This window comes from Enemella evansiae (assembly GCF_004362375.1).
GTDB classification, from domain to species: Bacteria; Actinomycetota; Actinomycetes; order Propionibacteriales; family Propionibacteriaceae; genus Enemella; species Enemella evansiae.
The window spans coordinates 1,197,736-1,255,406 of sequence record NZ_SNXA01000008.1; the positions used below are offsets into that span (position 1 = coordinate 1,197,736).

The 57,671-nt window shown below is 69.6% G+C and carries 49 protein-coding genes (2 of these 49 only partly in view); 29 read left to right on the forward strand and 20 right to left on the reverse strand.

Annotation, left to right across the window (positions count from 1 at the left end; translation table 11 throughout):
- The 20 genes from C8D81_RS06285 to C8D81_RS06380 all read left to right on the forward strand — a co-directional run.
- Nucleotides 1-233 carry the 3' portion of an ArsR/SmtB family transcription factor gene (locus C8D81_RS06285; RefSeq protein ID WP_094400815.1) on the forward strand. Its footprint begins 139 nt before the window's first position, so only the last 233 of its 372 coding nucleotides appear in the window; its start codon lies beyond the left edge, outside the window; it ends in the stop codon at nt 231-233.
- Between the two features lie 34 nt (nt 234-267).
- On the forward strand, nt 268-1,236 hold the full coding sequence (gene ligD / locus C8D81_RS06290) for a non-homologous end-joining DNA ligase (protein ID WP_133625705.1): 969 nt from the start codon (nt 268-270) through the stop codon (nt 1,234-1,236).
- A gap of 71 nt (nt 1,237-1,307) precedes the next feature.
- The gene (locus tag C8D81_RS06295; RefSeq protein ID WP_094355462.1) at nt 1,308-1,952 is read left to right on the forward strand and encodes a TetR/AcrR family transcriptional regulator; all 645 of its coding nucleotides are present in this window, start codon (nt 1,308-1,310) and stop codon (nt 1,950-1,952) included.
- A 99-nt stretch (nt 1,953-2,051) separates the two neighbouring features.
- Nucleotides 2,052-3,323 (forward strand): toxic anion resistance protein, encoded by a 1,272-nt coding sequence (locus C8D81_RS06300; RefSeq protein WP_229237924.1) that lies wholly within the window; start codon nt 2,052-2,054, stop codon nt 3,321-3,323.
- A 3-nt stretch (nt 3,324-3,326) separates the two neighbouring features.
- Entirely contained in the window at nt 3,327-3,950 is a 624-nt protein-coding gene (locus C8D81_RS06305; protein WP_179256160.1) for a hypothetical protein, read from the forward strand.
- A 17-nt stretch (nt 3,951-3,967) separates the two neighbouring features.
- Entirely contained in the window at nt 3,968-5,707 is a 1,740-nt protein-coding gene (locus C8D81_RS06310; RefSeq protein WP_229237925.1) for an AAA family ATPase, read from the forward strand.
- Nucleotides 5,704-7,044 carry a hypothetical protein gene (locus C8D81_RS06315; RefSeq protein WP_133625706.1) on the forward strand — a complete coding sequence of 447 codons (1,341 nt, stop codon included), beginning with the start codon at nt 5,704-5,706 and terminating at the stop codon, nt 7,042-7,044. The genes C8D81_RS06310 and C8D81_RS06315 overlap by 4 nt, the downstream gene beginning before the upstream one ends.
- A complete protein-coding gene (locus tag C8D81_RS06320) occupies nt 7,044-8,000 on the forward strand; it encodes a transporter substrate-binding domain-containing protein (RefSeq protein WP_094400808.1) in 957 nt (318 codons plus the stop codon). Before C8D81_RS06315 ends, C8D81_RS06320 begins: the two co-directional genes overlap by 1 nt.
- Complete coding sequence (locus C8D81_RS06325; protein ID WP_133625707.1) at nt 7,997-9,208, forward strand: hypothetical protein; 1,212 nt, start codon at nt 7,997-7,999, stop codon at nt 9,206-9,208. The genes C8D81_RS06320 and C8D81_RS06325 overlap by 4 nt, the downstream gene beginning before the upstream one ends.
- The gene (locus C8D81_RS06330; protein WP_229237926.1) at nt 9,205-11,631 is read left to right on the forward strand and encodes a serine/threonine-protein kinase; all 2,427 of its coding nucleotides are present in this window, start codon (nt 9,205-9,207) and stop codon (nt 11,629-11,631) included. Before C8D81_RS06325 ends, C8D81_RS06330 begins: the two co-directional genes overlap by 4 nt.
- Nucleotides 11,628-12,815, forward strand: a complete 1,188-nt coding sequence (locus tag C8D81_RS06335; RefSeq protein ID WP_229237927.1) for a PP2C family protein-serine/threonine phosphatase — start codon at nt 11,628-11,630, stop codon at nt 12,813-12,815. The genes C8D81_RS06330 and C8D81_RS06335 overlap by 4 nt, the downstream gene beginning before the upstream one ends.
- Nucleotides 12,816-12,880: 65 nt before the next feature.
- A complete protein-coding gene (locus C8D81_RS06340) occupies nt 12,881-13,081 on the forward strand; it encodes a hypothetical protein (protein ID WP_133625708.1) in 201 nt (66 codons plus the stop codon).
- 8 nt (nt 13,082-13,089) lie between these two features.
- On the forward strand, nt 13,090-14,106 hold the full coding sequence (locus C8D81_RS06345; RefSeq protein WP_166646694.1) for a molybdopterin dinucleotide binding domain-containing protein: 1,017 nt from the start codon (nt 13,090-13,092) through the stop codon (nt 14,104-14,106).
- A gap of 61 nt (nt 14,107-14,167) precedes the next feature.
- Nucleotides 14,168-14,911, forward strand: a complete 744-nt coding sequence (locus C8D81_RS06350; RefSeq protein WP_133625710.1) for a hypothetical protein — start codon at nt 14,168-14,170, stop codon at nt 14,909-14,911.
- The gene (locus tag C8D81_RS06355) at nt 14,908-16,485 is read left to right on the forward strand and encodes a DNA polymerase Y family protein (protein WP_133625711.1); all 1,578 of its coding nucleotides are present in this window, start codon (nt 14,908-14,910) and stop codon (nt 16,483-16,485) included. The genes C8D81_RS06350 and C8D81_RS06355 overlap by 4 nt, the downstream gene beginning before the upstream one ends.
- A 46-nt stretch (nt 16,486-16,531) precedes the next feature.
- Nucleotides 16,532-19,999: an error-prone DNA polymerase gene (locus C8D81_RS06360; protein WP_133625712.1), complete on the forward strand. Its 3,468-nt coding sequence runs from the start codon at nt 16,532-16,534 to the stop codon at nt 19,997-19,999.
- A gap of 393 nt (nt 20,000-20,392) precedes the next feature.
- On the forward strand, nt 20,393-21,676 hold the full coding sequence (locus tag C8D81_RS06365; RefSeq protein ID WP_094355471.1) for a vWA domain-containing protein: 1,284 nt from the start codon (nt 20,393-20,395) through the stop codon (nt 21,674-21,676).
- A 4-nt stretch (nt 21,677-21,680) separates the two neighbouring features.
- Nucleotides 21,681-22,646 carry an FHA domain-containing protein gene (locus tag C8D81_RS21515; RefSeq protein WP_166646695.1) on the forward strand — a complete coding sequence of 322 codons (966 nt, stop codon included), beginning with the start codon at nt 21,681-21,683 and terminating at the stop codon, nt 22,644-22,646.
- 96 nt (nt 22,647-22,742) lie between these two features.
- Nucleotides 22,743-22,967: a DUF3107 domain-containing protein gene (locus C8D81_RS06375; protein WP_094355473.1), complete on the forward strand. Its 225-nt coding sequence runs from the start codon at nt 22,743-22,745 to the stop codon at nt 22,965-22,967.
- Nucleotides 22,967-23,707: a dienelactone hydrolase family protein gene (locus C8D81_RS06380; RefSeq protein WP_133625713.1), complete on the forward strand. Its 741-nt coding sequence runs from the start codon at nt 22,967-22,969 to the stop codon at nt 23,705-23,707. The genes C8D81_RS06375 and C8D81_RS06380 overlap by 1 nt, the downstream gene beginning before the upstream one ends.
- 18 nt (nt 23,708-23,725) lie before the next feature.
- Here the strand turns inward: C8D81_RS06380 and C8D81_RS06385 are convergent, their stop codons facing one another.
- Nucleotides 23,726-25,309, reverse strand: coding sequence for a M1 family metallopeptidase (locus C8D81_RS06385; RefSeq protein ID WP_208109128.1), 1,584 nt, complete (start codon nt 25,307-25,309; stop codon nt 23,726-23,728).
- Nucleotides 25,310-25,614: 305 nt separating this feature from the next.
- The gene (locus C8D81_RS06390; protein WP_094355475.1) at nt 25,615-26,295 is read right to left on the reverse strand and encodes a ferritin-like fold-containing protein; all 681 of its coding nucleotides are present in this window, start codon (nt 26,293-26,295) and stop codon (nt 25,615-25,617) included.
- A gap of 321 nt (nt 26,296-26,616) precedes the next feature.
- On the opposite strand from C8D81_RS06390, the gene C8D81_RS06395 reads away from it, so the two are divergent.
- Nucleotides 26,617-28,014, forward strand: coding sequence for a DEAD/DEAH box helicase (locus C8D81_RS06395; protein WP_094405477.1), 1,398 nt, complete (start codon nt 26,617-26,619; stop codon nt 28,012-28,014).
- 33 nt (nt 28,015-28,047) lie between these two features.
- A complete protein-coding gene (locus tag C8D81_RS06400; RefSeq protein WP_133625714.1) occupies nt 28,048-29,742 on the forward strand; it encodes an AMP-binding protein in 1,695 nt (564 codons plus the stop codon).
- 71 nt (nt 29,743-29,813) lie between these two features.
- Here the strand turns inward: C8D81_RS06400 and C8D81_RS06405 are convergent, their stop codons facing one another.
- The 5 genes from C8D81_RS06405 to C8D81_RS06425 form a co-directional block, all read right to left on the reverse strand.
- Entirely contained in the window at nt 29,814-30,026 is a 213-nt protein-coding gene (locus C8D81_RS06405; RefSeq protein ID WP_133625715.1) for a hypothetical protein, read from the reverse strand.
- Nucleotides 30,027-30,100: 74 nt separating this feature from the next.
- A complete protein-coding gene (locus C8D81_RS06410; RefSeq protein WP_133625716.1) occupies nt 30,101-31,429 on the reverse strand; it encodes a hypothetical protein in 1,329 nt (442 codons plus the stop codon).
- Nucleotides 31,430-31,618: 189 nt separating this feature from the next.
- Nucleotides 31,619-32,569 (reverse strand): hypothetical protein, encoded by a 951-nt coding sequence (locus C8D81_RS06415; RefSeq protein WP_133625717.1) that lies wholly within the window; start codon nt 32,567-32,569, stop codon nt 31,619-31,621.
- Nucleotides 32,570-32,759: 190 nt separating this feature from the next.
- Complete coding sequence (locus C8D81_RS06420) at nt 32,760-33,611, reverse strand: PHP domain-containing protein (RefSeq protein ID WP_133625718.1); 852 nt, start codon at nt 33,609-33,611, stop codon at nt 32,760-32,762.
- The gene (locus tag C8D81_RS06425; RefSeq protein WP_133625719.1) at nt 33,611-38,497 is read right to left on the reverse strand and encodes an NAD-glutamate dehydrogenase; all 4,887 of its coding nucleotides are present in this window, start codon (nt 38,495-38,497) and stop codon (nt 33,611-33,613) included. The genes C8D81_RS06420 and C8D81_RS06425 overlap by 1 nt, the downstream gene beginning before the upstream one ends.
- A 170-nt stretch (nt 38,498-38,667) precedes the next feature.
- Here C8D81_RS06425 and C8D81_RS06430 point away from each other — a divergent pair, with 170 nt between their 5' ends.
- Nucleotides 38,668-39,138, forward strand: a complete 471-nt coding sequence (locus C8D81_RS06430; RefSeq protein WP_094355481.1) for a DUF2505 domain-containing protein — start codon at nt 38,668-38,670, stop codon at nt 39,136-39,138.
- Between the two features lie 20 nt (nt 39,139-39,158).
- On the opposite strand, the gene C8D81_RS06435 is transcribed toward C8D81_RS06430, so the two are convergent.
- The gene (locus C8D81_RS06435) at nt 39,159-39,425 is read right to left on the reverse strand and encodes a hypothetical protein (RefSeq protein ID WP_094355482.1); all 267 of its coding nucleotides are present in this window, start codon (nt 39,423-39,425) and stop codon (nt 39,159-39,161) included.
- Nucleotides 39,426-39,517: 92 nt separating this feature from the next.
- Between C8D81_RS06435 and C8D81_RS06440 the strand changes: the two genes are divergently transcribed.
- A complete protein-coding gene (locus C8D81_RS06440) occupies nt 39,518-40,315 on the forward strand; it encodes a class I SAM-dependent methyltransferase (protein ID WP_094355483.1) in 798 nt (265 codons plus the stop codon).
- Nucleotides 40,316-40,318: 3 nt separating this feature from the next.
- Here C8D81_RS06440 and C8D81_RS06445 read toward each other — a convergent pair whose 3' ends face one another.
- The 4 genes from C8D81_RS06445 to C8D81_RS06460 are packed head-to-tail and all read right to left on the reverse strand — an operon-like array spanning nt 40,319 to nt 43,899.
- Nucleotides 40,319-40,720 (reverse strand): pilus assembly protein CpaE, encoded by a 402-nt coding sequence (locus C8D81_RS06445; protein WP_133625720.1) that lies wholly within the window; start codon nt 40,718-40,720, stop codon nt 40,319-40,321.
- On the reverse strand, nt 40,720-41,586 hold the full coding sequence (gene ku, locus C8D81_RS06450; protein ID WP_094403710.1) for a non-homologous end joining protein Ku: 867 nt from the start codon (nt 41,584-41,586) through the stop codon (nt 40,720-40,722). The genes C8D81_RS06445 and ku overlap by 1 nt, the downstream gene beginning before the upstream one ends.
- 1 nt (nt 41,587) lies before the next feature.
- Nucleotides 41,588-42,115: a DUF6912 family protein gene (locus C8D81_RS06455; RefSeq protein WP_133625721.1), complete on the reverse strand. Its 528-nt coding sequence runs from the start codon at nt 42,113-42,115 to the stop codon at nt 41,588-41,590.
- Complete coding sequence (locus tag C8D81_RS06460; protein ID WP_133625722.1) at nt 42,115-43,899, reverse strand: wax ester/triacylglycerol synthase family O-acyltransferase; 1,785 nt, start codon at nt 43,897-43,899, stop codon at nt 42,115-42,117. The genes C8D81_RS06455 and C8D81_RS06460 overlap by 1 nt, the downstream gene beginning before the upstream one ends.
- Before the next feature lie 147 nt (nt 43,900-44,046).
- On the opposite strand from C8D81_RS06460, the gene C8D81_RS06465 reads away from it, so the two are divergent.
- Nucleotides 44,047-44,553 carry an Rv3235 family protein gene (locus C8D81_RS06465; protein ID WP_133625723.1) on the forward strand — a complete coding sequence of 169 codons (507 nt, stop codon included), beginning with the start codon at nt 44,047-44,049 and terminating at the stop codon, nt 44,551-44,553.
- Here C8D81_RS06465 and C8D81_RS06470 read toward each other — a convergent pair.
- Both C8D81_RS06470 and secA read right to left on the reverse strand, forming a co-directional pair.
- Nucleotides 44,540-45,496 carry a polysaccharide deacetylase family protein gene (locus C8D81_RS06470; RefSeq protein ID WP_133625724.1) on the reverse strand — a complete coding sequence of 319 codons (957 nt, stop codon included), beginning with the start codon at nt 45,494-45,496 and terminating at the stop codon, nt 44,540-44,542. The two genes, C8D81_RS06465 and C8D81_RS06470, sit on opposite strands and share 14 nt — an antisense overlap.
- 75 nt (nt 45,497-45,571) lie before the next feature.
- Entirely contained in the window at nt 45,572-48,436 is a 2,865-nt protein-coding gene (secA, locus tag C8D81_RS06475; protein WP_133625725.1) for a preprotein translocase subunit SecA, read from the reverse strand.
- 149 nt (nt 48,437-48,585) lie between these two features.
- Here secA and C8D81_RS06480 point away from each other — a divergent pair, with 149 nt between their 5' ends.
- Complete coding sequence (locus tag C8D81_RS06480) at nt 48,586-48,900, forward strand: ArsR/SmtB family transcription factor (RefSeq protein WP_094355491.1); 315 nt, start codon at nt 48,586-48,588, stop codon at nt 48,898-48,900.
- Here C8D81_RS06480 and C8D81_RS06485 read toward each other — a convergent pair.
- The 4 genes from C8D81_RS06485 to C8D81_RS06500 all read right to left on the reverse strand — a co-directional run bounded on the left by C8D81_RS06485 (nt 48,897) and on the right by C8D81_RS06500 (nt 53,299).
- Nucleotides 48,897-50,897 (reverse strand): heavy metal translocating P-type ATPase, encoded by a 2,001-nt coding sequence (locus C8D81_RS06485; protein ID WP_133625726.1) that lies wholly within the window; start codon nt 50,895-50,897, stop codon nt 48,897-48,899. The genes C8D81_RS06480 and C8D81_RS06485 overlap by 4 nt on opposite strands.
- Nucleotides 50,898-51,051: 154 nt before the next feature.
- Nucleotides 51,052-51,528, reverse strand: coding sequence for a hypothetical protein (locus tag C8D81_RS06490; protein WP_133625727.1), 477 nt, complete (start codon nt 51,526-51,528; stop codon nt 51,052-51,054).
- A gap of 41 nt (nt 51,529-51,569) precedes the next feature.
- Entirely contained in the window at nt 51,570-52,085 is a 516-nt protein-coding gene (locus tag C8D81_RS06495) for a GNAT family N-acetyltransferase (protein WP_133625728.1), read from the reverse strand.
- 14 nt (nt 52,086-52,099) lie between these two features.
- Nucleotides 52,100-53,299 (reverse strand): winged helix-turn-helix domain-containing protein, encoded by a 1,200-nt coding sequence (locus C8D81_RS06500; RefSeq protein WP_229237928.1) that lies wholly within the window; start codon nt 53,297-53,299, stop codon nt 52,100-52,102.
- Nucleotides 53,300-53,356: 57 nt separating this feature from the next.
- On the opposite strand from C8D81_RS06500, the gene C8D81_RS06505 reads away from it, so the two are divergent.
- Both C8D81_RS06505 and C8D81_RS06510 read left to right on the forward strand, forming a co-directional pair.
- Nucleotides 53,357-53,941: a DJ-1/PfpI family protein gene (locus tag C8D81_RS06505; protein ID WP_133625729.1), complete on the forward strand. Its 585-nt coding sequence runs from the start codon at nt 53,357-53,359 to the stop codon at nt 53,939-53,941.
- A 51-nt stretch (nt 53,942-53,992) separates the two neighbouring features.
- A complete protein-coding gene (locus tag C8D81_RS06510) occupies nt 53,993-54,511 on the forward strand; it encodes a DUF3558 family protein (RefSeq protein ID WP_166646696.1) in 519 nt (172 codons plus the stop codon).
- Nucleotides 54,512-54,557: 46 nt separating this feature from the next.
- Here C8D81_RS06510 and C8D81_RS06515 read toward each other — a convergent pair whose 3' ends face one another.
- A complete protein-coding gene (locus C8D81_RS06515; protein ID WP_133625730.1) occupies nt 54,558-55,697 on the reverse strand; it encodes an aminotransferase class V-fold PLP-dependent enzyme in 1,140 nt (379 codons plus the stop codon).
- 83 nt (nt 55,698-55,780) lie between these two features.
- A complete protein-coding gene (gene hpf / locus C8D81_RS06520) occupies nt 55,781-56,422 on the reverse strand; it encodes a ribosome hibernation-promoting factor, HPF/YfiA family (protein WP_094355498.1) in 642 nt (213 codons plus the stop codon).
- A 274-nt stretch (nt 56,423-56,696) separates the two neighbouring features.
- Between hpf and C8D81_RS06525 the strand changes: the two genes are divergently transcribed.
- A protein-coding gene (locus C8D81_RS06525; protein WP_133625731.1) for an ammonium transporter crosses the window boundary here: on the forward strand, nt 56,697-57,671 show its 5' portion. Its footprint extends 438 nt past the window's final position; the window shows 975 of its 1,413 coding nt (coding positions 1-975); the start codon lies at nt 56,697-56,699; the stop codon falls past the right edge of the window.

The following is a 57,671-nucleotide window of genomic DNA, read 5'->3' on the forward strand; positions in this document are numbered from 1 at the left end:
TGCAGCGACTGCTGCACAGCTCCGAGGGGTTCGATCAGACCTGCGGCTGGTTCGGCTTCGACCGACCCAAGTCCACCCTCACCCATCACTTCAAAGCGCTCCGCGAGGCGGGGGTGATCACCCAGCGGCAGTACGGTCTGGAACGCCGCAGCCGGGTCCGGCTGGCCGAGCTGAACGAGCGGTTCCCCGGGTTGATCGACCTGGTGCTGAGCTGGCGGCCTGCCCAGGACTGATCGTGCGGGTGGGCTCGCCGATAGCATCGCCGGTATGCCTGCACGCAGCGAACGCAGCGAGGTGACCACCGAGGTCGACGGCCGGCGGTTGGTGCTGTCCAATCTGGAGAAGGTGCTCTATCCCGAGATCGGGCTCACCAAGGGTGAGGTGATCGACTACTACCTGCGGATCGCGCCGACGATGCTGCCGCATCTGGCGGACAAGGCGTTGACCCGGGTGCGTTTCCCCGACGGGGTCGCCGCGGGGTCGATCACCTTCTATGAGAAGAACAAGCCGAACGGGTGCCCCGACTGGGTGACCACGATGCCGGTCTCCACCGGGGACGGGATCGTCGACTACGTGGTCGCCGGCGAGCGGGCCACCTTGGTCTATCTGGCCAATCTGGCCGCCCTGGAACTGCACGTGCCGCAGTGGCACGGCGACTCCGCCGCCGAGCGGCCGATCACCGTCCGCGGCACCGGTGACTCCCCCAGCGAGCCGCTCAGCGACACCGTGGTGATCGACCTCGACCCGGGCGAGGGGTTGACCGCCGACCGGCTCGCGCACGCCGCCCAGCTCGTCGGCGGGCTGCTCGCCACCGACGGGCTGCTGCCGCTGGTCAAGACCACCGGCTCCAAGGGGCTCCAGGTGTACGCCGCGATCGAACCGGCTCCCGCCCGCGCGGTCACGGCGTACGCCCAGTCGCTCGGCGCGCTGCTGGCCCGGACCGAACCCGACTACTTCGTCGGCACCATCACCGTCGCCCAACGCACCGGCCGGGTCTACCTGGACCACAACCAGAATCTGGCCGCCCGCAACACCGTCGCCCCCTACTCGCTGCGCGGCCGCGCCTGGGCCGGTGTCTCCACCCCGCTGGAGTGGGACGAGGTCGCCGCCGTGCGCGAGGTCGAGGATCTGCGCTTCACCCCCAGCGAGGTGCTGGACCGGGTCGACGAACACGGCGACCTGTTCGCCGAACTGCTGGATCCGGTGGACCCACCGCCACTCCCGCCGGTGAAGTGAGCCCGAGAAATGAACCGCGACGCGGGCCGGACGAGACCTCCGCGAGGGTGACGCGCCGGTAGCATGTCGGAATGCACGACAGCAGCGGAACCCGACCGGGCACTGGCGCCAGACAACGCCTGCCCCGGGAACAACGGCGCCTGCAGCTGCTCGACGTGGCCGGTGCGGTGTTCGCCGCCAAGGGCTATCACAGCGCCGCGATGGACGACATCGCCGAGGCCGCGGGCGTCTCCAAACCCGTGCTGTACCAGCATTTCGCCTCCAAGCTGGATCTCTATCTGGCCCTGGTCGACCGGGCCTGCGACCAGCTCGTGGAGCGCGTCACCGAGGCCCTGCAGTCCACCGAGGAGAACCGCGACCGGGTCTATCGCACGATCGGCGCCTTCTATGACTTCGTCTCCGACTCGGGCCGCTCGTTCCGGTTCGTCTTCGAGTCCGACCTGACCGGGGACGCCCAGGTGCAGGAACGGCTCTGGCGGGCGCACCAGGACATCGCCCGCGAGATCGGCGCGGTGATCGCCGGTGACACCGGACTGCCGGACGAGCAGGCCGAACTGCTCGGCATGTCGCTGGTCGGGATGGCCCAGGTCAGCGCCCGGCACTGGGCGGCGGAGGCCAGCGACGACCTGGACGTGAAGCGCGCGGTCGACCTGATCTCCTCCCTCGCCTGGCGCGGTATCCGGGCCTTCCCCAAGCACAACGGCGCCGAGCACTGATCGCTCCCCCAACCGGTTCCAGCTGCCTTCGAATCGGGCCCCGAAGCAACACCCGACCCCGGTAGATTGTCCGCAACACCCGTCCACCGAGGGGACACGATGAGCAGCATGCAACCGGATCCGAGCACCGCCCAGGCGGCCCAGCCCGCCCCGCTCACCCCGCCCGCGGGTGCGGAGGCCGTGCTCACCCTGGAGGCCCCGCCGGCGCCCGCGCCGGTGACCGCGACCCAGGCGCCGAAGATGGCGCCGCCGGTGAAGGCCGAGCAGGTCCCGGTGCTGGATCAGAAGGTGGACGCGTTCATGGGCGCACTGACCTCCGCCCAGGCCAAGTCGCCGGAGATGGAGGCGCAGGCCACCGCGGTCCGCAACATGGGTGATGCCGATGTCCGCAAGGCCGCCGAGACCTCGAACCGGTTGCTGAACGCACCGGTCAAGGCGCTCAAGGAGGGCGGCATCTCCCAGGGCTCGTCGATCGGCAAGACCCTGCTGGAGCTCCGGCGTACCGTCGAGGATCTCGATGCCGCCCAGGCCACCGGGGTGCGCAAGTTCCTCGGCATGATCCCGATGGGCGACAAGATCGTCGACTACTTCCGCAAATACCAGTCGGCTCAGTCCCATCTCAACGGCCTGTTGCATTCGTTGCAGAACGGCAAGGACGAGCTGACCAAGGACAATGTCGCGCTGAACATGGAGAAGCAGAACCTGTGGGCGACCATGGGCCGGCTGAACCAGTACATCTACATCGCCGAGCGGCTGGATGCGAAACTGTCGGCGCAGATCGCCGAACTGGAGATGGCCGATCCGGACAAGGCGCAGGCGCTCAGCCAGGACGTGCTGTTCTATGTCCGCCAGAAGCATCAGGATCTGCTCACCCAGCTCGCGGTCTCGATCCAGAGCTATCTGGCGATCGACATCATCATCAAGAACAACCTCGAGCTGATCAAGGGTGTCGACCGGGCCGCGACGACGACGATGTCGGCGCTGCGGACCGCGGTGATCGTCTCCCAGGCGCTCACCAACCAGCGACTGGTGCTCGACCAGATCACCGCGCTGAACACCACCACCAGCAACATCATCGAGCAGACCTCGCTGGCCTTGAAGCAGAACTCCGCCGACATCCAGAAGCAGGCCGCCGAGGCCAGCGTCGGGCTGCCGCAGCTGCAGAACGCCTTCGCCAACATCTACGCCACCATGGATTCGATCGACCAGTTCAAGCTGCAGGCGCTGGATTCGATGGCGCAGACCATCGGTGTGCTGGAGCACGAGGTGGACAAGTCCAAGGCCTATCTGGACCGGGTCTCGCAGGCCGACCAGCGGCTGGCGTCGGGTTCGATGGACTTCGAGGGCGGTACGCCCGGTCAGGGCCGGTAGCCGATGGGTTTCCTGGACTGGGTACGCGGGGTCAACGAGAAGCTCGAGCCCGAGGGTGCGACGACCGCGCCGAAGGTGCCGACCGAGCACGACATCCTCAACGCCCTGGACCGTACCGAGGAGCTCGCCGCCCGGGCCCAGTTGAATCCGGTGGTGCTGGCGCGGGTACGCCGAGTCTCCACCGGTGTGCGCGAGACGCTGCCGCGGATGCGCAGCGTGGGGCTGGGTTCCTCGGACAGTTACGCGGTGATGGCCACCGCCACCGACTATCTGCCGGAGGCTCTGGGGGCGTACCTGCGGCTGCCCAGGGACTGGGCGGACTCGCGGCCGATCGAGGCCGGCAAGACCAGCCTGATGCTGCTGATCGACCAGCTCGACCTGCTGGGCGCGACGATGGACAAGATCTTCGACGCGGTGGCCCGTTCCGACGCCGAGGCCCTGGTCGCGCACGGCCGCTTCCTGACCGCCCGCTTCGGCGGCGAGTCGACCGGCGGCGAACTCGATCTGAATGCCGCCCAGCAGCAACCGCCCCAGCCGACCCAAGCTCCGCAATCCCAGCCAGCACGGCAATCCCCGCCGATGCAGTCCTCCCCCCAGCAGCCCGCCAATCCGCTCGACCTGCCCTGAGCGCCGAGGAGTCACCGATGTCCGAGACAACCGGAAGTCTTGCCGACGCCCTCGATCGGCTGGAGGTCGTCGCCGACGCCGCCGGGCTCGATCCCGCCGCCGCGCGCGAGGAGGGGATGGCGCTCGCCGCGACCGTCTCCGAGGCCGGGCGGCAGGCCTTCATCGACTGGGCCGACCAGGTCGGCGAACCACCCAGCGCGGAACGGTTCATGGGGATGGCCCAGCGGGGTCGCCGCTGGCGCGGCGCGCCCACCGCGCTGCTGCACGAGCTGATCCAGTCCCGGCCGAAGCAGGCCCCGGCGTACGCCCGGGTGTTGGCCGAGGTCGCCACCAGCGCCTGCAACCTGGGCGAACCCAACCAGCGGGTCGCCGGCAACGCCCAGGCCGTCGCCGCCGCCCAGCTGGCGGCGCTGCCCGGCCACCACCCGACGCCGAACCCGACCCCGGCCAACCCGCCGCAGCCCGGTGAACCCGCCGCACCGGTGGCGAGCGAGCCGCCGAACCGGGCCCAGGAGTTCGCCCGGCAGGCGCCGCAGGTGCTGCGCACTGTGCTGGACCAGCTGCAGAGCAGCGTCCGCCGCCAGCAGCAGGACTTCCCGGGCCGCGCCACCTCCCCGCTCGGCTCCAGCCTCGACCTTGACCCGACCCAGCCGCTCGGCCCGGGTGCCTTCGGCGGGCTGCCGGGCGGCCAGGCACCGGCACAACCGGCCCCGACCGAGCCCGCGCCCACCGAGCCCGCACCGACCCAACCGGCACCCGCTACCGAGGCCACCGAGGACACCGAACCGGAACCGGAGCCCAGGACGCTGGAGGAGCTGCTCGCCGAGCTCGACGCACTGACCGGTCTGGCCCGGGTCAAGGACGAGATCCACAAGCAGGCCGCAGTGCTGCGCGTCGAAGGGCTGCGCGCGAAAGAGGGGTTGACCAGTCCGACGGTGACCCGGCATCTGGTCTTCGTCGGCAATCCCGGGACCGGCAAGACGACCGTGGCCCGGCTGGTGGCCGGCATCTACCGGGCGCTCGGGCTGCTCAGCAAGGGCCAGCTGGTCGAGGTGGACCGTTCGGAGCTGGTCGCCGGTTACCTCGGCCAGACCGCGATCAAGACCGCCGAGGTCGTCGACTCGGCGATCGGCGGGGTGCTGTTCATCGATGAGGCCTATTCGCTCTCCGGCGACCAGTACGGCACCGAGGCGATCAACACCCTGGTCAAGGAGATGGAGGACAACCGCGACGATCTGGTGGTGATCGTGGCCGGATATCCGCTGCCGATGCAGGTCTTCATCGCCGAGAACCCGGGCCTCACCTCCCGCTTCCGGACCACCATCTCCTTCGACGACTACACCGATGAGGAACTGGTCGAGATCTTCACCGGGATGGTCGAGAACGCCGACTACGACGCCCCCACCGAAACCGTCGACCGGTTCCGCGGTCTGCTCGCCGAACAGGTCCGCGACTCGACCTTCGGCAACGGCCGGTACGCCCGGAACTGCCTGGAGGCGGCGGTCGGTGCGCACGCCTGGCGGTTGCGCGAGGTGGACGAACCGTCGCTGGATGAGTTGCGCCAGCTGCTGCCCGACGACCTCGGCGAGCTGGACGACGAGGAGGACGAGCTGCCCGATCTGGCCGGTCTGCAGCCGGCCCCCGGGCAGCCGCTGACCGCGCCCGAGGAGGTTTCCGAGGCCGGGGATCCCGGCACCGTCGACTTCGGCGATGAGCCGGAATCCGAACCCAGCAAGGAATCCGGGGCGAGGTCGTGACCGCAGCTCCCGCACCCCAGCAGGCACCAGCAGTCCAGCAACGACCACCCGACCAGGCGCGGAAACCCGACGTCGCCCTGCAGGTCGGTGGTGCACCGACGCGGTTGCCCGGTCCGCTGGCGAAGGTCGCCGCACTGCCGACCCCGAAGCTGCTGCGATTGCTGCTGGCCTGCGTGATCCTGTTCACGACGCTGTTCGGGGTCGCCGCCGGCACGGTGCTGCTGAGCGCCCAGAACCGGATGGCCGAGGCGGTCCGCAACACCGATCAGTTGCTGCGGGTGCAGACGATCCGGGCGGAGATGCTGCGCGCCGACGCGACCCTGTCCAACTCCTTCCTGCTCGGCGGCCAGGAGCAGGCGTCCCAGCAGCAGGCGTACCAGCAGGCCCTGGAGAATGCCGAACAACTGGTCGTCGAAGCGGCCGAGGCGCAACCGGCCGACCGCACCGCGCTGGTCCGGGTGAATGCCGGGATGGGCAGCTATGCACGCACCATGGAGCAGGCTCGCGACAACAACCGGCAGGGTTTCCCGGTCGGCCAGGCGTACCTGACCGAAGCCGGTACCGAACTGCGCACCGGCATCCTGCCGATCCTGGATTCCTTGGTGAACAGCAATTCCGTGCGGGTCGCCGACCAGACCGAAGACGCCCCGCAGGGCTGGATCGTGGTCAGCGGGCTGCTCGCGCTCGGCTTCCTGGTGCTGACCATGGTGGTGATCGCGAGCCGCTTCCGCCGGCTGTTCAACCCCGGACTGGTCGCGGCGACGGTGCTGGTGCTGGCCGGGTTGATGACCGCTTCGATGACACTGATCAACAACGCCACCACGATGCACACCGTGAACAGTGAATCGCTGGCCACCGCGCAGGCCGCCGCCACCGCGCGGGCCCAGGCCTCCGACGCCAAGGTCTATGAGAACCTCACCCTGATCGCCCGCTCCGGCGGTGGTCGACTGGAGCAGTCCTGGGCGGATGCCTCCTGGGAGACCCGCTATGCACTGCGCCGGGTCCCCGACGCGATCGAACGCGAACGCCTGACCGGGTTGTGGGACCAGCACTCGTTCGTCCATCTGCGGATCCGGGCCGCCGATGCCGCCGGCCGTTGGGACGACGCCCGGGACCTGGCGACCAACAGCGAGCCGAACGGCTCGAACATGACCTTCGGCCGCTTCGACACCGAGATCACCAAGGTGATGACCGATTCCGGGGTCCGGGCCGCGACCAGTCTGCGCAACCAGCGGGGCGGCCTGATCGCCGCCGCCGTGCTCAGCATGCTGGCCGCGCTCGCGGCCATCGCCGGCGCCGTCTGGGGCGTACGCACCCGGTTGAAGGAGTACGCCTGATGTCCCGCTTCCCACGTCCTCGCGCACTGGCCCCGGTGCTGGTGGCACTGGCGGTGCTGCTGGCCGGCTGCTCCGCCGGGTACCGGCCCACCGACGTGCCGTATCGGCCAACCCCCACTCAGAGGGGTGGTGGCCTGACCCAGGAGTGCTCGAATCCCGGCCGGAGCTTCGACCCGAGCGAACTCCCACCGGCCGGACAGGTCCCCAGCAACTCGTCGATGGGCCGGGTCGCCGACCGTGGCCGGCTGATCGTCGGCGTCTCCTCCGACACCCTGACGATGGCCTCCCGGGACGCCCGCACCGGCGACATCACCGGGTTCGAGATCGATCTGGCCCGCGGCATCGCCGAGGCGATTCTCGGCCCGGGCGCCAAGCTGGACCTGCGGGTGGTCACTCCCGCCGATGCGCTCGCCCAGATCGACGGCGGCGAGATCGATCTGGTCATCGACCAGGTCGCGATGGACTGCGCCGCCTGGAACGGGGCCGCGGTGTCGGCGCCCTATCTCAGCACCGATCATGCCGCCATCGAGCGCCCCGGGGTCTCGCCCAGTGCCGATGCTGCCGAGCGCAGGAGCGTCTGCACACCGGCCGGCACGGCCATCGACGCCTGGATCGGGAGTCAGGCGCCGAGCCGGCCCAGGGTCACCGGCCGGACCTGGAGCGACTGCTTGATGAAGTTCCAGCGCGGTGAGGCCGACTCCTTGGTCGCACCGCGGCCCATCGCCCGGGGTCTGGCCGCCCAGGACCCGTACGCCGAGGTCGGCCCGGAGCCGTGGATCCCGATCTCGTTCGCCGTTCTGGCGCCGAAGCAGAATAGGGACATGATCCGATTCGTGAACGCGGTGCTCGCCCAGCGGGTGAGCAGCGGTGAGTGGCAGCGCAGCTACGACCGGTGGGTCCGCCCCTACGCCGGTGACGGCCGGCCGCCGCAGCCGCAGTACGGGAGGGCCGCGTGATCACCACCGAACGGGCCCGGGCAGCGGTCGCCCCGCTCGCCCCCGGGCGGATCGGCGTACCGCTGCCGGCGGAGGTCATCCACCGCTATCTCGGCGAACTCGACACCTGGGTCGCCGCCCGGCGCCGCGAGCTCGACCTGCTCGACGCCGCCGTGGTCCGCTCCCCGCAACGGGCGCAGCTGACCCGCGACATGATGCTGTCGATGGCGCTGTGGAAGGCGGTCAAGGACCGGCTCGATCTGCTGCTGGCCACCTGGGATTCCGGCCGAGTCGGTGCCACCGAACGGGAGCGGATCTCCGCCCTGGTCTGGGGACGGTTGGACGCCACCCTCGACCCCTCGCTGCTGGCCCGCGCGGATGCCGGCGATGGGCAGCCGCACGCCCCCGGCAGCACCCAGAGCGGGCTGGCGGTGTCACTGCCGGAGGCCTGCCGGCTCTCCGATGCGATGGCGGCCCAGCTGCGGACCCGGCTCGCGCTCGACCCGGCGGCCGATGAGCTGACCTCCCGGCTGCGGGATCTGCGCGCCCAGCTGGAGCGGATCCGCGACCAGGTGCAGCTCGAGCCGGCCGCGCTGCGTGCCGCGCCCGAGGCCCAGCTCGCCGACCTCGACACCCGGGTCCGTGAGCTGACCGAGAAACACAGCCGGGGTGGTGATGTCGGCGGCATGATCGGACCCGCCGAGATCGAGGCCGCCCGCTTCGAACGCGACCTGATCGTCGGTGGCGTGGAACGCCGCCGCGCCCGTGGGCTGGTGGATCGCGCCCGCGAACTGCGGGCCGATCTGGAATCGCGGGAGGTCGCCCTCACCCGGCTCGTCGACCAGTGCGTCCGGCAGGTCGCACCGGCGCCGAAGTATGCCGTCCCGGACGTCGCCGCACTCGGTGAACTGCCGAACACCGCCGAGAAGATCGAGGCCTACCTGCAACGGCTGGACCAGGTGAGCCGGGCGATGCAGGTGGTCCAGGACTCCTATTCCCGGGCCCTGGGTGAACGCGAGAAACTGTTGCAGCGCATGGAATCCGAGCGAGCGAAGGCGGCCGCGGCCGGTTTCGCCGGTGACAGCGATCTGGTCGCCATCGATGCGATCACCAGCGACGTGCTGCAGCGCCGGCCCTCCCCCATCCCGCTCGCCACCGAACTCGTCGAGGCCTACGAGATGGGCGTGCAGTGGTTGATCTCGCGTGACCGCGAAGGAGCGACCCGGTGAAATGCGCCCAGCCGGGTTGCACCGGCACGATCAGCGACGGCTACTGCGATGTCTGCGGGATGCCGCCGAGCGTCCCGGCACCGGCCGGCAGCGGCCGGGCCGCCGCCCCGCCGCGCAGTCCGACCCCCGCCTCGGCCGCCTCCGCCAGCGCCCAGGAGGCCACCATGGCCTCACCGCCGCCGAGCAGCCGGCTCAACCCGGTGAAGGGCGCGCCGCCGGCGGCCCGCGCCACCGGCCGGTGCCGGATGCCCGGCTGCGGCGGGGAGATCCGCGACGGCTACTGCGACATCTGCGGCTCCCCGCCCGATGTCGCCCCGGCCCCGGTCGGTGACGATGCGGCCCTGTCCACGGTCACCCGCGGCTCCTCCCGGCTCGGCTCCACCGCGCTCGGCTCGCGGCGCGCGGCGAGCAGCGGGTCGCGCGCCACCCGGCGTACCGGCACCGGATCCCAACGCATGCGCGGCAACCGGATCGGCGCGGGCCTGACCCGGGTACCACCCGCCCCCGCGGTCGACCCCGCGGCCGCGATCATGAAGGATCCGGTGGTCCCGGAGAACCGCCGCAACTGCCCCAGCTGCGGCACCCCGGTCGGTCGCTCCCGTGCCGGCCGACCCGGTCGCACCACCGGCTTCTGCGCGAAGTGCCGCAACCCGTTCTCCTTCGACCCCAAGCTGCAGCCCGGTGACCTGGTCGCCGGTCAATACGAGGTTGCCGGCTGCTTGGCCCATGGTGGCCTGGGCTGGATCTATCTGGCCCGCGACCGCAACGTGTCCAACCGTTGGGTGGTGCTCAAGGGCCTGCTCAATTCCGGGGACGCGGACGCCCTGGCCGCGGCCATCGCGGAGCAGCAATTCCTTGCCCAGGTGGAACATCCGCTGATCGTGGAGATCTACAACTTCGTCACCCACGAGGGTGCCGGCTATATCGTGATGGAATATGTCGGCGGCCGGTCGCTGAAGGAGCTGCTGAAGGACCGGATGGTGGCGAACAACGGCGACTATGATCCGCTGCCCCCGGATCAGGCGATGGCCTATCTGATCGAGGCCCTGCCCGCGTTCGCCTACCTGCATGACATGGGCCTGGTCTACTGCGATTTCAAACCAGACAACATCATTCAGGTCGGCGACGCGATCAAGCTGATCGACCTGGGCGGGGTACGCCGGGTCGATGACGACGAATCCGCGATCTATGGCACGATCGGTTATCAGGCGCCCGAGGTGGCCCGGGCCGGTGTCTCGGTGGAGTCCGATATCTTCACCATCGGCCGCACGCTGATGGTGCTCTGCGCGGAATTCAAGGGCTATCAGACGACCTATGAGTTCACCTTGCCACCGGTCGAGCAGACCCCGCTGTTCCAGCGGAACGATTCGCTCTATCGGCTGCTGGCCAAGTGCTGCGCCAAGGACCCGGCGGATCGCTTCTCGCACGCCGACGAACTGCGGGTGCAGCTGCTCGGCGTGCTCCGCGAGACCGTCGCCCGGCGGACCCCGGGCACCGCGCTCACCTCGGCCGCCTCGGTGCTCTTCGAACCGCCGACCTTCCTCGGCGAACAGCTCGACTGGCACCAGCTGCCCCGCCTCCGCCCCGACACCACCGATCCGCAGCACAGCTGGCTGAGCAATGTCGACATCGACGACCCCGGTGAGCGGCTGCTGGTGCTGCAGCAGGCACCCGAGGAATCCGCGGAGATCCGGTTGGCCCGCTGCCAGGCGGCCCTGCAGGTCGGCGATCTGCGGTTGGTGCGGTCGGAGGCGCAGCAACTGTTGCAGGCCGATCCGTGGGAGTGGCGGGCGGTCTGGATGACCGGGCTGGCAGCCCTGCAGGCGAAGGACTGGCCGGAGGCACAGCAGGCGTTCAACGCCGTCTACGGCCAGGTACCGGGAGAGCTCGCGCCCAAGCTCGCGCTGGCGATGGCCTGTGAGAACGGCGATGAGCCGGAGGTGGCCGAGGCGCTCTATGCCACCTGTGTCTCCACCGACGCCAACTATGTGACCCCCTCGGCATTCGGGCTGGCCCGGATCCGCGGCCGGCGGGGTGAGCTGGAGCAGGCGGTCGCGGCACTGGATATGGTGCCGGCGACCAGCCGGGGGTACGCCGAGTCGCGCCGGTTGCGCGCCCGGCACCTGCTCGCCCTGGGCGACGGGCTGGGCGATCTGGATCAGGCGATGCGGTCCATCGAGGGGGTCCGGTTGGAGGGCCGGGACGCCGACGAGTTCAGCGTGAACATCCTGGAGCGGGCACTCGCCGAGGTCCGCCGGTCCGGACCGCAGCCGAAGGTCACCGTGGGGGCGTACCCGGCCCAGGAGGAGTCGCTGCGCGAAGGGCTGGAGCAGGCGTACCGGTCGCTGGCCCGCCATCACCCGGAGCGTCGGGTGGAGCTGATCGATCGGGCCAACCGGATGCGCCGGTGGAGCTGGCTGTGAGTGAGGATTCGATGACCCTGGACAAGTCCGCCCCCGGCCCGACCCCGTGCCCCTTCTGCGGATCGCAGATCCAACCGTGGGAGGCCTACTGCGAGGGCTGCGGGGCCGAGCAGGTGCCCACCGCGACCAGCCCGGAGCCGGTGGCGGAACCGGCCCGCGACAGCCGCTCGGTGCACCTGCCGGGTGCCCGGCGGGCCGAGCCGTCCGAGCCAGCCGAGCCGGCCGAGGCCGAGCGCCCGACGGTGTGCCGGGAGTGTGGCGGGACGGTGGATGCCGATGGCTATTGCGAGCAGTGCGGGGCGAAGGCGCCGACGATGCGCGAACACTGGTCCGAGTCGCCGGCGCCGTGGGTCGGTGGCGTCTGCGACCGCGGGATCCGGCATCCCCGCAATGAAGACGCGATGGCGCTGGCCATCGATGACCAGGAGCCCGGCCGGGCGGTGCTGGTGGTCTGCGATGGGGTGTCCAGCTCGGCCGATTCCGATATCGCCTCGCTGGCCGCGGCCCGGACGGCGCGGGATCTGCTGCTGCAGCAGCGGCCCAGCGGGCTCGGTACCGAGCAGTCCCGGCAGCAGGCCCAGCTGGCGGCCCTGGCCGAGGCGGTTCGCGCCGCCAACGAGGCGGTGATCGTCGCGACCGCAGCGAAACCCGCCGATCCCGATCAACCGGTGGATCCGAACGCGATGGGTGGCAGCACCGCCTCCTGCACCTTCGCCGCGGCGGTCGTCGCCGACGGGGAGATCGTGCACGGCTCCCTCGGTGATTCGCGGATCTACTGGTTGGCCGACCGGGGCGAGTCCCGGCAGCTGAGCGTCGACGATTCGGTCGCACAGATGCGGATCGCGGCCGGGGTGGAACGGGAGCTGGCCGAGAACGGTCCGCAGGCGCATGCGATCACCAAGTGGCTGGGCCGCGACGCCCCCGATCTGCGACCCACCGGCGGGGTGCTGCCGGTGCCGGGTGAGGGCTGGTTGCTGGTCTGCTCCGACGGGCTGTGGAACTACGCCTCCACGCCCGAGGAGCTGGAGACCGTGGTCGCCCGGGCGCTGGTCACCGATCCGGCGAATGCCGAGCCGACCCGGTTGGCCGAGGCCCTGGTGGACTGGGCGAACGCCCAGGGCGGCAAGGACAACATCACCGTCGCTCTGGCCCGCTTCGGGGGCCAGGCGCTGCCGCCCGGTTGAACCGGCCCATCCTCGCAGAACCAGACCGGTCCATCGATGTTTTCTGTGGCGAGGGTGGTGTCGGGATGCACCGCAGTTCCATCGGTGTCGCCAGCTTTCCGCAGGCTACGAATCCGGTCGAGACGTTCATCCCGGTCGCCCGCATCTCCGACATGCTGCTCAACCCGGGAGCGGAACTGGCCTATGACGGCCGCACCCTCACCTACCCCGATATCCGGATGATCTATTGGGCGGGTGGGAATCCTTCCACCACCATCAGGATCTGAACAAGCTCGTGCGGGCCTGGAATGTCCCCGAGACGGTCGTCGTCCACGACTCCTGGTGGACCCCGGTGACCCGGTTCGCCGACATCGTCATTCCGGTGGCCTCCAGCCTGGAGCGGGACGACATCGCCGCCGGCGCCCACGACAACCATCTGCTGCCGATGCACCGGATCCAGGATCCGCCGGCGGGCGTCCCCACCGACTTCGAGGCGTTCCGGGAGATCGCGAAGCGGCGGGGTCGCGCCGAGGAGTTCACCGAGGGTCTGGACACCGAGGCCTGGGTGCGGCGGCTCTACGCCGAGACCGTCGACCGACTGGCCCGCCGCGGGGTGTCCATCCCGGACTTCGATGAGTTCATGCGATCCGAGGGTGTCGAGGTTCCGCTGCCCGCGCAGCGGGACGTCTTCGGTGACCTCAGAGCCGACCCGCAGCGGTTCCCGCTCACCACCCCGTCGGGCCGGATCGAGATCTTCTCCTCGACCATCGCCGGCTTCGACCTCGAGGGGCTGCCCGGACATGCCGTCTGGCGGGAGCCCGAGGAATGGCTGGGCAGTTCCCTGGCCGAGGGTGGGGAGCACTTCCATCTGCTGTCGCACCAACCCAGGGGGCGGTTGCACAGTCAGCTCGACTTCGGCGCCTCCAGCCAGAGCACCAAGATCGGCGGCCGCGAGGCCGTCCAGCTGAACCCGGCCGACGCCGCGCGGCTGGGGGTGGGCGACGGGGATGTCGTCCGCCTCGTCAACGACCGGGGTTCCTGCCTGGCGGCGGCGAAGATCTCCAGCGGTGTCACCGCGGGGGTGCTGCTGATGGCCACCGGGGGCTGGTACGACCCGCAGCAACCGGGTGAGCCGGACGCGACCTGCCTGCAGGGAAATCCGAACGTGCTCACCTCGGACCGCCCGACCTCACAGCTCGCCCAGGGGCCGACGGCGCAGACCTGCCTGGTGCGCGCCGAGGTCGTCGAGGACCCGCCCGCCAGCAGGGCCTATCTCCCGCCGGCGGTGGTGCAGCGCACGCCCACCGGTTAGGGCGTCCGGGCGACCGACAGCGGGGTTGCCGCTTTCGTACTCGCGTACTAATCTCGGGGGAATGACGGCCCTCGGTTCCCAGACGCAGAGCGAACGGATCGCTGAGCTGCGCAACCGGATGGGCAAGCTGCTCGCCCGCCGCGACGACGTCTCCCCCGCCCGCGCCGCCAGCGCCGCTCTGGGCACCGAGGACGCGGCGGCGAAGGAGTTGCCCTTGCTGCCGGGGCTCGCCGAGTTGCCGGCGCTGCGCGCGGGCGCGGTGCACCAGGTCGACAACCTGGCGCTGGCCTTGGCGCTGCTGGCCGGGCCGGCCCGCGCCGGCGACTGGGTCGCGGTGGTCGGGCTGCCCGAGCTGGGCTATCTCGCCGCCGAGGAGGCGGGTCTGCGGCTGGACCGGACGATCGTGATCCCCGACCCGGGCACGGACTGGCTCTCGGTGCTGGCCGAGCTGACCGACCTGACCGGCCTGGTGCTCACCCGCCCCGCGGGTCGACTGAACCAGTCCCAGGCCGAGCGGTTCCGGGCCCGGCTGCGGCGCCGCGGCAGTGCGCTGCTGAGTTGCGGCGGCTGGCCGCGCAGCGAGGCGAACTATTCGCTGCGCTCCTCGCGGTGGGTCGGCCTCGGCCATGGCGCCGGGCACCTGACGGCCCGCCGGGCCGAGATCGAGGTGCGTCGACCGGGCCGCCCGGCATACCACTGTCCGGTCTGGCTGCCCGGTGCCGATCTCAGCATCACCCCGGCCGGTGAGCTGCGGCCCGAGCAGCCCACCGAGGCGACCGTGCACCCGCTGCGGGAGGCGGGATGAGCACGCCGCGAGCGATGGTGGTCTGGTGCCCGGACTGGCCGGTGATCGCGGCGATCGCCACCGACCAGCTCGCCACCGATGCCCCGATCGTGGTGCTGGACCGCGGCCGGGTGCATGCCTGCTCGGCGGCCGCGCGGGAGTTCGGGGTACGCCGGGGCATGCGGCGCCGCGACGCGCAGGCGGCCTGCCCGGAGGTCGTCGAGGTGACGCATCGGCCCGAGTCCGAGCTGGCGGTCTTCGACGACGTGCTGGCGGTGGTCGAGGACACCTGCGCCACCGTGGTACCGATCCGGCCCGGGTTGTGTGCCACCACCACCTCGCCCCGGTTCCACGGCAACGAGGAACGTCAGGCCGCGGTGCTCGCCGAGCGGCTGGTCTCCACCGGGGTCTGGGACTGCCGGATCGGTGTCGCCGACGATCTCTTCACCGCCGAGCAGGCCGCCCGCCAGGCGGAGATCCAGAGCTGCACGATCGTCGCGACCGGCCGCTCGGCAGAGCATCTGGCTCCCCTACCGGTGGAGGTCCTCGACGACCCGGAGTTGGCGAAACTCCTGCGCAGATTGGGAATCCGGCGAGTCGGTGAGTTCGCGGCGCTGTCCCGTGCCGATGTCGCGACCCGATTCGGTGAGGCCGGTGCCCGGTTGCACCGGTTGGCCCGCGGTGGCGATCCGCGGTCGGTCGCCCCGCGCACCCCACCGACCGAGTTCGACGAGATCGTGCGCTTCGAGCCACCGGTCGACAACGCCGAGGTGATCACCTTCAGCAGCCGCACCACCGCCGAGGCGCTGATCGCGAATCTGGATCGGCGCGGCCTGGTGTGCGCGGTGCTGCGCATCGAGTGCATCGACGACGAGGGCCGGAGCACCGATCGGCGGTGGGCGCACCCGCGCTGGTTCACCTCGCGCGAGGTCGTCGACCGGTTGCACTGGCAGTTGCGTCGTGACAATCCACGGGTGGCGCGACGCGGCCCCCGGGCACCGCTGGCGGAGGTCCGCTTCGTCCCCGAACAGGTGGAGGCCGTCGGCACCCACGCCGACACCGTGTTCGGCGCCGGCACCGACGAGCGGGTGGAGCTGGGGGTGGGCCGGTTGCAGGGAATGCTCGGTCCCGAGGGCGTGCTGCGCCCCTCGGTGATCGGTGGCCGCGACCCGGGCCGCCGGCAACGGCTCACCCCGTGGGGTTTCGCCGACGCACCGGCCGCGCGGCGCCCCGCCCGCGCCCGCGCCGAACCCCCACCCGGATCGGTGCAGCTGCCGTGGCCGGGGTCGATCCCGCCGCCCGCCCCCGCGCGCATCCTGGATCCGCCGATCCCGGTCCGGGTCTGCGACGAGGCCGGGCGGAGCATCCGGATGACCGAGCGCGGCGGCCTGTCCGGTGATCCCCGCTGGCTGCTGCTGGACGGGCGGCGGGATGCGATCGACGACTGGGCGGGTCCCTGGCCGGTCGATGAGTCCTGGTGGGATCCGGGCTCCGCCCGGCAGCTGATCCGCTGTCAGTTCGTCGCCGCGGACGGGCGGGCCTGGTTGGCCAGCGGGGATGCCGAACAGTGGCGCCTCGAGGCCCAGTACGAGTGAGTGCAGTGAGAAACCCTGTCCTGATTGAGAATTCGGGAGGCCGATCATGGGCTGGCAGAACCCGCCGATCTCCTGGGGTGAGCTGGAACGCCGGCTCTCCGGGCGGCCCCGCTTCGATCCGCACGATGCCCCGGGGCCCGGGACGACCCCTGCCCCGCGCCGCCGCAGGCAACCCCCGCTGCCCCAGGACCTGGTGGTCAGCGACGGCCCGCACACCCCCTATGCCGAGCTGCACTGCCACTCCTCGTTCAGTTTCCTCGACGGCGCGAGTTCCCCGGAGGAGCTGATCACCGAGGCGGTCCGGCTCGGGTTGAGCGGGTTGGCGATCACCGACCACGACGGGTTGTACGCCGCCTCCCGGTTCGCCGAGGCGGCCGCCGGTTACACCGCGCTCGGGCACCGGTTGGACACCGTCTTCGGGGCCGAGCTGTCGCTGGGCCTGACCACCCCGCAGAACGGGATCGCCGACCCCGAGGGTGCCCACCTGCTGGTGCTGGCGCGCGGCGCCGAGGGTTATCACCGCTTGTCGGCGGCGATCACCCGGGGCCAGCTGATCGGGGATGAGAAGGGTCGCCCGCTCTATTCGCTGGAGGAACTCGCGGCCACCGCCGAGGGGCACTGGCAACTGCTCACCGGCTGCCGCAAGGGCATCGTCCGATCCGCGCTGCGCACCGGTGGCCCCGCCGCCGCGCGCAACGCCCTGGACCGACTCGTCGCACTCTTCGGCCGCGATCAGGTCGCGGTCGAGCTGACCGGTCACGGCGATCCGCGGGACAGCGGGATCAATGCCGCCCTGGCCGAGTTGGCCACCGAGTGCGGCCTGCCGGTGGTCGCCACCAACAACGTGCACCACGCGACCCCCGAGCGGTACCGATTGGCGACCGCGATGGCGGCGGTGCGCGCCGGCCGTTCGCTGGCCGAGCTGGATGGTTGGCTGGCACCCCCGGGTGCGCACCTGCGCTCCGGCGCCGAACAGCAGGCCGCGTTCGCGGCGTACCCGGATGCGATCACGACCACGCTGCGGTTGGCCGCCGAGTGCGCGTTTCCGCTGCAGGCGGCCCGGCCGCGGCTGCCGCGCCTCGACGTCCCGGACGGGTACAGCCTGGCCGGCTGGTTGCGGGAGCTGTGCCGGCGCGGTCTGGCCGAGCGCTATCCGGGTGCGCGGTACGCCGAGGCGCAGGCACGGTTGGATCGCGAGTTGGCGGTGATCGAACGCAAGGGCTTCGCCGGCTACTTCATCATCGTCCACGACATGGTCGCCTTCGCCAAGGGACGCGGAATTCTCTGCCAGGGCAGAGGATCCGCGGCCAACTCGGTGATCTGCTACACCCTCGGCATCACCGCGGTGGACCCGGTCAAGTTCGGGTTGCCGTTCGAACGGTTCATGTCCGAGACCCGCGACGACGAACCGGACATCGACGTGGATTTCGACTCCGATCGCCGCGAGGAGGTGATCCAGGAGGTCTACCGCCGCTTCGGCCGCCACAATGCCGCGCAGGTGGCGAATGTGATCAGCTATCGGCCACGGTCGGCGGTCCGTGACATGGCCAAGGCGCTCGGCCATTCACCCGGTCAGCAGGACGCCTGGTCCACCCAGATCGACTCCTATGGTGACCTCACCGCACCCGACGGCACCCCCGCGCCGGGCAGCCACGAGATCCCCGCCCCGGTGCTCGAGCTGGCAGAGGAGCTGCTCGGCGCCCCGCGCCATCTCGGCATCCACTCCGGAGGCATGGTGCTCACCGAACGCCCGGTGGGTGAGATCTGCCCGATCGAACGCGGCCGGATGGAGAACCGCACCGTGCTGCAGTGGGACAAGGATTCCTGCGCCTGGATGGGGTTGGTGAAGTTCGACTTCCTCGGCCTGGGCATCCTGGCCGCGATCCAGTACTCCTTCGATCTGGTCGCCGACCGGCTCGGCGAACGGTGGACCCTGGCCGGGATCCCCAAGGAGGAGGCCGGGGTCTACGACATGCTCTGCGTGGCCGATTCGATCGGGGTGTTCCAGGTGGAGAGCCGGGCCCAGATCGGCACCCTGCCCCGGTTGCTGCCGCGCCGGTTCTATGACCTGGTCGTCGAGATCGCCCTGATCCGGCCCGGCCCGATCCAGGGCGGCGCCGTGCATCCCTATGTGCGCCGGGCCACCGGCAAGGAGCCGGTCAGCTATCCGCACCCGCTGCTGGAACCGATCCTGGAGCGCACCCTGGGCGTACCGCTGTTCCAGGAGCAGTTGATGCAGATGGCGATGGTGCTCGGCGACTGCACCGGTGACCAGGCCGATCTGCTGCGCCGGGCGATGGGTTCGGCGCGCGGGGTGGAGAAGATCGAACGGATCCGCGAGCAGCTGTTCGCCGGGATGGCCGCCAAGGGGATCACCGGGGAGCTGGCCGAGTCGATCTATGCCCGGATCGAGGCGTTCGCGAACTTCGGTTTCGCCGAGAGCCATGCGATCAGTTTCGCCCTGCTGGTGTACGCCTCCAGCTGGCTGAAGCTGCACTATCCGGGCGCCTTCCTCGCCGGGATGTTGCGGGCCCAGCCGATGGGTTTCTATTCACCTCAGTCGCTGACCGCCGATGCGCGGCGCCGCGGGGTCGAGGTGCGCCGGCCGGATGTCACCTGCTCCCAGGTGCACGCCGAACTGGAACGGATCGACCCGGGGCAGCCACCGGTCACCGGATCGCCGGACTGTCTGGCGACCGAGCAGCCACCGGCCGGCCCGGCGCCCGAGTTCGACCGGGACCGGGCGCGCCGGGAGCATCAGGCGATGCTGGCCCGGCACCGCCGCGACGGGAACTGGGCGGTTCGGCTCGGGCTGACCGCGGTCCGCGGGATCGGCACCCAGTTGGCGGAGCGGATCGTCGCCGAGCGCGAACGCGGGCCGTTCCGTGACCAGGCCGATGTGCTGCGCCGGGTCGGGCTCACCGCCGCCCAGGCCGAGGCGCTCGCGGTCGCCGGTGCCTTCGATGCCTTCGGCCGGTCCCGGCGGCAGGCGCTGTGGTCGGCCGGCTACACCGACAACGAGACGATGCTGCCCGGTGCCGCGATCGATGCGGCACCGCCGGAGTTCGCCGAGATGCTGCCGCTGGAGCTCACCCAGGCCGACCTGTGGTCGACCTCGATCAGCCCCGACGATCATCCGGTCGATCATCTGCGGCCGCTGCTCGCCGCCCACGGGTTGCTGCCGGTCGACCGGCTCGGACCGGACCAGGCCGGTCGCCGGATCCGGGTCGCCGGGTTGGTCACCCACCGCCAGCATCCCGGCACCGCGGGCGGGGTCACCTTCCTCAACCTGGAGGACGAGACCGGGATGCTCAACGTGGTGTGCAGTGTCGGGGTGTGGGCGCGGTACCGGAAGGCGGCCCGGCGCGCCAATGTGCTGATCGTCCGCGGCATCGTCGAACACGCCGAGGGGGTGACCAACCTGGTCGCCGACCGGATCGAACCCCTGGTCGCGGTGCTGCCCGAGGCCCGGGAACTGCTGCCGGCCACCCACCGCTCCCGCGATTTCCGCTGAGGAGCACCCGCGTGGCCCGCTCACGATCCTCGAGTAGCAACTCCGGCGCAGCGAAGCGGAGCCGGAGTGGGTGGCCCGCTCACGATCCTCGAGTAGCAACTCCGGCGCAGCGAAGCGGAGCCGGAGTTGCGTGTCGAGAGGATCACGCCCACCGACGCTCCCCGCACCGAACCGCGGTCATCCTGCACCCGTTCGGTCGACCTTGCACCCATGCCATGCGCAAGAAGTGGGTGCACATTGAACCGAACGGGTGCAGGTTCGGCCATCAAACCTGACTTCAACGCGCGGATCGGCGTCCCGGTCACTCGATTGGGCGTAGGGGCGTGGGGCGGAGCCTCTCAGTTGGCATACTGGCCCCGACGCGCCGATCACTGAACATTGGGGAGAGCACCGATGGCCGATTTCACCTCGCAGGTCTACCAGAACGAGTTCCTCCCCGACGGCGGCACCGACGTCAACGCGATCGTCACGATGACCTGCTCGGGTGCCGGCACCGCCGGCCAGAGCTCCGGCGGTGGCGACGCCGGTGAGATCATCATCGTCGACACCTCGGGGTCCATGGGCGACACGAACATGGAGGCCGCCAAGAACGCCGCGATCGCCGCCCTGGACCACATCGTCGACGGCACCTGGTTCGCGGTGGTCGCCGGCAACCACCAGGCCTACCTCGCCTATCCGGTGACCCGCGGCGGCCAGGGCATGGTCCGGATGGACGCCTCCACCCGCTACCAGGCCGCGCAGGCCATCCGCTACTTCCACTCCGACGGCGGCACCGCGATGGGGTCCTGGCTGAACCTGACCCGGGCGCTGTTCAACTCGGTACCCGGGGTGCGCCAGCGGCACGCGATCCTGCTCACCGACGGGGAGAACCACAACGAGACACCGCAGCAGCTCGATGCGGCGATCCAGGCCTCGATCGGGCAGTTCCAGGTGGACTGCCGCGGGATCGGCGTGGACTGGCAGGTCGGTGAGATCCGGCGGATCTCCCAGGCGCTGCTCGGCACCGTCGATCTGATCCCGAGCCCGCAGGAGATGAGCGCGGTCTTCTCCGAGTTGATGCAGAAGTCGATGGGCCGCGGCGTCGCCGAGGCCGAGCTGCGGGTCTGGGCGCCGCAGGGTGCCCAGGTGCTGTTCGTCCGCCAGGTCTCCCCCACCGTCGAGGACCTGACCTCGCGTTCCCGGCAGGTCAACCCGCTCACCACCGCGTACCCGACCGGAGCCTGGGGCGATGAGTCCCGCGACTACCACGTCGCGGTCCGGTTGGCGGCCCGCGCGGTCGGCCAGGAGCAGCTCGCCGCCCGGGTGCAGCTGGCCGTCAACGATCAGGTGGTCACCCAGGCGCTGGTCAAGGCGACCTGGTCCACCGATGACACGCTGACCACCCGGATCAACCCGGCGGTCGCCCACTACACCGGGCAGACCGAGCTGGCCGATGCGATCCAACAGGGGTTGGCGGCCAAGGCGGCCGGTGACGATGCGACCGCGACGACCCGGTTGGGCCGGGCGGTGCAGCTGGCTCGTGAGACCGGCAACGACGAAGCCACCGCCAAGCTGCGGAAGGTCGTCGACATCGACAACGACGCAACCGGTACCGTCAGGCTGAAGCGGTCCGTCGACAAGGCCGACGAGATGGCCCTCGACACCGCGTCCACCAAGACCACCAGGATTCGAGGCTGACCAGATGACCCCAGCTCAGCGGTCGCGCTGCCCCGCCGGACACCCCAGCGAGTCCAGTGACTACTGCGATGTCTGCGGGGTGCCGATGGGTGCCCCCGCCCCCTCGGGCACGCCCCGTTCGGGTACGCCCCAGCAGGCGGCCGAGGCGGACGAGCCGGCCGCGCCAGCGGGGGTGGAGTGCCCGAACTGCGGTGTGCTGAACGCGCCGGGGGCGCTGTTCTGCGAGGCCTGCGGCTACGACTACACCACCGGTACGATGCCCCGGCCGCGGCCCAATCCGCTCGATCTGGACGCCCCGACCCCGCCGGCCGCGGAGCCGGAACCCCCGGCTGAGCAGGAGATCCCCGTCCAGCAGGAGGAGCCGCGCGCGGTGCTGGTCGAGCCGAAGTCGACCCCGGCCCCGGCCCGCCCCGTTCCCCCCGTCCCGGCCCAGCCCGTCGCCCCGGCCGCGGAGCAGGACGCGGGACCGGAGAGTCAGGCCACACCGCCGCGCCAGCCCCGGGATGAGGCCACGCCGGCGGCCGTACCGGCGGCGGCCGCTGCGGGGCCGACCGATTGGGTGCTGGAGGTGTGGATCGACCCGGAGTGGTATGCGCTGCAGCAGAGCCCCGATCCGATGCCCTCGCCGGGGTTGCCGCACGTGCAGCCGCTGCGCAAGCGGTCGGTGCTGATCGGCCGGCCCTCCCGCAGTCGCGGGATCGCACCGGACATCGACTGCGAGCCGGACAGCGGGATCAGCCGTCGGCATGCGCAGCTGTCCACCGACGGCAGCCGCTGGTTCCTGGAGGACCTGGACTCGGCCAACGGCACCTATGTGGCCCAGGCCGCTGATCCGCTGCCGACCCAGCCGATTCCGGGCAACCGGCGCAAGGAGCTGCACGCCGACGACCGGATCTATCTGGGCGCCTGGACCCGGTTGGTGCTGCGGCCGGCGACCCCGGAGGAGCAGCAGCTCTACGCCGAGGGCTGAGACCTGCCGCGATACCGCTGCGCCGTGGGCGAACACCGCCGGGTACGGCTTCGCCGATGTGGCAACTTGGAGGCGTTACCCAAACAGGAGGCAGAAGTGGAAGTCAAGGTCGGGATCCAGCACATCGCCCGCGAAATCACCGTCGACACCGACGAGACCGCCGAGAAGGTCCAGCAGGCCTATCTGGACGCGCTGGACGGCAACGACACCCTGGTGCTGAGCGACACCAAGGGCGGCCGCACCCTGCTGCGCGCCAGCAGCATCGCCTATCTGGATCTGGGTCAGGAGCAGGCCCGCAAGGTGGGCTTCGGCTCGGTCTGATGCCCACCGCTCAGCAGTTGCAGATCGCCATGCCCGATGGGGGCGTCTGCGATGCCCTGCTGGCCGGCCCCGAGCGGCCGGCCAGCGGGCTGCTGCTGATCCCCGACATCTTCGGCCTGCGGCCGCAGATCGCCGCGATGGCCGAACGGCTCAGCAACCCCAGCCGGGCGGTGCTCGCGGTCAACCCGTTCTGGCGCCGCCGCGGGTCGCCGCTGATCGAGAGGCTCGATCTGACCACCGAGGAGGGCCGCGGCAAGGCGTTCCAGAACGTGATGCCGCTGGCCAACGCCACCCCGCTGAGCGAGACCGTCGCCGACGCGGGCACCTGGCTCGAGGTGCTCGCCGACACCGGTGCGAAGCGGCTCGCGGTGACCGGCTACTGCCGCGGTGGTGTGCTCGCCCTGGCGATCGCCGCCGGCCACCCCGACCGTATCGCCGCCGCCGGGGTCTTCCATGCCGGCAAGGTCGTCACCGATGCCGCCGACTCCCCGCATCTCGGGGTGGGCACGGTACGCGGTGAGCTGCTGTTCCGGCATGCCGACGACGATCCGAACATGACCCCGGCCCAGCAGGAACAGCTCGGTGCGGCGTTGACCACCGCCGGGGTGCGTTTCGACCAGCAGACCTATCCCGGCGCCCCGCACGGTTACACGATGGCCGACACCTGGGCGTACCACCAGGAATCCGCCGAGCAGCACTACACCGAACTCGAGGATCTCCTGCAGCGCAACGGAATCTGACGATTCCCCCGGTCAGGCTCACCTACCGTGCAGCTGCTGGCGGGTCTTGGCCAGCTCGGCGCGGGTCGCGGTGACCTGCTCCGGGGCGGCCTGCTGAGCCACCTTGCCCTCGGCGTCGGTCTGCCGCAGGGCGTTCTCGGTGCCGAAGTCGAGCCCGTTCTCGGCGGTCGCGGCCGGCTTGCGCTGGTCATAGAGCCAGGCCTTGAAGAACCCGTCCAGGTCCTCGCCGCTGAGCCGTTCGGCGAGTGCCTGGAACTCCTCGGTGGAGCCGTTCTTGTAGGTGCGCTCGGCCTGCCAGGTACGCAGCACCTGCCAGAACGCCGGCGAACCGATCCGGTTGCGCAGCGCCTGCAGACTCATCGCACCGCGGTCGTAGACGGCGCCGTCGAAGACGTTGTCCCGGCCCGGGTCGCCGATCGAGACCTGCCAGAAGCTGTCACCCTCGGGGTAGGAGTCGTAGGTCTGGCGCATCAGCTGCTGTGCGGTGCCCTGGCCCTGGTTCTCGCTCCACAGCCATTCGGCGTGGCTGGCGAAGGCCTCGTTGACGTAGATGTCGTTCCACTGCGTGAGCGAGACCGAGTCACCCCACCACTGGTGTGCGAACTCGTGCGCGACCACGCCCATGTTCGAGCCGCTGCGCCAGAAGCCACGGGTGTAGACCGGACGTGTCTGGGTCTCCAGGGCGTACCCGAAGTCGGCGTTCGGCGCGACATTGCCGAGCGCATCGAAGGGGTAGGGACCGTACTGCCGGGCCAGGAAGTCGACGACCTCCTCGGTGCGGGCGAAGTCGGCCTTGGCCCGCTGGATCCGGACATCGTCGCTGACGGCGACCGCGTTGATGATCGGCAATCCCTTGCTGGATGTGGATTCGGAGACCTCGTACTGGCCGATCGCCATGAAGGCGAGGTAGGTGGCCATCGGCTTGTCCTCGCGCCAGCGCCAGGTGTCGCCGTTCGGGGTGAGCGTCTTGGAGACCAGCTTGCCGCCGCTGATCGCCTCGACCCCGCTCGGCACCTTCATGGTGATGTCGAACTTCGCCTTGTCCTGCGGGTGATCGTTGGACGGGAACCACCAGGCGGCGATCTCGGGCTGACCGAGCGCGATCGCACCGTCCGCGGTCTTGATCCACGGGGTGATGCCGTCGACCTTGACCGCGGACGGGACGCCGAAGTATTCGACCTTGACCGTCATCTGCTCGCCGTTGCGCAGCGGCTTCTTCGGCGTGACGACCAGTTCGTGCGGGTCGTTCTGGTTGAAGGTGGCGGGTTTGTCGTTGACGGTCACCGAGCGGACCCGGAGCGCGAAGTCGAGGTTGAACCGGCGCAGGTCCTGGGTGGCCTTCGCGGTGATGGTGGTGGTGCCGTTCAGCAGATCGCCCTGCGGCTGGTAGTCGACGTTGATGTTGTACCGGTCCACGTCGTAACCGGAGTTGCCGTAGTTCGGGAAGTAGTCATCGCCGAGTCCCGAGCCGCCGGCGGTGGGCGGTCCGGCGTGGGCGGTGATCGGGGCAGCGGCCAGCATCGCGCCCGCGACGGCGAGCGTCGCCAGTCGGGGCAGCATCCGGCGTGCGAAGGGCCTGGTGGTCGAGGGGTTACCTGCCATTGTTGGGAATCTCCTTCGATTCCGTACGCCGTCCGGTTGCGTCGACGTACGAGGGGTGTCGTGCCCCTCTTCCTATCGTGGACACCAGAGGCCGACAAGCATCCCGCTGCCGACCGGTACTTTGGTCCAATTCGCCACCGCCGCGCCTCGACCCCTGGGGTGCTGAGCTGAACCGAATGCCGCGCGCACGGACATGCACTAGTGCGAATTGTCGCGATTGCAAACCCAGTCGGACTGGGTTTGATCATGGAACTCACCGACCACTGCATGTCCCAGCGTCGGCCGCTGCGCGCCGGGCGTACGCCTCAGCTCGCCAACCCCAGCCGATCCATCCGCAGCGCGTGGTTCTCGGTGAGCCGGGAGAACATCCGCCCGATGGCGGCCAGGTCCATCCCGGGACGATCCACCGTGCCGGTGAGCAACCCGGTCAGCGAATCCCGGTCGGCGGCCACCCGCTGCGCCTGGGTGAGCGCCTCCCCCACCAGGCGCCGGCCCCAGAGCGCGAGTTTGCCGGCCACCTTCGGGTCCTCGGCGGTCGCCTGGCGCACCCGGCCCACGATGTAGTCGCCCTCGCGGTCGTCGGCCAGCACCTCGTAGACCAGATCGCGGGTCTGTGGGTCGACGTTGGCGGCCACCTCGCGGTAGAAGTCGGCGGCGAACCCGTCACCGACATAGGTCTTCACCAGCCCCTCCAGCCAGGACCGCGGCCTGGTGAACTCGTGGTAGGCGTCCCACGGCTTGTGGAACGGCTCCATCGCGGCCATCACGTCGACGTCCTGCTCCAGCAGGTACTGCCGGACCCGGTCGAAGTGGTTGAACTGCACCGCGGCCATCGAGGCCATCATCACCTTGTCGGCCAGCGTCGGGGCGTGCGCCGCGTCCTCGGCCAGTCGCTGGAAGCCGGTCAGCTCGCCGTAGGCGATGATCCCGAGCAGATCCACCACCCCGGGGGTGGGCTCGCCGGGCGGGGTGCTCGTTTCGCTCATGGACGCAGCCTAGCTAGACTGGGGCCGTCGTACGCGCTCCCGCGTGCGCTGCCCCAGGCCCGCGCCGAAGATCGCGCGCAGGTGCCGGGCGCCGAACACCTCCGGGTCCTGACGGGTCCGGGACCGAGAAGAGGAATCACTCTGTCCACCGACAATCTCCAGACCGAAGCCGCACTCGAAGACGTCGTGGCCGCCGATCTGATCACCGATGACGAGCGGGTCGCCGATCCGCAGACCACTTTCGCCGACCTGGGCGTGCTCCCCGAGATCACCCAGGCGCTCGATGCCGTCGGCATCACCCATCCGTTCCCGATCCAGACGATGTCGATCCCGATCGCGCTGGCCGGCACCGACATGATCGGCCAGGCCCGTACCGGTACCGGCAAGACGCTGGCCTTCGGGGTCTCGCTGCTGCAGCGGATCACCGTCGACAACGAGTCCGGCGTCGCCCCGCAGGCGCTGGTCGTCGCCCCCACCCGTGAGCTCGCCCTGCAGGTCTCCAAGGACCTCGAGGTCGCCTCGAAGATCCGTCGAGCCCGGGTGCTCACCGTCTACGGCGGCGTCGGTTACGAGCCGCAGCTGGACGCCCTGGCCGCCGGGGTCGACGTGGTCGTCGGTACGCCCGGCCGACTGCTCGACCTGGTGAACCGCCGTGCCCTCGACCTGCGTCACATCAAGGTGCTGGTCCTCGACGAGGCCGACGAGATGCTCGACCTGGGCTTCCTGCCCGATGTGGAGCGGATCCTCAGCCACACCCCGGATTCCCGGCAGACGCTGCTGTTCTCCGCGACCATGCCGTCGGCGATCGCCTCGCTCGCACGGACCCATCTCACCCAACCGGTGAACATCCGCGCCGAGCACCACGACGAGTCGCAGACCGTTCCGCTGACCACCCAGTTCGTCTACCAGGCCCACGATCTCGACAAGCCGGAGATCATCGGCCGGGTGCTGCAGGCCGACGAGGTGGAGAAGGTGATCGTCTTCTGCCGCACCAAGCGCGCCGCGCAGCGGATCGCCGACGATCTGGTGGACCGCGGCTTCAACGCCGCCCCGATCCACGGTGATCTGCGCCAGGAGGCGCGGGAGAAGGCGCTGAAGAAGTTCCGGGAGGGCAAGGTACGCGTGCTGGTCGCCACCGATGTCGCCGCCCGCGGCATCGACGTCTCCGGGGTCAGCCACGTGATCAACCACGAGTCCCCCGATGACGACAAGACCTACGTGCACCGGATCGGCCGGACCGGCCGCGCCGGCGCCACCGGCGTCGCGATCACCCTGGTCGACTGGGCGGACCTGACCCGCTGGAAGGTCATCAACAAGACCCTCGGACTGGATTTCGATGAGCCGGTCGAGACCTACTCCACCTCCGCGCATCTCTACACCGATCTGGGCATCGCGGAGGGCACCCGGGGCCGGATCAAGGACGCCGAGCCGGCGCCCCGCAAGGAACGCAGCCGCGAGGAGGGCACCGAGCGGCCCCGCGAGCAGCGCCCGAAGCGCAACCGGAACCGTCGACGTACCCGCAATGGCGAGGTGCTCGCCGAGGGCGAGCAGCAGGCGAAGGCCGCCGAGCCCGCGGGCGAGTCCAAGAGCGAGGCGCAGGGCGACGGTGAGCAGAAGCCGCGTCGGCGTCGGCGTCGCAGCCGGGGTCGCGGCCGCGGCGAGGGCGGCGGTCAGGCGACGGCCGAGTCCCCCGCCGAATCGCCCGCCAGCGAGGACTGAACCGGATGGGCCCTACCGGCTACGGTAGGGCCCATGAACGCGACAGAGTTGTACGCGGACGATGCGTCGTACGCGGCGGGCCCGACCGAAACCGCACTGTTGGACCAGACGATCGGTGAGAACCTGGCTGCCACGGTGGCCCGCCATCCCGATCGGGATGCGCTGGTCGAGTTCTGGACCGGGCGTCGCTGGACCTACCGCGAGCTCGCCGACGATGCGGAGCGGGTCGCCCGCGGTCTGCTGGCGCTCGGGTTGAGCAAGGGCGACCGGGTCGGGATCTGGTCGCCGAACTGTGCCGAGTGGATCCTGTTGCAGTACGCCACCGCGCGGATCGGCGTGGTGCTGGTCAACATCAACCCCGCCTACCGGACGCACGAGTTGGCGTACGCGCTGAACCAGTCCGAATGCACGATGCTGGTCTCGGCCGGGACGTACAAGACCTCGCACTATGCGCAGATGATCGCCGAGGTGTCGGCCAACCTGCCGTTCCTCAAGCAGGTGGTGCTGTTCGGCGAGCCGGGTCAGCCGGACGCGCCGCTGCCCGACGGGTACGCCCCAGAGGGCATGCAGGCGCTCAGCTGGGCCGAGCTGCTCACCGCCGGTGACTCCGGTGACCCGACCGCCGTCGCAGAGGTGGAGCGCACGTTGTCCGCCGATGACCCGATCAACATCCAGTACACCTCGGGCACCACCGGTTTCCCGAAGGGTGCGACCCTCTCCCACCGCAACATCCTGAACAACGGATTCCTTGTGGGGGAAGGGATTTCGATGACCCCGGAGGACCGCCTGGTCTACCCCGTGCCGCTGTATCACTGCTTCGGGATGGTGATGTCCTCGCTCGCCTGTGTGACCCATGGGGCCGCCCAGATCCAACCGGCGCCCTCCTTCGATCCGGAGAGTTGTCTGCGAGCGGTGCAGGTGGAGCGAGCGACGATCCTGCACGGTGTCCCGACGATGTTCATCGCCGAGCAGAACCTGCCCGACTTCGATTCCTTTGATCTGTCCACGCTGCGTTCGGGGATCATGGCGGGTTCGCCGTGCCCGGTCGAGGTGATGAAGAAGTGCATGACCCAGATGCACATGGCCGAGGTGAGCATCTGCTACGGGATGACCGAGACGTCACCGGTGTCCACGCAGACACTGCCCGATGACGATGTCGAACATCGCACCGCGACCGTCGGCGTGGTGCACCCGCACGTCGACGTGAAGGTGGTCGATCCTGTCGACGGGAAAACCATGCCCCGTGGGGAAACCGGTGAGTTCTGCACCCGCGGTTACTCGGTGATGCTCGGCTATTGGAATCAGCCGGAGAAGACCGCCGAGGCGATCGACGACGATGGATGGATGCACACCGGTGACCTGGCGGTGATGAACCCGGACGGGTATCTGAACATCGTGGGGCGGATCAAGGACATGGTGATCCGCGGTGGTGAGAACCTGTACCCACGGGAGATCGAGGAGTTCCTCTACACCCATCCCGACATCACCGATGTGCAGGTCGTCGGGGTGCCCGATGAGAAGTACGGCGAGGAGCTGTGCGCCTTCGTCAAGACCCGCGACGGCAAGGAGCTCTCTGCCGACGATGTCCGCGACTTCGCCACCGGCAAGCTCGCCCGGCACAAGATCCCGCGGTACGTGCTGGTCGTCGAGGACTTCCCGATGACGGTGACCGGCAAGGTACGCAAGGTCGAGATGCGCGATACGGCCACGAAGCTGTTGGAGCTGTGACGCACCTCCGCAACTCGCGCAGTGACCGTGTCCCTCACGTTCCTCGAGTAGCTCGCGCAGCGAGCGGAAACCTAGCCCTGGTTGGGAATCAGGGCAGGCTGGAATTCCGGTGGAACCGGTTGCTTCGCCTTCTGCTTCGCCCTCTTCTGTTTGCCTGCGTTGGCTTGGTCGCGGGCAGCCTGGCGTAGGTCGCGAAGGCGCTGGTTCTTGCGGGCGCGGCGGAGTCGCTCGCGTTCGCGGGCTTCATCGGCTGCTTGTTCGGCTTCGGCCTGTTCCTTCTCCAACTGGGCCTGACCGTTGATCAGGGTGTCGTGGAGGAGTTGTTCGGTCCGGGAGAGCGAAGCCGAGGGATCGTTGATCAGGTGGTCGGGTGGTGGATGGTCCCAGGTGCCGTAACTGGTGACCCAGGCCTCCTGCCCGGCCGGTGTTTCCAGTGGAACACCCCGGGTGAGGGTTGCTCGAGGGTGAATCCGGCGTGGGTTCGTGCCCGATGCGAGGCCCGGTTCAACGGCCCCAGGTTGTCCGAACTGGTCGGCCCCTCCGGGGCGGGGATCGTGTGATCGAGGTCGATCCCGCGGCCGAACGCACTGCGATTCGACCGGGGGAACATCACATACCGGTCCCGCAGCTTCACCCGCTGCGCGAGTTCGTCGCTGGGTCGGTAGGTGTTCACCATCACCGGCGCGGCCAGGTCGATCACCGGCCGCACCTTCACGGTCCCACCGCACTGTGCCAGCAGCTCCTTCAAATGCTGCAGGGTCACCGGTCCGAGTGCTTCGCCTTCACCGCCGCGGCGGTTGGCGAGGTCCTTCTGGTGGACGTGCAGGATCAACTCGGCACCGTGTCGGCACCGCTCGGAGGTGGGTGTGACGATCTCCCCGTGTTTGTTGACCACATCACCGGTAGGCGTGACGCTGGCCCCATCGAACAGCGACGGTTGCAGCAGTTGCCGCGCCCGGTCCGGGTGGGCCAGATGGCCGAGGGCTTCGGCCCGCAACTCATCACGACTGGCGGTGGACCCGCCTGCCTTGAGGACATCCGCGAGCCGATCCAGGGTGCCGTTCAGGTGGGCGGCGTCACCGGCGTCGAGGTTGGCGTAGAGGTCGGTGATGCCAGCGATGGTCCTGTTCGGGGTGAACTCGACGCGGCGGTGCTTCTTGGCGGCCTGGCGTTCGGCCTCTTTGTCATCGTTGAGGATCAACGCCACCTGAGCCTCGGTCGTCGCGACCGCGCGCTTCGGGGTCAGGGGCACCAGACGCAACGCCCACAGGGAGTCGAACTCGCGGGCCTGGGTGAAGGACAGCTGCAACGCGGCGCGGGAGACGTCCCGGGCGACCCAGACGGGAATGTCGCAGTCCAAGGTGGCCTGCCACAGGATCGGATGCCGATGCCGAAGGTTCAATACGTCGGCGGTCCAGACCTGCGCGGTCTCCGGTGAACACCCCAGTGACATCGCGAGTTCGAGGTGGAAGAACTCGGTGATGCCGGGCGTCCCGTCGGCACCGGGGAACACGAGCTGCTCCCCGTGCAGGACGCGGGCGGTCAACTCGTCGGTGTGGGTGTTGAGTCCGGAGTAGGTGTCGCAGGCGGCGGCGATCGCAACGAGCCGGCGGGCTTCGGCCTGGGCGATCTGCTCGCTTTCGGCGCGGATCGCTGCGAAGACTTCGGCTCGTTCGTTGGTGGTCATCTTTGGTCACCTCCTCTCAACTGCTACGTCCAACATTAGTCATAGTGTTCGAATAACTCAAGAGATTTGAGGAAAGTTTCTGGGTTCATCTCGACACGGTCGCTGCGCGACCTACTCGATGAACGGGTGTACCTGGCTGCGCGACCTACTCGATGAACGTGGGGGCTTGCTTCGGCTCGTCGCTGCAGGTCAGGGGAGGCGGCCGTGGTCCTTGAGCGCCAGGATGTTGCGGACGACGAGGGTGCCGCGCCATTCGGATTCGACGGCGGCCCACTCGTCGGCCTGGGCAGATCCCCAGTCCCAGAAGGGTTTCCAGGAGCCGTCTGGTTGTTGGGAGGCGATCGTGCGGTCCAGTGCGGTCTGCACCTCATCGGCCAGCAGCTCGGCGAGTGGATGGTCCGGGGCTGGTACCACCCAGAGCGGGTGGATGCCGTAGTCGGCGTAGTCGGCCTCGGTGCGCATCACACGCTCCGGCACGACGGCGACGAGCCAGTCCTCGACCTCCGCGCGCAACGGTTCCGGTGAGGCCGACTCACCGACCAGGTGCGCCAGCGCATCGTGCGCATTCACCTCATTCGGCCCGATCCCGGCCGCGACCACCTGGCGTACCTGCTCCCCCACCCGGGTCAGCAACTCGGTCGGGATCGCACCGGGCGCTGCCGCATCGTGCCGCCACAGGTGCGCCAGGATCGCGGCACCGGGGTTGGCGACGAACCCGCGGAACGTCTCCGCGAGCTGACCGGGTTCGGACTGGTCCCACCACGGAGCGTGCGGACTGGCCTGCGCACTGGGTGGCAGGAACGACCAGACGATCCGCCCGCGCGCATCGGTCTCGGCCTGCTCCACCAGCCAGCGGCAGGCCGCTGCCACCAACGGGTCGTCGGCCGGCACCCGGTGCGCCCGCATGATGTCCAACCCGGTGAGGGTCGCCAACGCGCTCGCCTCCGGAGCCCGGCAATCCGACTCCAGCGCTCGCCCGAATCCCCCGGCATCGGTCCAGTACGCCGTCAGCGCCTCGGTGACCGCGCTCGGCGAGGCACCGTCCAGCACGACCCGCAAACGGGCCTGTTCCAACGGCCGGCCGTGGTCGCTCACGTAGTCCCGGGCTCGTTGCACATTCTCGCGTCGCATCGTCTCCATGTCGGGAGCCTAGGAGTACGGACTGACAGTCGGTGGGTGCTGGGTTCATCTCGACACGCTCGCTGCGCGAGCTAGTCGATGAACGTGGGAGGACTCGCTGCGCGAGCTACTCGATGACCGTGGGAGGACTCGCTGCGCGAGCTGCTCGATGAACGTGGGAGGACTCGCTGCGCGAGCTACTCGATGAACGTCAGCGCAGCCGACACAGCAGGTCGGCGTACACCTCGGGGGAGGTGGTGTTCGCACCGAGCGGGAGGTCGGGTTTGCCGGTGCCGTGGTAGTCGCTGGAACCCGTGCCCAACGCCCCCAGCGAGTCGGCCAGCGCGCGCAACTCGGCGCGTACCGCTGATCCCGGCGGACCGTGGTCCACGTGATCGACCTCGAAACCATCCAGTCCGACACCGCTGACCAACTCCGCCAACACCTCCGGCCCGAGAACCGACCTGCTGCCGCGGCCCCACGGATGCGCGATCACCGCGACTCCCCCGGCGCCGTGCACCAGCCGGATCCCGTCCTCGACCGCTGCGGCGTACCGCTCGACATGCGCCGGGCCGTCGTCGGAAAGCCAACGGTCGAAGGCTTCCGTGCGATCGGCGACATAGCCGCGCGCGACCATCGCATCGGCCACGTGCGGCCGCCCGACCGACGGCGAATCCCCGGCGAACCCCCGCACCTCCGCCTCGGTCAGCGGCAACCCCAGCTCGGCGAGACGACCGAGCAGCCGCGGCAACCGGTTCTCCCGGCCATCACGGATCCGGGCCAGTTCGGCGGCCAGGTCCGGATCCGACTCGTCGACCCCGTAACCGAGCAGGTGCACCGAGGAATCCCCACGACGACAGGAGATCTCCACCCCGCGCAGCACCTCGACCCCCAGCCGCTCCCCCGCGGCGACCGCCTCCGCCAACCCGTCGAAGGTGTCGTGATCGGTCAGCGCGACCACCCGCAGTCCCAGATCAACCGCCCGCTGCACCAGCTCGGTCGGGGAATCGGTGCCGTCGGAGATGGTGGAGTGGGTGTGCAGGTCGATCCCGGAGCCCGGCATCAGGCGTTCTCGACCATCCGCTCCGCCGCGACCTCCTCGGTCGACGGGCTGGTGTCGAGCAGGGTACGCACCTGCCGCAGGCCGACCGACAACCGCGCCAGGTCCGGGCCCTCACCGCAGACCGCCTCGATCGCCGCCCGGGCCGCCGCCAGATCACCGACCCGCGCCGACCAGGCCTCGATGATCTGGGCGGGATCGTCCTCACCGGGAGCGGCGGAGAGTGCCTCGGCGGTCAGCTGGGCGCGAACCTGTTGCAGATCCTCCCGCAGCGCGCCGCGGGCCATGTCGTCCCAGCGATCCTGCCTGGGCAGCGCCGACACCCGGTCCAGCAGGGTGTCCAGGGCGAGATCCTCGGCCATCGCGAAGTGCACCCGCGCCACGGTGAGCACATCCCGGCCGGTGGCCTTCGCGGTCTGCACCATCGACAGCGCCTCGTGCAGCACCGCGGTGCCGGCGATCACCTCCGCCAGTTCGTCCGGCACCCCGTCGGCCCGCAGTTCCTCGGCCGCCTTCTGGTGCCGCTCCGCCAGCCGGCCGACGAGCAGGTCGTCGAGTTCGGCCTTGACCTGCTGCACCCCCTCGGCGAACTCGTCGATCCGGGCCTGCACGTCGACGGTGCCCCGGCGCCGCGCCAGCAGCCATCGCGTTCCGCGCTCCACCAACCGGCGCAGATCCAGCCGCATCCGGGTCTGCACGGCGGCATCGATCTTGTTGTCCAGGTTCGCCGACTGCACCTCGTGCAACCCGACCCGGAAGATGGATCGGGCGGCCAGCTGGGCCCGGATCACATCGGCCGGTTTCGCACCGGTCTCCTCGGCGAGCCGATAGAGGGCCGTGCTGCCCGCCGAGTTCACATAGCGGTTCACCGCGACGGTGGTGATGATCTCCCGGTGCAGTCGGTGCTCGGGCATCTGATCGGCGTAGCGCTCCCGCAACGGCTTCGGGAAGTACTGGATCAACCGGTCCGCGAGATACGGGTCGTCGGGCAGATCGGAGGCCAGGATCTCCTGCTCCAGCAGGATCTTCGAGTAGGACAGCAGGGTCGCGAGTTCCGGTGCGGTGAGCCCGCGTCCGGCCCGGATCCGGCGCTCCATCTCGGCGCTGTCCGGCATCGCCTCGATCCGTCGGTCCAGCAGCCCGATCTCCTCCATCCGCTGCATCCAGCGCTCGTGCATGCCGGCCATTTCCGCTGCCTGGGCAGCAGAATTCGCCAGGGTGAGGTTCTGGTCGTAGTTGTGCGCGAGCACCAGGTCGGCGACCTCGTCGGTCATCGACTCGAGCAGCTCGACCCGCTCGGCGTCGGTGAGCCGACCGGCCGCCATCTCGCTGGAGAGCAGGATCTTGATGTTCACCTCGTGATCGGAGGTGTCCACCCCGGCGGAGTTGTCGATGAAGTCGGTGTTGATCCGCCCACCCGCGGCGGCGTACTCGATCCGGCCGCGCTGGGTCAGGCCCAGGTTGCCGCCCTCGCCGACCGCCTTGGCGCGCAGCTCGTCACCGTTCACCCGCAGCCCGTCGTTGGCCTTGTCACCGACCTCGGCGTTGGTCTCGCTGCTGGCCTTCACATAGGTGCCGATGCCACCGTTCCAGAGCAGATCCACCGGCGCCTTGAGGATCGCGTTGACCAGGTCGGTCGGCGCCATCGCGCGGACGCCTTCATCGAGCCCGAGGACCTCGCGCACCTGCGGCGTGATCGGGATCGATTTCGCCTGCCTGGAATGGATTCCGCCGCCCTCGGAGATCAGCGAGGTGTCGTACGCCCCCCAGTTGCCCTGGTCGTCGAAGAGCCGCTTGCGCTCGGTCCAGGTGCGCTCGGGGTCCGGGTTCGGGTCGAGGAAGATGTGCTGGTGGTTGAACGCCGCGACCAGCTTGATGTGCTTGCTGAGCAGCATTCCGTTGCCGAACACGTCACCGGACATGTCGCCGATGCCGACACAGCTGAAGTCCTCGGTCTGGGTGTCGATGCCCATCTCACGGAAGTGTCGCTGCACCGAGACCCAGGCGCCGCGGGCGGTGATGCCCATCACCTTGTGGTCATAGCCGACCGACCCGCCGGAGGCGAACGCGTCGCCCAGCCAGAAGCCCCGGCGTACCGAGATCTCGTTGGCGGTGTCGGAGAAGGTCGCGGTGCCCTTGTCGGCGGCCACCACCAGATAGGGATCGTCGCCGTCGTGGCGGACCACATCGGTCGGCGGATCGATCTCCCCGTCGATGATGTTGTCGGTGACATCGAGCAGGGAGTTCACGAACAGTCGGTAGCTGGCCCGCCCGGCCTCGAACCAGGCCTGGCGATCCTGCGCCGGATCCGGCAGCTGCTTGGGATAGAAACCGCCCTTGGCACCGACGGGCACGATCACGGTGTTCTTCACCATCTGCGCCTTGACCAGGCCGAGCACCTCGGTGCGGAAGTCCTCCCGGCGATCGGACCAGCGCAGGCCACCGCGGGCGACGCTGCCGAATCGCAGGTGCACGCCCTCCAGTTGCGGGGAGCAGACGAAGATCTCGTACGCCGGCCGCGGCTCGGGCAGTAGGTCCAGTTCGCGCGGCAGCAGTTTGATCGCCAACGCCTGGCGGTCGTCGCGGAACGCGTTGGTGCGCACGATCGCCGAGATCACCGACCAGAAGGCGCGCAGGATCCGGTCCCGGTCGAGGGAGTCCACCTCGTCGAGCAGTTCGGTGATCCGCTCGTTCGCCGAGGTCACCCGCTGCTCGCGCTCCCCCGCGGGCACGGCCGGGTCGAAGCGGGCCGCGAAGAGCTCGACCAGCGCACCGGCCAGCTCGACCTCACCGAGCAGGGCCTGGGCGATGTAGTCCTGCGACCAGGTGGTGCCGGCCTGCTGCAGATAGCGGGAAATCGTGCGCAGCCAGTCGATCTGGCGATGATCGAGCCCGGCGGAGATGACCAGCCCGTTCAACCGATCGGACTCGGTCTCACCGCGATAGGCCGCCTGGAAGGCATCGTTGAACCGGTTCCGGGCATCGGGGGTCCAGCCGGAGAGGGCCTCGGCACCGCCGGGGATCCGGATCCCGAAGTCGTAGATCATCCCGTGCGCGTTGCCCGGCAGGGCGATCTCGTAGGGCCGCTCGTCGATGACGGTGACACCCATCCGGGTGAGATGCGGCAGCACCTCCGACAGCGTCATCGTGTTGCCGCGGCGGAAGACCTTGAGCCGCAGGTCGGCCCGGTCGCCGGCCTGGTCGGGGCGGTAGAGCACCATCGCCATCGCCTCGTCGGCGTCCAGCTTCGCCAGCGCGGCGACGTCCATCAATGCGTGCCGGGGTGAGAAATCCTCCTTGTAACCCTCCGGCAGCGCGGCGGCCAGCGGCGCCAACCGGGCCACCGACGGATTGCCCGCGGCACGCTCGGCGAAGTTGTCGTCCCAGCTGCGCACCGCCTGGGCGAGTTCCCGTTCCAGCGCGGGAACGTCGATGTCCGCGGCCGCCTGCTCACCGGCCGGCATCCGGACCACGAAATGCAACCGCGCCAGCACCGACTCGTTGGCGCGGGCCTCGAACTCCACCGAATCGCCACCGAGCCGCTCCAGCAGGATCTTCTCCATGGCGGTGCGGACCCGGGTGGTGTAGCGGTCCCGCGGCAGGAACACCATGCAGGAAACGAATCGCCCGTAGTGATCACGGCGCACGAACAGCCGCACCTGCCGGCGTTCCCGCAGCCGCGACATCTGCTCGATCATCGGGGCCAGCACCTCGGCCCGGGCCTGGAAGAGCTCGTCCCGCGGATAGGACTCGACGGTGGCCTTGATCGCCTTGGCACCGTGCGAATCGGCCGCGTACCCCGAATGCTCGAGGATGGCGCGCGCCTTGTCCTTCAGGCCCGGGATCCGCTCCACCGACTCGGTGTAGGCGGAGGCGGAGAACAGACCGAGGAAGCGGCGCTCGCCGACGATCTCGCCGTTGTCGCCGAAGACCCGCACTCCGACGTAGTCGAGATGGGCCGGCCGGTGCACCCGGGAGGTCTGATTGTCCTTGGTGACAACGACCAGCTGCGGTTCCTTGTCGGTGGCCGGGAGTGCGTGGAAGGGGTGCTCGGCCTCACCGTCGGCACGCAGGACACCCAGCCCGGTGTCGGGTACCGCCTCCAGCCGGGGGTCCGCGCCGTCCGCCTCGACCAGGGTGTATTCGCGATAACCCAGGAAGGTGAAGTGGTCCTCGTTGAGCCAGTTCAACAGCTCCATCGCGCTGCGCACCTGGGCATACGGATAGGGCACCGGCCGGTCCTGCAGCAGCTGGACCGTCTCCTCCATCCGACGCCGCATCAGCTGCCAGTCCTCGACCGCCTCGGCCACCGAGTTCAACACCTCGCGCAGGCCGGTCTCCAGGTCGGCGTACGCCTGGTCGCTGTCCGCGCCCAGCGGCGGGATCAGCTCCAGCTGGATCCAGGACTCCGGGACCACGTCCCGCTCCCCCGCCTGATCGGTGTGCACCACCTCGGTCAGCGCCCCGGATCGGTCGCGGCGGACCACGAACTGCGGGTGGTAGACCTCGCGCAGCTGCCAGCCCTGCCGCAGAGCCTCCATCGACACCGTGTCGACCAGGAACGGCCGGTCGTCGTTGACGATCTGCACCACGGCCTGGCCGACCTCCCAGCCGTCCTCGGCCTTGGTGGGCCACCAGGCGTGCAGGTTGGTCTGGCCCGCGGGGCGCTGGGCGGCCAGCCGGAAGTGGCTGCGGACCATCGAAAGCAGCGTCCGGGCGTCGTTCCGGATCACTTCATCGGGGTCGACGTGGCGGAAGTAGTGGCCGAGGAATTCCTGTGCCTGTTGGGAAGTGATGCCCAGCTCGGCCATCTCGTCACCGGCCAGTCTCGCCACCTCGCCGAGGCGCTGGGTCTTTTCTGCTTCCAATTCCGGGGCCGTTGTCGACACTGTTGCTTTCTCGTTCCTCTGCACTCGTCGGGTCTGCCTGCTGGGTGTCCCGGGGGCACCTCGATGTGCCCCTGCTGGGCAGCCTATCTCGCAATGCGGGCGCTGCTGCACCGGGTGGGCCCTCGGTAGTAGGGCCTGCTGGCTACCCGGCAGTAGGGCATGATGGCGGCATGGATATCTCCAGCACCGCCAGCTTTCCGGCCAAGCCCCTCGATGTGTTCGCCCTGCTCACCGATCGCGGCTTTCTCGAGGAGGTCGCCCGCGAACAGGGCGCGACGGAATGGGATGTGCAGGTGGTGAACGGCACCACCACTTCCAAGCGCACCCTGCCGGCCCCGCCGGAGGCGCAGCGCTTCACCGGCAACAACCTCACCGTGGTCGAGGAGATCGCCTGGGGCGAGGCCGCCTCGGACGGTTCGCGGACCGGCGCGCTCACCGTCAAGGTGCCCGGTCAGCCGATCGGCATGCAGGGCGAGGTACGCCTCAGCCCCGCCGGTGACGAGACGACCTGCACGATCACCGGTGACCTGAAGGCCAACATTCCCCTGCTGGGCCGCAAGATCGAGCAGATGGCCGCCCCGGCGATGCTGCAGGGCATCAAGGTCCAGGAGAAGGTCGGGCGCCGGCGGTTGGCCGGCTGATCATGCGGTGATCGGCCGGCTCAGTCCCCGCCGAGCTGCTCGTCGGGGACCCGGGCGGCGGTGCCGGAGATCGGATCGCTGACCTCGACGAAGGCGTCGCCCTCGTCGACCAGCTCGGTCACCGCCTCCAGCGGGGCATCGGTGGTCACCACATGGTCGAGTTCGGTGTCGTCGTCCTCGCCGGCGAAGCGCTCGATCTCGACCTCCGCGGCGTACCCCGCGGTGCGCAGCAGTTCCCCGTACTCGTCGGCGGTCAGCTCGTCGTCGCAATGGATCCGGATGGCCATCCACCAAGCCTAGCGCCACCCGTGCGTCCACGATCCAAGACAGATCGTCTTGCTCAGTGGACAGCAGTCGGTACGGGAGTGAGGCTGGAGCCGTGCACACCTACACCCACGGTCATCACGAATCGGTCCTGCGCTCCCATCGGTGGCGGACCGTGGCCAACTCGGCCGGTTACCTGGTCGACCAGTTGACCGGGAGCGAACATCTGCTCGACGTCGGCAGCGGCCCGGGCACGCTGACCGTCGACCTGGCCCGACACGTCGCTGCGGTCACCGCCCTGGAGACCGGTGCCGAGGAGCTGGAACTGTGCCGCCGGGAGGCTCGCGAGCAGGCCCAGGACAACGTGGACTTCCTGATCGGCGACATCACCGCCCTCAGCGAGATCGCCGACGACACCTTCGATGTGGTGCACGCCCACCAGGTGCTGCAGCATCTCGCCGATCCGGTGACGGCCCTGCGTGAGATGGCGCGGGTCACCCGGCCCGGTGGCCTGATCGCGGTGCGCGACGTCGACTACGCGACCTTCACCTGGTTCCCGCTGGATCCCCGACTGGATCGCTGGTTGGAGATCTATGAGCAGCTGGCCCGCAGCAACGGTGCCGAACCGGACGCCGGCCGGCGACTGCTGGCCTGGGCGCACGAGGCCGGGCTGGACGACCTCACCCCGACCGCGAGCAGCTGGTGTTTCGCCACCCCGGCGGACCGCTCCTGGTGGGGCGGCATGTGGGCCGACCGGGTGCTGCAGTCCCGGTTCGCGGAGCAGGCGTACGCCGAGGGTGCCAGCACCCCCGAGGAGCTCGAAGCGATCTCCCGGGCCTGGCTGGCCTGGGCCGAGCACCCCGACGGCTGGATGACCCAGACCCACGGTGAGCTGCTCGCCCGGGTGAGCTGAGACTCAGGCCGCGCGGCGGGCGTGGAGCACCTCGAGCAGCGCCCGGGCGTAGGCGTCCTCGGCGTCCCGGCCGTCGTGGAAACGGCCGTCGGCGAGCAGCACCCGGAAGCCGTCACCGCGGCTCTCCAACCGATCGAAGTCATCCCCCAGCGCGGTCCGCAGCTGGTCCTCCCGCGGCAACCAGCGCACCTCGGCCGCCGGGATCGAATCCAGCGCCCACTCGGTGGTGCCGTTGAAGCGGATCAGTTCCCCGGTGGAGAACTCCTCCACCTCGATGGTCATCTCGCTGACCACGAAGACCTCGGCATCCAGATCCCGGTCGGGGATCATGAAGCGGTCCCCGCTCCGCGGCCGCCAGGCCAGGCCGGCGTCGGCGAGTTGGGTCGCCAGCTCGCAGCTCAGCATCAGCTGGCCTTCGACTTCCGGGTGGACTTCGCCGCCGTCTTCTTGGCCGGCTTCTCCTCCTTGCCGGAATCGCTGCCCCCTTCGGCACGACGCTTCTTGGCCGCCTCCACCGATGCCCGCAGCGCCGCCACCAGATCCACCACGTCGGCATCGGAGGTGCTGGTCTCCTCCTCGGCGGGCACCTCGGTCCCGGCGAGCTTGGCGTTCACGACCTCCTCCAGGGCCTCCCGGTAGGAGTCGTGGTATTCCTCCGGGTTGAAGTCACCGGCGAGCGCGTCGATGAAGGTCTGCGCCATCTTCACCTCGGCGTCGGAGACCGTGATGTCCTCGCTCGGTGCGGCGAACTCGCCGTTGCGGATCTCGTCTGGCCAGATCATCGTGTGCATCAGCAGCTGGTCGTCCTTGACCCGGATCAGCGCCAGCGATTCCCGGTTCCGCAGCGCCACCTTGACCAGCGCCGACCGCCCGGAGGCCTTCAACGCATCGCGCAGCAGCACATAGGGCTTGGCGCCGGGCCCGTCGGCCTCCATGAAGTAGGTCTTCTCGAAATAGGTCGGGTCGACCTCGGAATCCTCGACGAACTGCACCACCTCGACCGACTTGGTGGTGGCCAGCGGCAGATTGTCGAAGTCGGACTTCTCCAGGATCGCCAGCCGGCCGTCGGGGGTCTCGTAACCCTTCGCGATGTCGGAGTAGGGGACCTCCTCCCCATCCTTCTCGCAGACCCGCTTGTATTTGATCCGGCCGCCGTCGGCAGCATGCACCTGGTGGAAGGAGATGTCCTTCTGCTCGGTGGCGCTGTACAGCTTGACCGGGATCGTCACCAGCCCGAAGGAGATGGCGCCCTTCCAGATGGATCGTGGCATCTCACGCGTCCTTTCTCGGATCGGCAGCGACCGGATCGGGATCGCGCAGGCCGTCCAGCGCCTGCGCCACCTCCGAGCCGTCGTACCAGAGCAGATCGTGCTCGGTCAGTACCCCGCGAACCTGGTCATCCTCCCAGAGCGCTTCGATCTCCTTGCCCTGCAGGGATTCGGCGTACGCCCGGAGCTCGGCCAGGTCCTCGGGCGCGTCGCGGAAGATCGCCCGCACCCGCCGCCAGGGCAGCTGCACCTGGCCCACCCGGCCGAGTTCGGGCCCGGTCGCCGCGGCGACGGGTGCCCGGTCGAGCTCGACGGCGACCACCAGTCGGTCACCCCCGTCGACCAGGCACTGCAGGGAGGCGAACAACTGCGCCGCGAAGTCGGCGTCCTCGTCGTCGGTGGGCTGGTAGCCGAAGGCCGCCCGCAACTCGTCGGTGGCGGCGAACACCTTGTCCGCAACGGATTGCGAACCCGTCTCGGCGAACCTGCGGACCGCCGCCGGGGTGGTCGCCCAGAAGACCATGGTGCCCATCAGTGACGTCCTCCCGTGCTCTTCTTCGCGGCGGTCTTCCTGGCGGTGGTCTTCTTCGCGGTGGTCTTCTTCGCGGTGGTCTTCTTCGTCGCCGGGGTCTTCGTTGCTGGGGTCTTCTTCACGGACGACTTCCTGGTCGTGGCCGTCTTCGTCGCAGTCTTCTTCGCTGCGGGCGCCTGCTGTGCCGCGGTCGTCTTCTTCGCCGGGGCCTTCTTCACCGCGGGCCGCCCGCTGGCCGCGTTCTTGGTGGCCGCCTCCTTCGTCACCGTTTTCTTCGGGGCCGTCTTCTTCGGGGCCGTCTTCTTCGCCGTCTTCTTGGGGGCCGGCTTCTTCGCGGCGCGGGTCGGTTGCCGGGCCTGTTCGGCCTGGGTGATGGTCTCGGCGAGTTCGTCGCGGGCGTCGTAGAGGCACTGCGCGAGCACGTCCAGATCGCTCATCGCGTCCCGGTCACCGGTGAGCCCGAAGAACACCTGCCCGTCATAGGAGGTCACCCCGATCGACAGCAGGTGCCCCGGCGCCAGCGGCAGCACCGGGAAGCTGGCCACCATCGGCGCACCCCCGGCGTAGAGGGGATGCTGCGGACCCGGCACGTTGGTGATCAGCAGATCGTGCGGGCGGCGGGAGAGCGACTCCCCCACCCGGACACCAAGGGCGTGCAGGGTGGTCGGCGCGAAACCGGCGATGTCGGAGATGGTCCGGGCGCCGACGGCGCGGCCGGTGTCGGTGTGGGCGCGGGTGCCGAAGGAGACCTGGTCCAGCCGCATCAACGCGTTGGACTCCCCGATCGGCAGCTGGATCAGGTGGGGCGCGACGTAGGACCCCAGTGAGGTGGGCTCGCCGTCCTCCTCGATCACGCTCATCGGGACCATGGCCAGCAGCTCACCCCGGCGGACCGTCTCCCCACGGGTGGCCAGCCAGTCCCGCAGCCCACCGGTGATGATCGCCAGCACCACGTCGTTGACCGTGTAGCGGCCGTTCATCCGCAGCTTCTTCAACTCGGCCAGCGACATGGTTGCCTGGGCGATCCGGCGCTGTTCGGAGGGGAAACCGGCCAGCGGCGAGGCGGCCCGGGCGCCCCCGCCGCGCAGGGCCGAGCCGGCCAGGTCGCTCACCGCGCCGCCGACCCCGCCGACCGCCTCCCCGACCGCCAGCGCGGTGCCGAGGAGGTGGGTGATGCCGCGTCGGGCGGAGTCGATCAGCGAGCCGGTGTCACCGAGCCCCTCGCGGACCGCGTCCACCACCAGATCGACCGGTCGCGGCTCGGGCGCGGGCTCCCAGGTGGAGGCACCGATCACCGCCTCGGAGCCCTCGTCCGGGGTGTCGTCGAGCAGCACCTGACCGATGTCGACCGCGTCCACCCCGTCAACCAGGCACTGGTGGGTCTTGGTGACCAGCGCGAAGCGGTTGTCCGCCAGCCCCTCGACCAGATAGACCTCCCACAGCGGCCGGGTGCGATCCAGGCGCCGCCCCATCACCCGCCCGACGAACTCCTGCAACTGGCGCATGGTGCCGGGCCGCGGCAGCGCGGAGCGGCGGACGTGGAAGGTGAGGTCGAAATCCTGGTCGTCGACCCAGACCGGTGCCGCCAGCGCACCGGGCACCGGCAGCACCCGCATCCGGTAGCGGGGCACGAAGTCCAGCCGTTGGGAGATCAGGGCGACCAATGCCTCGTAGTCGAAGTCGTCCGAGGCGGTGAACAGGTCCACCGTGCCCACGTGCGCTGGGGTGTGCTGGGTGTCGACGGCCAACATCGACACCTCGCGGGCCGTCAGGCGTTGCGGCATGCGTCCTCCACTCTGGGTCTCGCTGGCACCAACCTAGCCCAGCGCGGGGAACGATCCTCGGCCCGGTGAACCCGACTTGTCCACAGATTCTCCCCGGTGGCGCCCGATCCGCCCCCATCCGGGTCGGGATTGGGGCAGGTTGGGGTGATGACCGTGATCGAAGCCGCCGCACCGCTGGTACGCCCGTTGCCGGATCACCGGCCGGTCGCCCGGGACCGCAGCCGGCGACCCGAGCCGGCCACCCCGGTACCGCTGCCGCTGGCCGCCGACCCGGTGCCGGCGGTGCACACCCCTGCCCGGGATCCGGCGCTCGACCCGCGGTTGCGTGGTCAACTGCAGGGCCTGGCGACGGCGATCGTGGACGCGGTGGCCGGCCGTCGTCCCCTGCAGCAGTTGATCCGCTGGGTGGATGAGCGGGTGCTGGCCGAGCTGGCGCTGCGCTCCCGACTGTTCCGGCTGCGCGGCCGCAGCGTCGGCGTACGCTCGGTGCGGTTGCAGCGCACCGAGGATCGGGTGGAGGCCACGCTGCGGATCGGCGACGACGAGCACGGTGAGGCGCTCGCGCTGCGTTTCGACCTGCTCGGCAGCCGCTGGGTGTGCACCGTGGCCGACTTCGGCCCGACCCCGGGGCCGGGCGGGATCACGGGCGGTTGACGTAGACCTTGCCCGGGGTGGTCTCACCCAGCAGCTGGGACACCGTGACCAGGGTGTATCCCTGCGCCTTGAGGTCGCGGACGACATCGGGCACCGCGTTCACGGTGCTGGAGTGGATGTCGTGCATCAGCACGATCGATCCGGGCTTGGCCTGCTTGCGGATCGCGTCCCGGGTGGCCGCCGCGCTCTTGGTCTTCCAGTCGAAGGTGTCCACATCCCACATCACCACCGCCTCGCCGCTGGCGGCGGCGACGGAGTCCACGGCCGCGTTGCGGGCCCCGTAGGGCGGTCGGAAGAGGTTCACCTTCCGACCGATCGTCTGCTCCAGCAGCTCGTCGTTGCGGGTGATCTCCCGGTTCAGCTTGTCCTTGCTGGCGCCCGGCAGGTTGGCGTGCGAGGTGGTGTGGCTGCCGATCTCCATCCCCGGGGTGCCCGCGACCTGCTTGACGATGCCTGGGTTCGCCTTGATGTTCACCCCCTGCATGAAGAAGGTGGCCACCACCTGCTCATCGGTGAGGGTGCGCAGCAGTTTCGGGGTGTCCTTGCCGGGGCCGTCGTCGAAGGTCAGCGCGATGCACTTCAGCTGGCTGCAGTCGACCTTCGCACCCGGTGCCGGCTGGGCCACCGGCACCGCCGGCGCGGTCGCCGACGGCTTCGCCGAGGCGGACGGTTTCGCGCTCTGCCCGGGTTTCGCGCTCTGGCCGGGTTTCGCGGTCGCCGTCGCCCGGGGTGACGGGGTCGCCGCAGCCGGTGTGGTCGCTGCCGGCGAGGGTGCCGCGCTGGAGGTGGCCGGGGCGGGCGTGCTGGCCGGCGGTTGGGTCGCCGGTGCCGCCGGCGGGGCGGGTACGGCGGTCTCCTGCGTACCCGAGGCACAGCTCGTCAGTGCGGCGAGCGCCAGGCTGGCGGCACCGAAACGCAGGGCATGGGAGGCGGGCAGGCGCATGGGCGCCATCCTAAGAGCCCGACAGGCCCCTTCGTGGCCGAAACGCGGCGGAAATCACCGCAGTCGGCGGATCGCTCAGCTGCCCTTCCGGCCGTGGCACTGCTTGTACTTCTTGCCGGAGCCACACGGGCAGGGCTGGTTGCGGCCGGTGCCGGCGTACTCGTCCTCGGTTGCCTCGGACTCGACGACCCGCTCCGGGTTGCCGTCCTCACCGGGGCCGGACAGGCTGAGCTGCTGCGGCGTACGCGACTCGCCACCGCGGATGTGCAGCTTCTCCCCCTGCGTGGCCGCCGCCTGGGTGGCCGGCTCCTTCTCCCGCTCATCCGCCGCCGCGGCCTTCAGTTCGGCGGTGCTCGGCTCGGGGGTGTCGTCGGCGGCGTTCTCCCCGGAACCGGCGGCCAGCATCGCCTCCAGGGTCGCCACCGACACCTCGTTGCCGTCGGCGTCGGTCACCTGGGAGACCTGCGGCGTCTCGACCTCGACCTGGAAGACGAAGCCGACGACCTCCTCCATGAAGGCCTCCATCATGGCGTTGAACATGTCGCCGCCCTCGCGCTGGTACTCGACCAGCGGATCGCGCTGCGCCATCGCGCGCAGGCCGATGCCCTCGCGGAGGTAGTCCATCTCGTAGAGGTGCTCGCGCCACTTGCGGTCCAGCACGGTGAGCAGCACCTGCCGCTCCAGCTCGCGCATGTTCTCCTCGCCGAGCTCGGCCTCACGCTTGTCGTAGGCGTCCTGGGCGTCGTCCTTGAAGTCCTCGACGAGCTGGTCCTGGTCGATCTCGACCTCTTCGTAGTCCTCGATCTTCAGCCCGACCGGGTAGAGGGTGCGCATATCGGTCCAGAGCTGCTCGAGGTCCCAGTCCTCGGTGAAACCCTGGGTGCCGCCGCGGACGTACTGCTCGACGACGCGGTCCACGGTGCTGCGCAGCTGCTCCTGGACGTCGGCGCCCTCCAGCACCTGGCGGCGGTCGCCGTAGATGGCGTGCCGCTGCCGGTTCATCACGTCGTCGTATTTGAGCACGTTCTTGCGCATCTCGAAGTTCTGCGACTCGACCTGCTTCTGCGCGCTGGCGATCGAGTCGGAGACCCGCTTGTTCTCGATCGGCTGGTCGTCGGGGATCTTCAGCGCCTGCAGCACCCACTCCACGATGTCGGACTTGAACAGCCGCATCAGGTCATCGCCCAGGGACAGATAGAACCGGGACTCCCCCGGGTCACCCTGACGCCCGGAACGACCGCGCAACTGATTGTCGATCCGCCGCGACTCGTGCCGCTCGGAGCCGATCACATAGAGCCCGCCGAGCTCGACGACCTCCTCGTGCTCGTCGGCGACCTGCTGCTCGATGGCCTGCAGGGTGTCGGCCCAGCGGACCTCGTATTCCTCCGGGGTCTCCACCGGGTCATAACCCTGGGCGCGCAACTTCTCATCGGCCAGGAACTCGGCGTTACCGCCGAGGATGATGTCGGTACCACGACCGGCCATGTTGGTGGCGACCGTGACCGCACCCTTGTGTCCGGCGCGGGCGACGATCGCGGCCTCGCGCGCGTGGTTCTTGGCGTTCAGCACCTCGTGCTTCACCCCGGCGGCGGTGAGCATCTTGCTGAGCACCTCGGACTTCGCGACCGAGGCGGTACCGATCAGGATCGGCTGACCCTTCTCATGCCGCTCGGCGACGTCTTCGATGATCGCTTCGAACTTGGCGATCTCGGTGCGGTAGATGAGGTCCTTGTTGTCCTTGCGGATCATCGGCTTGTTGGTGTCGATCGGGATCACCGACAGGCCGTAGATCTTCTGGAACTCCGATTCCTCGGTCTTGGCCGTACCGGTCATGCCGGCGAGCTTGTCGTACATCCGGAAGAAGTTCTGCAGGGTGACGGTGGCCAGCGTCTGGTATTCGTCTTTGATCTCGACCTGTTCCTTGGCCTCGATCGCCTGGTGCAGACCCTCGTTGTAGCGGCGGCCGTGCAGCGTACGCCCGGTGTGCTCATCGACGATCAGCACCTCGCCGTTGATCACCACGTAGTCGCGGTCGAGCTTGAACAGCTCCTTGGCCTTGATGGCGTTGTTCAGATACGAGATCAGCGGGGTGTTCGCCGACTCGTAGAGGTTCTCGATGCCGAGCCGGTCCTCGACGACCTCGATACCGGGCTCCAGGATCGAGATCGTCTTCTTCTTCTCGTCGACCTCGTAGTCGTGGTCCCGCTTCATCCGCTTCACGATCCGGGCGAACTCCGGGTACCATTCGTGGGTGTCCTCGGCCGGGCCCGAGATGATCAGCGGGGTCCGGGCCTCGTCGACCAGGATCGAGTCGACCTCGTCGACGATCGCGTAGTGGTGGCCGCGCTGCACGCACTCCTCGATGGAGCGGGCCATGTTGTCGCGCAGGTAGTCGAAGCCGAACTCGTTGTTGGTGCCATAGGTGATGTCGGCGGCGTACGCCTTGCGCCGCTGCGACGGATCCATGTGGGAGAGGATCACGCCGACCTCGAGACCGAGGAAGCGGTGCACGCGGCCCATCTGCTCGGACTGGGTCTCGGCCAGGTAGTCGTTGACGGTGACGACGTGCACGCCCTCACCGGAGAGCGCGTTCAGATAGGCCGGCAGGGTCGCGACCAGGGTCTTGCCCTCACCGGTCTTCATCTCGGCGATGTTGCCCAGGTGCAGGGCCGCACCGCCCATGATCTGCACGTCGAAGTGCCGCTTGCCGAGCACCCGGCGGGAGGCCTCGCGGACGGTGGCGAAGGCCTCGGCCATCAGTTCGTCGAGGGTCTCCCCGTCGGCGAGGCGCTGCTTGAACTCATCGGTCTGCGCGCGCAACTCCTCATCGGACATCGCCTCGAAGTCCTCCTCGATGAGGTTGACCTTGTCGGCCACCGCCTTCAGGCGACGGAGGACCTTGCCCTCACCGAGATGCAGCAACTTGTCGAAAACGGCCACGAGATTCCTGGCTCCCTTGATGTCCAACGCTGGTGTTCGTACGCCGCACAGTGGCGGCAGCCTTCCCCATCGTAGGGGGTCGAGGCCAACCGTGCAGATCGGTATCCTTACCGGGCTCGCCCCACCTTGCCTGTCGAACGGAGACGACCGTGGCGCACCCGCCCCTGACCGAGGCCGAGGCCGACGCGCTGGCCGAGGTGCTGCAAGGAATCGCCTCCCCGGTCCGGCTCCGGGTGCTGGCGCTGCTGCGGCACGGCCCACACACGGTCGGTGAGCTGACCGCCGAGCTCGGCGTCGGGCAGAGCACGGTCTCCAACCACCTGCGGGTGCTGCGGCACGTGAAGCTGGTCGCCGGCGACCGGGACGGCCGGACCGTCAGCTACCGGCTGCTGGACGCCCACGTGGCCCAGTTCCTCGATCAGGCGATCGAGCACATGGGCCACGTGGAGGTCGAGGGATCCTAGGATCGGGGTTCCGCCTCGTGCTCGATGCCCTCGTGCTCCCGGCCGACCTGGAAGCGCAGCAGGGTGAGCGCGATCAGCACGACCACGATCGTCGAGCCCTCGTGGACCAGCACCGCGGGCCCGATGCCCAGGCCGAGCAGGGACAGGGTGACCAGGCCGATCACCACCACCAGGCTGAAGATCAGGTTGATCCGGATGATCTGGCTGGTCTGCCGGGACAACCGGACGATGAACGGCAACCGGCCGATGTCGTCCGACATCAGCGCCACCTCGGCGGTCTCCAGCGCCACCGGGGATCCGGCGGCACCCATCGCGATCCCGACGGTGGAGTTGGCCATCGCGGGGGCGTCGTTCACCCCGTCGCCGATCATCGCCGACCGGGTACCGGCGCGGGTCGTGGTGGCCACCGCACCGACCTTGTCCTCGGGCATCAGACCGCCGCGGACCTCGTCGGCGCCGACATCCCGGCCGACCGCCGAGGCCACCTGCTGGTGGTCACCGGAGAGCATCACGATCTGCTCGACCCCGGCGTCGCGCAGCGAGTTGACCATCGGTGCCGATTCGGCCCGCGGCGGGTCCATCAGGCCGACCACGCCGAGGATCTTCTCGGGGGTGCCGACGATCATGATGGTGCGCCCGTCGGCCTGCAGCTGGTCGACCATCGCGCCGACCGCGGGCGGCAGTTCCGCCCACATCCGGGGGCTGCCGACCTGCACCTCCTGACCTTCGAAGCGGGCCCGGACACCCAGCCCGGTCACCGATTCGACATCGGTGGCCTCGGGCAGCGAGTCGGCGTCCTCGGGTCGCAGGTCGCGGACCACCGCGGCGGCCAGCGGGTGACCGCTGAGCCGTTCGACGGCGTACGCCGTGCGCCGCAGTTCGGCCTCGCTGACGCCCGGTGCGGTGCGGATGTCGGTAACCCGGGGACGGCCCCAGGTCAGGGTGCCGGTCTTGTCGAAGTAGGCGACCTGGATCCGGCCGAGGTTCTCCAGCGGGCCGCCGCCCTTGACCAGGACGCCGGCGCGGGCGGCGCGGGCGACGCCGGCCAGGATCGCACTGGGGGTCGCGATGGCGAGCGCACAGGGGCTGCCGGCGACCAGCACCACCATGGCCAGATAGAAGCTGGGTGAGAACCCGCGGTCGAGCACGAAGGCGCCGACCAGGAAGACGGTGATCACCAGCAGCAGCACCGCGGGGATGTACCAGCGCTGGAATCGGTCCAGGAAGCGCTGGGTGGGCGATTTCGAGGATTCGGCCTCGCGGACGAGCTGGACCAGCCGGGCCAGGGTGGAGTCCTCGGCGCGGCGGGTGACCAGCACGTCGATCCCACCGGAGCCGTTGACCGTGCCGGAGAAGACGGTGCTCTCCGGGCCGACGGTGTCGGGAGCCTGCTGGGCGCGGGCCCGGTCGGTGACGGCGACCTTGTCCACCGGGATGCTCTCCCCGGTGACCGAGGACTGGTCCACCGCGGTGGAACCGGCGATCACGATGCCGTCGGCGGGGATCCGGTCGTCACCGCGGACCACGCAGACATCACCCGGTACCAGGTCATCGACGGCGACCTCGACGACCGCCTGGTCCCGGCGTACCCGCGCGACCCGCGGCATCATCGCGGCCAGCGCCTCGATCGAGGCGCGCGCCTTGGCCATCGCGACCTCCTCGAGGGCGTGGCCGAGGCTGAACAGGAACAGCAGCACCGCCCCCTCGGCCCAGCGGCCGATGCTGGCGGCACCGATGGCGGCGACGATCATCAGGAAGTCGACCTCGAAGCGTCGCTTGCGGATCGAGGCGATCACCTCCTGGATGGTGTAGAAGCCGCCGAAGAAGTAGGTCGCCAGGAAGGCGAGCCAGGCCGCGGTGTCGGCCTTGACGAGGTATTCGAGGATCAATCCGGTGAAGTACGCGACCCCGGCGAGGATCGCGAAGACGAGCTCACGGTGCTCGTGCGGCGCTTGTGCTGCGGCCGGGGCCTGCCCGGCGTCGGTCTCGGTGTTCATGATTTGAACGATATATCATGATGTTGTGATGTTTCAATAGAGCGCTGCCGGATCCGATCCGATCCGGCAGAACTCTTCCGGCCGACCGCACAGTCCGCGGCACCAGGACTGTGGATAGTCCCTGACAAGTTCAGGGGCCGCGCGCCGACCGGGATCAGCGACCGGCCAGGGGGTCCTCGCCGTCAACGCTGCCGTCCAGACCGGCCGCGTCGCCGTAGACGTCGCGGCCCTCGGCGAGCCGCCGCTCATCGGCCGGTACGTCGCTGTCCCCCACCGCGTCGACGTTCCAGTCATCGCCGCTCAACTGTTCGACCTCGCGCAGGCTGTCGCCTTCGGAGATCATCTGGTCCTGGTCGCGGTTGCCCTGCTCGGCGGCCGCGGAGTCGTCCTCGCCGAACTCGTCGCCGAAGTCGGCCCATTCGTTGATCTCATCGCCGGAGGCGCGGACCCGCTCGTCCTCCATGATCTGGTCGGCACCCTCGACACCGGTGCCGTATGCGCCCTCGGAGCCCGGCGCGATGCCGTCGTAGTCGTCGCCCTGATCCGGGTCGTCCAGGTCCTCGGTGTCCTCGATCTCGAAGGAGACGTCGTCGGCGGTCGGGTCGAACTCGTCGTCGGTGCTGCGGGCCATGGGGTACCTCCTGATCGGTCGATCCTGGGACGGTGCAGAGTCTATTGGTCGGCGACGAAGAGCTCGCACTCCGCGTCGTAGTAGTCGCGGGTCCGGCCACGGTGGGTCATTCCGATCCGTTCGCAGATCCGCATCGAGGCGGTGTTCTCCGGATCGGTGACCGCCACCACCCGCGGCAGTCCCGAGGCCAGTGCGTGCGCCAGCACCGCCGCCGCGGCCTCCGAGGCGTACCCGCGGCCACCGTGGTCGGGATGCTGCCGCCAACCGATCTCGACATCATCGAGTGGTACGCCGGCCGAGGCCGGGATCGGCTTGCACATGATCATCGCGACCGGCGTACCGTCCGCGCGCAGGGTGGCGCAGTAGAAGCCGTGCACCGGATGCTCGGCCAGGGTCTGGAACCGCCGGGTCTGCGCCAGCGCGGCGGCCCGGTCGGTGGCGACCTGCTTGGGGATGAACCGCGCGATCCCGGGATGGGTGTGCAGTTCGTGCACGAAATCGAGGTCGTCGTCGGTGAAGGCACGCAACCGCAATCGCTCGGTGGTCAGCTCACGCATCGACGCATTTCCTTTCACCGCAGGGCTTTCTGCAGCTCGGGGGCCAGATCGCCGCGCGGCACCGCCCGGATCGCAGGCAACCCCAGCCAGCCGGCCAGCTCCGCCAACTCGGCTGCCAGCTCCCGTGCCACCACCGGTGCGTCCTGGCCGGGCTCGGACCACGCGGACTGGACGACCAGTTCACCGGCCGAGCGATCCGCCTTCAGATCGACCCGGGCGACGAACTCCTCACCGAGCAGGAACGGGTACACGTAGTAGCCGTATCGCCGCTTCTCGGCCGGCACATAGATCTCGATCCGGTAGTCGAAGCCGAACAGCCCGGCCAGCCGGCGTCGCTCGAAGACCATCGAGTCGAAGGGGCTGAGCAGTGCCCGTGCCTCGACCCGGCGCGGTCGGCGGGCCTGGTGCCACAGGTATGCCGGACCCCAGCCAGGCACCTGCACCGGTTCCAGCTCACCGGCCGCCACCAGCTCGGCCACCGCCGCCTTCGTCTCGGCCACCGACAGCCGGAAATAGTCGGCCAGGCAGGAAATGGTGCCGATGCCGAGTGCGGTCGCGGCCCGGCGCACCAGGGTCAGATGGGATTCGGTGACGCTGGGGGTCGGCTCCTCGACCACCGCGGCCGGCAGCACCCGCTCGGGCAGCGCGAAGGCCCGCTCGAACTGGCTGTTGCGGTGCGCGGAGGTGATCCGACCGCACCAGAACAGCCACTCCAGCGCGGTCTTCACCTCCGACCAGTTCCAGCCCCAGTGGTCGCGGCGGCGCTCCTCGACGTGTTCGATCTCGCGGGCGGTGATCGGTCTGCGCGCGTCGGCGACCTCGGCGTACACCCGTTCGACCAGCCCGGGCTGTTCGGCCTGCATCCGCCGGATCCGGCCCCAGGCCTCCTCGGCGGCCCGCTCCATCCGGAACCGCAGCGCCGGTTGCAGGGCGACGTCGACCAGGCTCGCGGCGTGCCCCCAGTATTCGAAGAGCCGGCGCGGCGGGCGATGGGTGGCGCGGGCCAGCAGGTCGGTGTCGTAGGCCCCCAGCCGGGAATAGAGCGGGAACTGATGCGCCCGGGCGACGACGTTGATCGAGTCGATCTGGAACTGGCCGAGCCGGCTGATCACCTGCTGCACCTGCCGCATCGTCACCTGCTGCGGGCGGGGGGTCGCCAGCCCCTGGGCCGCGATGGCGATCCGGCGGGCGGCGGCTGGGCTGATCGTGGTCACCCGCCCGAGCCTAAATGGCGCTGCCGACAGCGGGTCGCCACCCCTAGACTCCCGGGCATGACCGATTCGGCATCCGCGCAGCAGTCCTTGGTTCTCTACGCACACCAGACGATGGCCGACTGGGAATACGGCTATGTCGTCGGCTGCCTGGGGATGTTCGCCGCCGACGGGTTCACCGTGCCGCCGGTCGTGGTCGCGGGTGTCGACACCGCACCGGTCCGCAGCCTGGGTGGGCTGACCGTCACCCCGCAGATCAGCCTGGCCGAACTGGATCCCGATGAGGTGGCGATGCTGGTGCTGCCCGGTGGGATGGACTGGGACCAGCCGCACGCCGAGGTGTTCGCGCTGGCCGATCAGGTGCTGCAGCGCGGCAACGCGGTTGCCGGGATCTGCGGCGCGGTACCGGCGATGGCCCGGGAGGGTCTGCTCGATGAGGTCCCGCACACCGGCAACGACCCCGCCGAGTTCGAGGGAATCGACTATCGCGGTGACAACCGCTACCTGGCCGATGTGGGCGCGGTCGGCAGCGGCGACATCATCACCGCCTCCGGCGCGCACGCGCTCGAGTTCACCCGGGAGGTCTTCCGCCGCCTCGGCCTGCCCGCGGACGCGATCGACGAGTGGTACGCCGCATTCAGCTGACGCGCTGTTAGCATCCGCCCATCGGCCCACTGCGAAATCGGGGGAAAGACCGTGGGTGCACCATCGAAAACGTTCGCATTCCTGCTCGCCGGCACGGCCGCGGCGGCACTCGCCGGTTGCACCGGTGGATCCTCCGGCTCGGGCGGTGATCCGGCCCCGGCACCCGCGACGGACGCCCGCGTGGCCACGGTCTCGACGGCCTGTGAGCTGCTGACCGACGACCAGGTCGCGGCGGCGCTGGAGAGCGCCGGTGGCGGGCGGCCGACGGTGACGCATCGGCCGATCGGCGACAACGGCTGCCAGTGGGAGGGCCGGGGTACGGTCTCGGTCTCGATCGCCAGGGACGATCCGGACAACCAGAACCGCTTCATGGCCAGCTATCGCGAGTCCTCGGGCGCGGAGATCGTCCCCTCGGGCGTGCCGGCGCAGATCTACTACGAACCCGGCAGGGCCACCGGCTGGGTGTGGACCGGTGGCCAGTACCGGGCGCAGCTGAGCAGCTACCCCGGCACCAGCGATGAGGCCAACCGCCAGCTGATGAACCAGATCGCCGGGCTGCTCGCCCGATGAGTCGGTCCCGCGGCACCCTGCCCGGGCACCGCCGCTGAACCGCGGGTCAACCCGCCTTGATCCCGAGCCGGTCCAACGCGGTGGCGAGCCGGTCGACGGTGCCGTCCACATCGGCCCACTTGTCCAGGCCGAACAACCCAAGCCGGAAGGCCTGGTAATCGGCCGGTTCGCCGATCATCAGCGGTACGCCGGCCGCGGCCTGCACCCCGGCCTGTTTGAACTTCGCCGCCGACGCCAGCTCGGGATCATCGGTGTGCACCACGACCACGGTCGGCGACTGCCATCCCTGGGCGGCGACCGAGCGGAAGCCGCGCGCGGTCAGCAGCCCGCGTACCTTCTCCCCCAGCTCGCGTTGCCGGGCGGTGAGCTCGTCGAGCCCGACCCGCAGCGACTCCTTCATCACCTCGACGTTGTGCAGCAGGGAATCGGTCGGCATCGTCGCGTGGTAGCCGGCCCGGCCCTGCTCGTAACCCTCGGCGATCGCCAGCCATTTCTTCAGGTCGCCGGCGAAGCTGCTGCTGGTGGTGTCCTCGATCGCCGCCCGGGCGCGCTCGGAGAACATCACATAGCCCGCGCACGGCGTACCCGACCAGCCCTTCTGCGGCGCGGACAGCAGGATGTCGACCCCGATGGCGGTCATGTCCACCCACAACGGGCCGGAGGCCACGCAGTCCAGCACGAACAGGCCGCCGACCGCGTGGGTGGCCTCGGCGACCCGGCGCAGATAGTCGTCGTCGAGCAGGATCCCCGAAGCGGTCTCCACATGCGGGGCGAAGACCACCTCGGGACGCTGCGCAGCGATCGCCTGCTCGACCTCCTCGATCGGTGCCGGTGCGAAACCCGCCTGCGGTTCATCGGAGACCGGCCGCGCCGCGAGCACCCGGTGGTCCTCGGTGAGCCGGCCGGCATCGATGATCTGCGACCAGCGATAGGAGAAGAATCCGTTGCGCAGCACCAGAACCCGGCGCCCGCCGGCGAACTGGCGCGCGATCGCCTCCATCCCGAAGGACCCGCCGCCGGGGACCACCGCGACCGCCGCCGCGTGGTAGGTGTCGGCAAGGATCCGGATCAGATCCTGGAAGGCCGCGACGAAGCGCGCGGACATGTGGTTCAGGGAGCGATCGGTGAAGACGACCGAATACTCCAGCAGGCCGTCGGGGTCGATGTCGGCACGGGGCAGATCCATGCGGGCCACCCTAGCCCCGCGGCGCGCACCGGCTTGCGGGGGCGTACGCCGGTCCTCGGCGTACGCCCCCGGCCGGCTCGCACTCAGGCGGTCGGTACCACCGCGTCGCTGAGGTCGAGGCGGATCACGCCGTAGTCGTAGGCCTTGCGGCGATAGACGACGCTCGGTTTGCCGCTGGCGGCGTCGACGAAGAGGAAGAAGTCGTGGCCGACCAGTTCCATCTCATCGAGGGCCCGTTCCAGGGTCATCGGTTCGGTGCGGTGCTCCTTCTCCCGGACCACCAAGGGTCCGTCACCGGTCACCTGGATGCCGGCGACCGTGTGGGTGTCGGACTCCTCCTCGGGGCTGCTGCCGTTCATCGAGAACTGCTCGGGCAGCAGCGCGGTCGCCTCGCGCAGCGACTTGGGGGCGTGGTTGCCGCGATGCACCTTCTTGCGGTCGGCCGCCTTGCGCAGCTGGGATCGCAATCGGTCGAGGGCCTGCTCGAAGGCAGCCAGTTTCTCCTGTGCCTGGGCTTCCGCGCGGACCACCGGGCCCTTGCCGCGGAGCGTGATCTCGACCCGGGCGGATTCCTCCGGTTGCCGCTTGTTGCCGTACGCCGAGACCTGCACCTCGACGCGGATGACCTTCTCGGAGAGCTTCTCGATGCTGGTCATCCGATCGATGACGTGCGTGCGGAAATCGTCCGAAATGTGGCAGTGTCGGCCGGTCACCGAAACGTCCATTGCAACCTCCTTGTAGACGCTGTCCTCAGACAGGAATGGCACCGTGAGCGCCCACCCCGATCCCGTGTTGCGGGTCGATGTGGCGCCTCGGTGCCATGTGCCCAACGTAGCGCTCGCACCGACCGTTTACCAGAGGTTCACCTGGTGATTCCCACGACGTGAGGCGCCGCCCGGCGATCGCTGAAACACCCCCGAAACATCGCCGCCCAGTCACTTACGCGGTCGTAACACTGCGACAACTCCGACGAAACAGCGACCGATGAGAGTGGTCGCCATGACAGACATCAACACCGGCGACACCGCCTGGGTCCTGATCAGTGCCGCCCTGGTGCTGTTGATGACTCCCGGTCTCGCGTTCTTCTACGGCGGCATGGTCCGCGCCAAGAGTGTGCTCAACATGATCATGATGAGCGTGGTCACGATGGGCACCATCGGCGTGACCTGGGTCCTCTTCGGCTACTCGATGGCCTTCGGCAACTCCGTCGGCGGCCTCGGCCTGATCGGCAACCCGTTCGAGTTCCTCGGGTTGAAGGGGCTCGCGGAGGCGACCACCGGGTCGGAGGGGCATCTGATCCCGGCCCTGGCGTTCGTCGGATTCCAGTCGGCCTTCGCGATCATCGCGGTGGCGCTGATCTCCGGTGCCGTCGCCGACCGGATGAAGTTCGGCGCCTGGCTGGCCTTCTCGATCGTGTGGGCGATCCTGGTCTACTTCCCGGCGGCGCACTGGGTGTTCGCGTTCAGCTCCGACGACGGTGCGGTCGTGGGCGGCTGGATCGCCAACCAGATCAAGGCGATCGACTTCGCCGGCGGGACCGCCATCCACATCAACGCCGGTGCCGCGGCGCTGGCCCTGGCCCTGGTGCTGGGCAAGCGGGCCGGTTTCGGCAAGGACCCGATGCGCCCGCACAACCTGACCCTGGTGATGCTCGGTGCCGGTGTGCTCTGGTTCGGCTGGTTCGGCTTCAACGCCGGGTCCGCGCTGGGCGCCAACGGCACCGCCGCGGTCGCCTGGGTGAACACCCTGGCCGCCACCGCCGCCGCCATGCTCGGCTGGCTGATCACCGAGAAGATCCGCGACGGTCACCCGACCTCGCTGGGCGCGGCCTCCGGTGTGGTCGCCGGCCTGGTCGCGATCACCCCGGCCTGCGCCAGCGTCGACATCGTCGGTGCGCTCGCCATCGGTGTGATCGCCGGCGTGGCCTGTGCCCTGGCGGTCGGGCTGAAATTCCGCTTCGGCCTGGACGACTCC

Coding starts and splice junctions, on each gene's coding strand:
- ligD (WP_133625705.1), top strand. CDS start 268: ATGCCTGCACGCAGCGAACGCAGCGAGGTGACCACCGAGGTCGACGGC.
- C8D81_RS06295 (WP_094355462.1), top strand. CDS start 1,308: ATGCACGACAGCAGCGGAACCCGACCGGGCACTGGCGCCAGACAACGC.
- C8D81_RS06300 (WP_229237924.1), top strand. CDS start 2,052: ATGAGCAGCATGCAACCGGATCCGAGCACCGCCCAGGCGGCCCAGCCC.
- C8D81_RS06305 (WP_179256160.1), top strand. CDS start 3,327: ATGGGTTTCCTGGACTGGGTACGCGGGGTCAACGAGAAGCTCGAGCCC.
- C8D81_RS06310 (WP_229237925.1), top strand. CDS start 3,968: ATGTCCGAGACAACCGGAAGTCTTGCCGACGCCCTCGATCGGCTGGAG.
- C8D81_RS06320 (WP_094400808.1), top strand. CDS start 7,044: ATGTCCCGCTTCCCACGTCCTCGCGCACTGGCCCCGGTGCTGGTGGCA.
- C8D81_RS06340 (WP_133625708.1), top strand. CDS start 12,881: ATGCACCGCAGTTCCATCGGTGTCGCCAGCTTTCCGCAGGCTACGAAT.
- C8D81_RS06350 (WP_133625710.1), top strand. CDS start 14,168: ATGACGGCCCTCGGTTCCCAGACGCAGAGCGAACGGATCGCTGAGCTG.
- C8D81_RS06355 (WP_133625711.1), top strand. CDS start 14,908: ATGAGCACGCCGCGAGCGATGGTGGTCTGGTGCCCGGACTGGCCGGTG.
- C8D81_RS06360 (WP_133625712.1), top strand. CDS start 16,532: ATGGGCTGGCAGAACCCGCCGATCTCCTGGGGTGAGCTGGAACGCCGG.
- C8D81_RS06365 (WP_094355471.1), top strand. CDS start 20,393: ATGGCCGATTTCACCTCGCAGGTCTACCAGAACGAGTTCCTCCCCGAC.
- C8D81_RS21515 (WP_166646695.1), top strand. CDS start 21,681: ATGACCCCAGCTCAGCGGTCGCGCTGCCCCGCCGGACACCCCAGCGAG.
- C8D81_RS06380 (WP_133625713.1), top strand. CDS start 22,967: ATGCCCACCGCTCAGCAGTTGCAGATCGCCATGCCCGATGGGGGCGTC.
- C8D81_RS06385 (WP_208109128.1), bottom strand. CDS start 25,309: ATGGCAGGTAACCCCTCGACCACCAGGCCCTTCGCACGCCGGATGCTG.
- C8D81_RS06390 (WP_094355475.1), bottom strand. CDS start 26,295: ATGAGCGAAACGAGCACCCCGCCCGGCGAGCCCACCCCCGGGGTGGTG.
- C8D81_RS06395 (WP_094405477.1), top strand. CDS start 26,617: ATGTCGATCCCGATCGCGCTGGCCGGCACCGACATGATCGGCCAGGCC.
- C8D81_RS06400 (WP_133625714.1), top strand. CDS start 28,048: ATGAACGCGACAGAGTTGTACGCGGACGATGCGTCGTACGCGGCGGGC.
- C8D81_RS06410 (WP_133625716.1), bottom strand. CDS start 31,429: ATGACCACCAACGAACGAGCCGAAGTCTTCGCAGCGATCCGCGCCGAA.
- C8D81_RS06415 (WP_133625717.1), bottom strand. CDS start 32,569: ATGGAGACGATGCGACGCGAGAATGTGCAACGAGCCCGGGACTACGTG.
- C8D81_RS06420 (WP_133625718.1), bottom strand. CDS start 33,611: ATGCCGGGCTCCGGGATCGACCTGCACACCCACTCCACCATCTCCGAC.
- C8D81_RS06430 (WP_094355481.1), top strand. CDS start 38,668: ATGGATATCTCCAGCACCGCCAGCTTTCCGGCCAAGCCCCTCGATGTG.
- C8D81_RS06435 (WP_094355482.1), bottom strand. CDS start 39,425: ATGGCCATCCGGATCCATTGCGACGACGAGCTGACCGCCGACGAGTAC.
- C8D81_RS06445 (WP_133625720.1), bottom strand. CDS start 40,720: ATGCTGAGCTGCGAGCTGGCGACCCAACTCGCCGACGCCGGCCTGGCC.
- ku (WP_094403710.1), bottom strand. CDS start 41,586: ATGCCACGATCCATCTGGAAGGGCGCCATCTCCTTCGGGCTGGTGACG.
- C8D81_RS06455 (WP_133625721.1), bottom strand. CDS start 42,115: ATGGGCACCATGGTCTTCTGGGCGACCACCCCGGCGGCGGTCCGCAGG.
- C8D81_RS06460 (WP_133625722.1), bottom strand. CDS start 43,899: ATGCCGCAACGCCTGACGGCCCGCGAGGTGTCGATGTTGGCCGTCGAC.
- C8D81_RS06465 (WP_133625723.1), top strand. CDS start 44,047: ATGACCGTGATCGAAGCCGCCGCACCGCTGGTACGCCCGTTGCCGGAT.
- C8D81_RS06470 (WP_133625724.1), bottom strand. CDS start 45,496: ATGCGCCTGCCCGCCTCCCATGCCCTGCGTTTCGGTGCCGCCAGCCTG.
- C8D81_RS06485 (WP_133625726.1), bottom strand. CDS start 50,897: ATGAACACCGAGACCGACGCCGGGCAGGCCCCGGCCGCAGCACAAGCG.
- C8D81_RS06490 (WP_133625727.1), bottom strand. CDS start 51,528: ATGGCCCGCAGCACCGACGACGAGTTCGACCCGACCGCCGACGACGTC.
- C8D81_RS06495 (WP_133625728.1), bottom strand. CDS start 52,085: ATGCGTGAGCTGACCACCGAGCGATTGCGGTTGCGTGCCTTCACCGAC.
- C8D81_RS06505 (WP_133625729.1), top strand. CDS start 53,357: ATGACCGATTCGGCATCCGCGCAGCAGTCCTTGGTTCTCTACGCACAC.
- C8D81_RS06515 (WP_133625730.1), bottom strand. CDS start 55,697: ATGGATCTGCCCCGTGCCGACATCGACCCCGACGGCCTGCTGGAGTAT.
- hpf (WP_094355498.1), bottom strand. CDS start 56,422: ATGGACGTTTCGGTGACCGGCCGACACTGCCACATTTCGGACGATTTC.